This window comes from Agrobacterium tumefaciens (genome assembly GCF_013318015.2).
GTDB lineage: Bacteria > Pseudomonadota > Alphaproteobacteria > Rhizobiales > Rhizobiaceae > Agrobacterium > Agrobacterium tumefaciens.
Window position 1 is genome coordinate 1 of record NZ_CP115845.1, and the last position, 54,661, is coordinate 54,661.

General features: G+C 54.6%; 64 protein-coding genes. 42 read left to right on the forward strand and 22 right to left on the reverse strand.

Annotated elements, in window-relative coordinates; translation table 11 throughout:
• The 4 genes from repA to G6L97_RS26860 all read left to right on the forward strand — a co-directional run bounded on the left by repA (position 1) and on the right by G6L97_RS26860 (position 4,142).
• Complete coding sequence (gene repA, locus G6L97_RS26845; protein ID WP_174004184.1) at positions 1 to 1,194, forward strand: plasmid partitioning protein RepA; 1,194 nt, start codon at positions 1 to 3, stop codon at positions 1,192 to 1,194.
• Between the two features lie 3 nt (positions 1,195 to 1,197).
• A complete protein-coding gene (repB, locus tag G6L97_RS26850) occupies positions 1,198 to 2,244 on the forward strand; it encodes a plasmid partitioning protein RepB (protein ID WP_174004186.1) in 1,047 nt (348 codons plus the stop codon).
• A 160-nt stretch (positions 2,245 to 2,404) separates the two neighbouring features.
• Positions 2,405 to 3,619 (forward strand): plasmid replication protein RepC, encoded by a 1,215-nt coding sequence (gene repC / locus G6L97_RS26855; protein ID WP_174004188.1) that lies wholly within the window; start codon positions 2,405 to 2,407, stop codon positions 3,617 to 3,619.
• 100 nt (positions 3,620 to 3,719) lie between these two features.
• Positions 3,720 to 4,142 (forward strand): hypothetical protein, encoded by a 423-nt coding sequence (locus G6L97_RS26860; protein ID WP_174004190.1) that lies wholly within the window; start codon positions 3,720 to 3,722, stop codon positions 4,140 to 4,142.
• A gap of 51 nt (positions 4,143 to 4,193) precedes the next feature.
• Here G6L97_RS26860 and G6L97_RS26865 read toward each other — a convergent pair whose 3' ends face one another.
• From G6L97_RS26865 to G6L97_RS26875, 3 genes are all read right to left on the reverse strand, one after another.
• Complete coding sequence (locus tag G6L97_RS26865) at positions 4,194 to 4,736, reverse strand: helix-turn-helix domain-containing protein (protein ID WP_158006608.1); 543 nt, start codon at positions 4,734 to 4,736, stop codon at positions 4,194 to 4,196.
• Between the two features lie 189 nt (positions 4,737 to 4,925).
• A complete protein-coding gene (locus G6L97_RS26870) occupies positions 4,926 to 5,297 on the reverse strand; it encodes a ribbon-helix-helix domain-containing protein (RefSeq protein ID WP_174004192.1) in 372 nt (123 codons plus the stop codon).
• Positions 5,290 to 6,003 (reverse strand): ParA family protein, encoded by a 714-nt coding sequence (locus G6L97_RS26875; protein ID WP_174004194.1) that lies wholly within the window; start codon positions 6,001 to 6,003, stop codon positions 5,290 to 5,292. The genes G6L97_RS26870 and G6L97_RS26875 overlap by 8 nt, the downstream gene beginning before the upstream one ends.
• Before the next feature lie 675 nt (positions 6,004 to 6,678).
• Between G6L97_RS26875 and G6L97_RS26880 the strand changes: the two genes are divergently transcribed.
• Genes G6L97_RS26880 through G6L97_RS26890 form a run of 3 tightly spaced genes read left to right on the forward strand, consistent with a single transcriptional unit; the run spans position 6,679 to position 10,375 of the window.
• A complete protein-coding gene (locus G6L97_RS26880; protein ID WP_236776396.1) occupies positions 6,679 to 7,074 on the forward strand; it encodes a plasmid mobilization protein in 396 nt (131 codons plus the stop codon).
• A complete protein-coding gene (locus G6L97_RS26885) occupies positions 7,074 to 10,136 on the forward strand; it encodes an LPD7 domain-containing protein (RefSeq protein WP_174004195.1) in 3,063 nt (1,020 codons plus the stop codon). Before G6L97_RS26880 ends, G6L97_RS26885 begins: the two co-directional genes overlap by 1 nt.
• A gap of 5 nt (positions 10,137 to 10,141) precedes the next feature.
• Entirely contained in the window at positions 10,142 to 10,375 is a 234-nt protein-coding gene (locus tag G6L97_RS26890; protein ID WP_174004197.1) for a hypothetical protein, read from the forward strand.
• 42 nt (positions 10,376 to 10,417) lie between these two features.
• Here G6L97_RS26890 and G6L97_RS26895 read toward each other — a convergent pair whose 3' ends face one another.
• From G6L97_RS26895 to G6L97_RS26930, 8 genes are read right to left on the reverse strand one after another with little or no spacing between them, the layout of a single operon-like run.
• Entirely contained in the window at positions 10,418 to 12,490 is a 2,073-nt protein-coding gene (locus G6L97_RS26895; protein ID WP_174004199.1) for a type IV secretory system conjugative DNA transfer family protein, read from the reverse strand.
• Complete coding sequence (virB11, locus tag G6L97_RS26900) at positions 12,487 to 13,512, reverse strand: P-type DNA transfer ATPase VirB11 (protein WP_025591927.1); 1,026 nt, start codon at positions 13,510 to 13,512, stop codon at positions 12,487 to 12,489. Before virB11 ends, G6L97_RS26895 begins: the two co-directional genes overlap by 4 nt.
• On the reverse strand, positions 13,493 to 14,743 hold the full coding sequence (virB10, locus tag G6L97_RS26905) for a type IV secretion system protein VirB10 (protein WP_174004201.1): 1,251 nt from the start codon (positions 14,741 to 14,743) through the stop codon (positions 13,493 to 13,495). Before virB10 ends, virB11 begins: the two co-directional genes overlap by 20 nt.
• Positions 14,740 to 15,549: a TrbG/VirB9 family P-type conjugative transfer protein gene (locus G6L97_RS26910; protein WP_025591925.1), complete on the reverse strand. Its 810-nt coding sequence runs from the start codon at positions 15,547 to 15,549 to the stop codon at positions 14,740 to 14,742. Before G6L97_RS26910 ends, virB10 begins: the two co-directional genes overlap by 4 nt.
• Positions 15,549 to 16,253 carry a virB8 family protein gene (locus G6L97_RS26915; RefSeq protein WP_174004203.1) on the reverse strand — a complete coding sequence of 235 codons (705 nt, stop codon included), beginning with the start codon at positions 16,251 to 16,253 and terminating at the stop codon, positions 15,549 to 15,551. Before G6L97_RS26915 ends, G6L97_RS26910 begins: the two co-directional genes overlap by 1 nt.
• Before the next feature lie 25 nt (positions 16,254 to 16,278).
• Positions 16,279 to 17,295 carry a type IV secretion system protein gene (locus G6L97_RS26920; RefSeq protein ID WP_112155545.1) on the reverse strand — a complete coding sequence of 339 codons (1,017 nt, stop codon included), beginning with the start codon at positions 17,293 to 17,295 and terminating at the stop codon, positions 16,279 to 16,281.
• Between the two features lie 24 nt (positions 17,296 to 17,319).
• Complete coding sequence (locus G6L97_RS26925; RefSeq protein WP_236776391.1) at positions 17,320 to 17,529, reverse strand: hypothetical protein; 210 nt, start codon at positions 17,527 to 17,529, stop codon at positions 17,320 to 17,322.
• Positions 17,526 to 18,119, reverse strand: a complete 594-nt coding sequence (locus tag G6L97_RS26930) for a hypothetical protein (RefSeq protein ID WP_407655374.1) — start codon at positions 18,117 to 18,119, stop codon at positions 17,526 to 17,528. The genes G6L97_RS26925 and G6L97_RS26930 overlap by 4 nt, the downstream gene beginning before the upstream one ends.
• A 197-nt stretch (positions 18,120 to 18,316) precedes the next feature.
• On the opposite strand from G6L97_RS26930, the gene G6L97_RS26935 reads away from it, so the two are divergent.
• From G6L97_RS26935 to G6L97_RS26975, 9 genes are read left to right on the forward strand one after another with little or no spacing between them, the layout of a single operon-like run.
• Positions 18,317 to 19,210, forward strand: a complete 894-nt coding sequence (locus G6L97_RS26935) for a lytic transglycosylase domain-containing protein (protein WP_112155582.1) — start codon at positions 18,317 to 18,319, stop codon at positions 19,208 to 19,210.
• A 39-nt stretch (positions 19,211 to 19,249) separates the two neighbouring features.
• Positions 19,250 to 19,570 carry a TrbC/VirB2 family protein gene (locus tag G6L97_RS26940; RefSeq protein WP_407655375.1) on the forward strand — a complete coding sequence of 107 codons (321 nt, stop codon included), beginning with the start codon at positions 19,250 to 19,252 and terminating at the stop codon, positions 19,568 to 19,570.
• A gap of 4 nt (positions 19,571 to 19,574) precedes the next feature.
• Positions 19,575 to 19,874 carry a type IV secretion system protein VirB3 gene (locus tag G6L97_RS26945; RefSeq protein WP_112155542.1) on the forward strand — a complete coding sequence of 100 codons (300 nt, stop codon included), beginning with the start codon at positions 19,575 to 19,577 and terminating at the stop codon, positions 19,872 to 19,874.
• A gap of 5 nt (positions 19,875 to 19,879) precedes the next feature.
• Positions 19,880 to 22,309, forward strand: coding sequence for a VirB4 family type IV secretion/conjugal transfer ATPase (locus tag G6L97_RS26950; RefSeq protein ID WP_174004241.1), 2,430 nt, complete (start codon positions 19,880 to 19,882; stop codon positions 22,307 to 22,309).
• Positions 22,299 to 23,408, forward strand: a complete 1,110-nt coding sequence (locus G6L97_RS26955) for a lytic transglycosylase domain-containing protein (protein ID WP_236776392.1) — start codon at positions 22,299 to 22,301, stop codon at positions 23,406 to 23,408. The genes G6L97_RS26950 and G6L97_RS26955 overlap by 11 nt, the downstream gene beginning before the upstream one ends.
• Positions 23,409 to 23,438: 30 nt before the next feature.
• Positions 23,439 to 24,131, forward strand: a complete 693-nt coding sequence (locus tag G6L97_RS26960) for a type IV secretion system protein (RefSeq protein WP_174004243.1) — start codon at positions 23,439 to 23,441, stop codon at positions 24,129 to 24,131.
• Positions 24,132 to 24,138: 7 nt separating this feature from the next.
• Complete coding sequence (locus G6L97_RS26965; RefSeq protein WP_112155540.1) at positions 24,139 to 24,681, forward strand: thermonuclease family protein; 543 nt, start codon at positions 24,139 to 24,141, stop codon at positions 24,679 to 24,681.
• Positions 24,678 to 25,367 carry a thermonuclease family protein gene (locus G6L97_RS26970; protein WP_174004207.1) on the forward strand — a complete coding sequence of 230 codons (690 nt, stop codon included), beginning with the start codon at positions 24,678 to 24,680 and terminating at the stop codon, positions 25,365 to 25,367. The genes G6L97_RS26965 and G6L97_RS26970 overlap by 4 nt, the downstream gene beginning before the upstream one ends.
• 12 nt (positions 25,368 to 25,379) lie before the next feature.
• Positions 25,380 to 25,841 (forward strand): hypothetical protein, encoded by a 462-nt coding sequence (locus G6L97_RS26975; RefSeq protein WP_112155579.1) that lies wholly within the window; start codon positions 25,380 to 25,382, stop codon positions 25,839 to 25,841.
• Positions 25,842 to 25,855: 14 nt separating this feature from the next.
• On the opposite strand, the gene G6L97_RS26980 is transcribed toward G6L97_RS26975, so the two are convergent.
• Positions 25,856 to 26,281 (reverse strand): hypothetical protein, encoded by a 426-nt coding sequence (locus G6L97_RS26980; protein WP_112155538.1) that lies wholly within the window; start codon positions 26,279 to 26,281, stop codon positions 25,856 to 25,858.
• Between the two features lie 55 nt (positions 26,282 to 26,336).
• Positions 26,337 to 26,660, reverse strand: a complete 324-nt coding sequence (locus G6L97_RS26985; protein ID WP_174004209.1) for a hypothetical protein — start codon at positions 26,658 to 26,660, stop codon at positions 26,337 to 26,339.
• 152 nt (positions 26,661 to 26,812) lie between these two features.
• On the opposite strand from G6L97_RS26985, the gene G6L97_RS26990 reads away from it, so the two are divergent.
• Entirely contained in the window at positions 26,813 to 27,139 is a 327-nt protein-coding gene (locus G6L97_RS26990; RefSeq protein ID WP_174004211.1) for a hypothetical protein, read from the forward strand.
• Between the two features lie 312 nt (positions 27,140 to 27,451).
• Here G6L97_RS26990 and G6L97_RS26995 read toward each other — a convergent pair whose 3' ends face one another.
• Positions 27,452 to 27,907, reverse strand: coding sequence for a helix-turn-helix domain-containing protein (locus tag G6L97_RS26995; protein WP_174004213.1), 456 nt, complete (start codon positions 27,905 to 27,907; stop codon positions 27,452 to 27,454).
• Positions 27,908 to 28,479: 572 nt separating this feature from the next.
• Between G6L97_RS26995 and G6L97_RS27000 the strand changes: the two genes are divergently transcribed.
• The 3 genes from G6L97_RS27000 to G6L97_RS27010 are packed head-to-tail and all read left to right on the forward strand — an operon-like array spanning position 28,480 to position 30,673.
• Positions 28,480 to 28,956, forward strand: coding sequence for a hypothetical protein (locus G6L97_RS27000; RefSeq protein WP_152530029.1), 477 nt, complete (start codon positions 28,480 to 28,482; stop codon positions 28,954 to 28,956).
• Between the two features lie 2 nt (positions 28,957 to 28,958).
• Positions 28,959 to 29,471 carry a hypothetical protein gene (locus G6L97_RS27005; RefSeq protein WP_112155534.1) on the forward strand — a complete coding sequence of 171 codons (513 nt, stop codon included), beginning with the start codon at positions 28,959 to 28,961 and terminating at the stop codon, positions 29,469 to 29,471.
• Between the two features lie 11 nt (positions 29,472 to 29,482).
• Positions 29,483 to 30,673: a DUF1173 family protein gene (locus G6L97_RS27010; RefSeq protein ID WP_174004215.1), complete on the forward strand. Its 1,191-nt coding sequence runs from the start codon at positions 29,483 to 29,485 to the stop codon at positions 30,671 to 30,673.
• Positions 30,674 to 30,717: 44 nt separating this feature from the next.
• Here G6L97_RS27010 and G6L97_RS27015 read toward each other — a convergent pair whose 3' ends face one another.
• The 4 genes from G6L97_RS27015 to G6L97_RS27030 are packed head-to-tail and all read right to left on the reverse strand — an operon-like array spanning position 30,718 to position 32,413.
• Positions 30,718 to 31,137: a DUF6884 domain-containing protein gene (locus tag G6L97_RS27015; RefSeq protein WP_174004217.1), complete on the reverse strand. Its 420-nt coding sequence runs from the start codon at positions 31,135 to 31,137 to the stop codon at positions 30,718 to 30,720.
• 56 nt (positions 31,138 to 31,193) lie between these two features.
• A complete protein-coding gene (locus G6L97_RS27020) occupies positions 31,194 to 31,424 on the reverse strand; it encodes a hypothetical protein (RefSeq protein WP_174004219.1) in 231 nt (76 codons plus the stop codon).
• A gap of 59 nt (positions 31,425 to 31,483) precedes the next feature.
• Positions 31,484 to 31,777: a hypothetical protein gene (locus G6L97_RS27025; RefSeq protein ID WP_025591869.1), complete on the reverse strand. Its 294-nt coding sequence runs from the start codon at positions 31,775 to 31,777 to the stop codon at positions 31,484 to 31,486.
• A 15-nt stretch (positions 31,778 to 31,792) separates the two neighbouring features.
• On the reverse strand, positions 31,793 to 32,413 hold the full coding sequence (locus G6L97_RS27030; RefSeq protein ID WP_174004221.1) for a recombinase family protein: 621 nt from the start codon (positions 32,411 to 32,413) through the stop codon (positions 31,793 to 31,795).
• Positions 32,414 to 32,545: 132 nt separating this feature from the next.
• Here G6L97_RS27030 and G6L97_RS27035 point away from each other — a divergent pair, with 132 nt between their 5' ends.
• From G6L97_RS27035 to G6L97_RS27060, 6 genes are all read left to right on the forward strand, one after another.
• Positions 32,546 to 32,812, forward strand: coding sequence for a hypothetical protein (locus tag G6L97_RS27035; protein WP_174004223.1), 267 nt, complete (start codon positions 32,546 to 32,548; stop codon positions 32,810 to 32,812).
• Positions 32,813 to 33,196: 384 nt separating this feature from the next.
• Complete coding sequence (locus G6L97_RS27040; protein ID WP_174004225.1) at positions 33,197 to 33,487, forward strand: hypothetical protein; 291 nt, start codon at positions 33,197 to 33,199, stop codon at positions 33,485 to 33,487.
• 67 nt (positions 33,488 to 33,554) lie between these two features.
• Complete coding sequence (locus tag G6L97_RS27045) at positions 33,555 to 33,887, forward strand: hypothetical protein (RefSeq protein WP_174004227.1); 333 nt, start codon at positions 33,555 to 33,557, stop codon at positions 33,885 to 33,887.
• A gap of 31 nt (positions 33,888 to 33,918) precedes the next feature.
• The gene (locus tag G6L97_RS27050; protein ID WP_174004229.1) at positions 33,919 to 34,176 is read left to right on the forward strand and encodes a hypothetical protein; all 258 of its coding nucleotides are present in this window, start codon (positions 33,919 to 33,921) and stop codon (positions 34,174 to 34,176) included.
• Positions 34,177 to 34,210: 34 nt separating this feature from the next.
• The gene (locus G6L97_RS27055) at positions 34,211 to 34,444 is read left to right on the forward strand and encodes a hypothetical protein (protein WP_174004231.1); all 234 of its coding nucleotides are present in this window, start codon (positions 34,211 to 34,213) and stop codon (positions 34,442 to 34,444) included.
• A gap of 70 nt (positions 34,445 to 34,514) precedes the next feature.
• The gene (locus tag G6L97_RS27060) at positions 34,515 to 35,042 is read left to right on the forward strand and encodes a thermonuclease family protein (protein ID WP_174004233.1); all 528 of its coding nucleotides are present in this window, start codon (positions 34,515 to 34,517) and stop codon (positions 35,040 to 35,042) included.
• Between the two features lie 41 nt (positions 35,043 to 35,083).
• Here G6L97_RS27060 and G6L97_RS27065 read toward each other — a convergent pair whose 3' ends face one another.
• Positions 35,084 to 35,896, reverse strand: coding sequence for an invasion associated locus B family protein (locus G6L97_RS27065; RefSeq protein WP_174004235.1), 813 nt, complete (start codon positions 35,894 to 35,896; stop codon positions 35,084 to 35,086).
• Positions 35,897 to 35,939: 43 nt separating this feature from the next.
• Positions 35,940 to 37,436, reverse strand: a complete 1,497-nt coding sequence (locus tag G6L97_RS27070; RefSeq protein WP_236776393.1) for a YadA-like family protein — start codon at positions 37,434 to 37,436, stop codon at positions 35,940 to 35,942.
• A 706-nt stretch (positions 37,437 to 38,142) separates the two neighbouring features.
• Between G6L97_RS27070 and G6L97_RS27075 the strand changes: the two genes are divergently transcribed.
• The 11 genes from G6L97_RS27075 (at position 38,143) to G6L97_RS27125 (ending at position 48,534) form a co-directional block, all read left to right on the forward strand.
• Positions 38,143 to 40,125 carry a ParB/RepB/Spo0J family partition protein gene (locus G6L97_RS27075; protein WP_174004237.1) on the forward strand — a complete coding sequence of 661 codons (1,983 nt, stop codon included), beginning with the start codon at positions 38,143 to 38,145 and terminating at the stop codon, positions 40,123 to 40,125.
• A 123-nt stretch (positions 40,126 to 40,248) separates the two neighbouring features.
• Positions 40,249 to 40,638 carry a helix-turn-helix domain-containing protein gene (locus tag G6L97_RS27080; protein WP_025591855.1) on the forward strand — a complete coding sequence of 130 codons (390 nt, stop codon included), beginning with the start codon at positions 40,249 to 40,251 and terminating at the stop codon, positions 40,636 to 40,638.
• Between the two features lie 79 nt (positions 40,639 to 40,717).
• Entirely contained in the window at positions 40,718 to 41,764 is a 1,047-nt protein-coding gene (ligD, locus tag G6L97_RS27085) for a non-homologous end-joining DNA ligase (protein WP_174004795.1), read from the forward strand.
• Between the two features lie 95 nt (positions 41,765 to 41,859).
• Entirely contained in the window at positions 41,860 to 42,708 is an 849-nt protein-coding gene (locus tag G6L97_RS27090; RefSeq protein WP_174004794.1) for a hypothetical protein, read from the forward strand.
• Between the two features lie 485 nt (positions 42,709 to 43,193).
• A complete protein-coding gene (locus G6L97_RS27095; RefSeq protein WP_174004792.1) occupies positions 43,194 to 44,048 on the forward strand; it encodes a DUF932 domain-containing protein in 855 nt (284 codons plus the stop codon).
• Positions 44,048 to 44,356 (forward strand): hypothetical protein, encoded by a 309-nt coding sequence (locus tag G6L97_RS27100; protein ID WP_174004790.1) that lies wholly within the window; start codon positions 44,048 to 44,050, stop codon positions 44,354 to 44,356. The genes G6L97_RS27095 and G6L97_RS27100 overlap by 1 nt, the downstream gene beginning before the upstream one ends.
• A 424-nt stretch (positions 44,357 to 44,780) precedes the next feature.
• Positions 44,781 to 45,839, forward strand: a complete 1,059-nt coding sequence (locus tag G6L97_RS27105; protein WP_272438534.1) for a class I SAM-dependent methyltransferase — start codon at positions 44,781 to 44,783, stop codon at positions 45,837 to 45,839.
• A 72-nt stretch (positions 45,840 to 45,911) separates the two neighbouring features.
• Positions 45,912 to 46,157: a type II toxin-antitoxin system VapB family antitoxin gene (locus tag G6L97_RS27110; RefSeq protein WP_174004166.1), complete on the forward strand. Its 246-nt coding sequence runs from the start codon at positions 45,912 to 45,914 to the stop codon at positions 46,155 to 46,157.
• On the forward strand, positions 46,158 to 46,595 hold the full coding sequence (locus G6L97_RS27115) for a type II toxin-antitoxin system VapC family toxin (RefSeq protein WP_174004168.1): 438 nt from the start codon (positions 46,158 to 46,160) through the stop codon (positions 46,593 to 46,595).
• A gap of 833 nt (positions 46,596 to 47,428) precedes the next feature.
• Complete coding sequence (locus tag G6L97_RS27120; RefSeq protein WP_174004170.1) at positions 47,429 to 47,869, forward strand: hypothetical protein; 441 nt, start codon at positions 47,429 to 47,431, stop codon at positions 47,867 to 47,869.
• A 5-nt stretch (positions 47,870 to 47,874) separates the two neighbouring features.
• Complete coding sequence (locus tag G6L97_RS27125; RefSeq protein ID WP_272438535.1) at positions 47,875 to 48,534, forward strand: hypothetical protein; 660 nt, start codon at positions 47,875 to 47,877, stop codon at positions 48,532 to 48,534.
• Positions 48,535 to 48,866: 332 nt separating this feature from the next.
• On the opposite strand, the gene G6L97_RS27130 is transcribed toward G6L97_RS27125, so the two are convergent.
• Positions 48,867 to 49,958 (reverse strand): porin, encoded by a 1,092-nt coding sequence (locus G6L97_RS27130; protein ID WP_174004175.1) that lies wholly within the window; start codon positions 49,956 to 49,958, stop codon positions 48,867 to 48,869.
• A 398-nt stretch (positions 49,959 to 50,356) separates the two neighbouring features.
• Here G6L97_RS27130 and G6L97_RS27135 point away from each other — a divergent pair, with 398 nt between their 5' ends.
• The 3 genes from G6L97_RS27135 to G6L97_RS27145 are packed head-to-tail and all read left to right on the forward strand — an operon-like array spanning position 50,357 to position 51,633.
• Positions 50,357 to 51,019 (forward strand): SOS response-associated peptidase, encoded by a 663-nt coding sequence (locus G6L97_RS27135; protein ID WP_025591985.1) that lies wholly within the window; start codon positions 50,357 to 50,359, stop codon positions 51,017 to 51,019.
• Positions 51,020 to 51,028: 9 nt separating this feature from the next.
• On the forward strand, positions 51,029 to 51,442 hold the full coding sequence (locus G6L97_RS27140; RefSeq protein ID WP_025591984.1) for a hypothetical protein: 414 nt from the start codon (positions 51,029 to 51,031) through the stop codon (positions 51,440 to 51,442).
• Positions 51,439 to 51,633 (forward strand): hypothetical protein, encoded by a 195-nt coding sequence (locus tag G6L97_RS27145; protein ID WP_272438536.1) that lies wholly within the window; start codon positions 51,439 to 51,441, stop codon positions 51,631 to 51,633. Before G6L97_RS27140 ends, G6L97_RS27145 begins: the two co-directional genes overlap by 4 nt.
• A gap of 31 nt (positions 51,634 to 51,664) precedes the next feature.
• On the opposite strand, the gene G6L97_RS27150 is transcribed toward G6L97_RS27145, so the two are convergent.
• Complete coding sequence (locus G6L97_RS27150) at positions 51,665 to 51,931, reverse strand: DUF982 domain-containing protein (RefSeq protein WP_025591982.1); 267 nt, start codon at positions 51,929 to 51,931, stop codon at positions 51,665 to 51,667.
• 766 nt (positions 51,932 to 52,697) lie between these two features.
• Here G6L97_RS27150 and repC (G6L97_RS27155) point away from each other — a divergent pair.
• Positions 52,698 to 53,903 (forward strand): plasmid replication protein RepC, encoded by a 1,206-nt coding sequence (gene repC, locus G6L97_RS27155; RefSeq protein WP_236776390.1) that lies wholly within the window; start codon positions 52,698 to 52,700, stop codon positions 53,901 to 53,903.
• Between the two features lie 372 nt (positions 53,904 to 54,275).
• Complete coding sequence (locus G6L97_RS27160; protein ID WP_174004178.1) at positions 54,276 to 54,617, forward strand: DUF736 family protein; 342 nt, start codon at positions 54,276 to 54,278, stop codon at positions 54,615 to 54,617.
• Positions 54,618 to 54,661 lie beyond the last annotated feature (44 nt).

Sequence of the window (54,661 nt, forward strand, 5' to 3'; positions counted from 1 at the left end):
ATGTTGCAAGCCGTATACTCACACTCCGATGCAGAGCATCTACCATCTATGCTCTCAGCCGACGCCGCTGAGCTCCAACGACAATTGCAGCTACATCAGGCTCGCGTATTCCCTCCAACTTCCCAAAAAACAATCCGTCAATTCACTCCTAGCGAAGCAGCTGGCCTCATTGGAATCGGAGAGACATATCTTCGGCAGATCGCAGCTGAAATCAACGTGCCCGAGCCGTTGGCAAACGGCCGTAGAATGTACAGCCCTGTTGACATGGATCAGATCAGGGCCGCGCTCGACGTTAAAAATGGCGCGCCAAAATATGTTCCAAAGAGGCGTGGCCACGAGAAGCTTCAAGTTATCGCGGCAATGAACTTCAAAGGGGGGTCGGCTAAGACGACAACCTCCGCGCATCTTGCTCAATATCTCGCCCTACGCGGATACCGAACTCTCGCGATCGATCTTGATCCTCAAGCCTCGCTCAGCGCAATGTTCGGCCATCAACCGGAGCTGGATGTAGGGGAGGGGGAGACACTTCATGGCGCAATTCGCTATGACGATCCTCAGCCAATCTCCTCTATCGTTAGGTCGACGTACACCCCGAACCTCCACATTATTCCTGGGAATCTTGAGCTTATGGAGTTTGAGCACGAGACGCCCCGTTACATGGCGGGCGGCAATGTGGCGACCATGTTCTTTGCGAGAATTGGCGAGACACTCTCCGAGATCGAGAGCTTGTATGATGTGGTCATTGTCGACTGCCCGCCGCAACTTGGCTTTTTGACGATGTCCGCGCTCTGCGCGGCGACTTCTGTGCTCATAACTGTCCATCCTCAGATGCTGGATGTCATGTCGATGTCGCAGTTTCTGTCGATGACAAGCGAACTGATGAGTGTCGTTGAGAATGCTGGTGGCCGCACGAGTTACGACTGGATGCGCTACCTTCTTACTCGTTACGAGCCTAACGACGGCCCACAGGCTCAGATGTCGGGATTTATGAGAGCTATTTTTGGGAACAGGATGCTTCAGAACCCGATGTTGAAATCCACGGCGATTTCAGATGCCGGCGTAACAAAGCAAACCCTGTACGAAGTCGATAGGAGCCAGTTTACTCGTGGTACCTATGATCGAGCGATGGAATCCTTGAGTGCCGTGAACGGTGAAATCGAAGACTTGATACGAGCCGTCTGGGGAAGGAAATAATCGATGGCACGAAAAAATCTAATCGGTGTTTCCGACGAAACCGGATCTACTGCTTCAATGCCGTCGCCGAATGCATCTGGCCGTCCTCTTGCGGGCTTTGTCCCACCACCGCGTCCTACTGGACCGGTAGGCGGGATTACGAAATCGCTCAGCAATATCACATCGACTATGGAGCGTGCGCAAGGCATTGAGAAACAGCTCGCTGAAGGTCAAACAATCATCGACCTCGATCCTAACCTGGTCGACTCTTCTTTTGTAAGTGATCGCCTGGCGCTTGACGAAGCCAAACTCGCTACGCTTGCCGAACAAATTCGTGAAAATGGGCAGCAGGTTCCCATCCTCGTTCGTCCTCATCCGGACACTATCGGGCGCTTCCAGGTAGCATATGGCCACCGTCGCCTGGCGGCAGTGCGGCGACTTCAGGTTAAGGTTAGGGCAGTTGTTCGCGATCTCACAGATGATCAGCTAGTTGTGAGTCAGGGCCAAGAGAACAACGCTAGGACCAACCTTTCCTATATTGAGCGCGCGCTCTTTGCTGCGAAGCTTGAGGACAGGTCCTTCACTCGCGAGATCATAATGTCTGCTTTGGGTGTCGATAAAGCAGCCTTATCGAAAATGTTAAGTGTGGTGAAACAGGTGCCGACAACTCTTATAGAGGCTATTGGTGCTGCACCCGAGGTTGGTCGACGTCGTTGGATGGAATTTGCTGAGAAGCTCGACGCCTCGAAAATATCCACCATTCTGGAGTTCTTGAAATCTGAGGAAGCGCTGGCGGCTACGAGCGATGAGCGTTTTCAACTAGCGTTCTCCCAAGCCATCAACAAGCGAGGCAAAGCAGCCGAAAGCTCTTCGACGCAGGCCGTGGGTTTTACTTGGTCGCCAGTCGACAACTCGGAGACAGTGAGAGTCCAGTTCAGCCAGACTGCAAAGAAAGGCGTTCTATCGGTGGAAGCCAAGGACGGGCCTCAATTTGCAGAATACATCTCATCTCAGTTGGAGAGCCTTTATGTGGCCTTCAGGAGATCAGAAAAAGAAAGAGCAGGAGACTAACACAGCAAAAGAAAAAGGCCCCCAAACGACCCAAGTCGCGGAAGCCCTTCTCGTATTCCCTAAGCAAGAATGAGAATCGCACTTCCACGAATCCTAGTCAAGTGTCTTTGGCATCGTTTTGGTGAGTGGATTTCTTTTGCCTTTTGAAAGGTGAAAGACGATGCAAATTGGAAGTGTAACGACGCCGTTCGGGCGGCGCCCGGCGAAGCTTGCTCTCGTGAAACGGCAGCTCGAAACCAAAGAACTCAAACAAGCTAGGTCTGTCGAGAAGTGGAAAGTATTTCGCGACACCTGCGAAGCACGAGAGCTGCTGGGCGTCCAGGACCGCGCGCTCGCCGTACTGAACGCGCTCTTGACGTTCTACCCGGAAACGGACCTCCATAACGATGGAGCCCTTGTGGTGTTCCCGTCGAACGCGCAGCTCACCGTGCGTTCGCATGGCATCTCCGGAAGAACGTTGCGCCGCAATATCGCTGCCCTGATCGATGCCGGGCTTATCGAACGCCATGACAGCCCAAACGGCAAGCGCTACGCGCACCGTGATCGTACAGGCGACATCGAGGAGGCGTTTGGCTTCAGCTTGGCACCGTTACTCGCCCGGGCCGGAGAGATCGCTCATATGGCGCAGAAGGTTGCCGAGGAAACCCGGCTGCTGAAGCGGACAAAGGAAGCACTCACCATCTGCCGGCGCGATGTCCGCAAGCTCATCAGTGCGGCCCTCGAGGAGGGTGCTGAGGGTGACTGGGCAGCGAACGAGGCCATTTATCTTTCCCTCGTTGGACGCCTCACACGTAACCCAGAGCACTCCTTGATCAAATCCATTCTTGATGAAATGCGCCTCTTGCGCGAGGAGATTATCAACCTGCTGGAAATCCAGTTAAAAGCTGAAAATATGACCACCAATGACGGTCATAATGACCGCCACATACAGAATTCAAATACCGAATCCATCAATGAACTTGAACCTAGCTTCGAAATGAAGCAGGGCGCCACGGCAGTGCAGGAACCGAAGCCAAGGAGTGAGCCGGTAAAGACGTTCCCGTTAGGAGTGGTGCTGAAGGCTTGCCCGCAGATTATGGACTACGGGCCGGGAGGGGCGATCGGAAGCTGGCGCGACCTTATGTCGGCCGCGGTCGTGGTCAGATCCATGCTGGGTGTGAGCCCATCAGCCTACCAGGATGCCTGCGAAATCATGGGCCCGGAAAACGCGGCGGCCACGATTGCCTGCATTCTCGAGAAGGCAGGGCAGATCAATTCGGCCGGTGGATATCTCAGGGATCTGACGTCGAAAGCGGGCCGAGGAGAATTCTCACTCGGGCCACCCATCATGGCGTTGTTGCGAGCGAATGGGGGAGGGGCGCTCAAACGTGCGTAACGCATAGGCCTCCGGCGACCTTCACTGCTTTTTGTTCCACCGGCGATTGCTTGACTCCTCTCGAGGATGAGAACATTTATAGAACAAAAAGGAAGGATCAATGCCAGCGCCACTCCTGAAATCAACCGATATTCATACCACGATCAGGAAGCCGCTTAGCTGGCCCATGCTGATATGCCATCAAAATGAATGGCAGGTTTGTTACAAGGCGAAGGGAAAGCTTGACTGGCGCACCGTCATTGCATGGGTGTACGGCCGGGAAAGCATCTTCTTTTGTGAAGTCGGGCAGGAGCAACATGTGGTGGACTTGCCAGACCCTAAGAAGGTGCCGTTCTACGACGCCAACTTTCCTTTCACCGTGGATGAAGTCAACGAGGACGGCTTTCGCTTCAAGGAGCTTGCCGGCGCTGAGAACATCGTGGCCGCGAATGCGGCTTATCAGGTCTATAGACACAATTGCAGCGGCATCGTGCGGTTGCGGCACGGCGGCCGGTTGGTGCGAAGATCCGATTGCGACGAATGAGAAATCTTGTTGGACAACGGGGGAGGGCACCCCTTAGCAGGGGTGCGTACTTCAATGGCGGCGTTTACGGTTCGCCTGACGATTGATTTTCTCCACCTGAGTTATCATCGCCAGCAGGTCATGGATCAGCTCGTCTGGCAGGTTTGCCAGTTTTACGTAAAGCTCTGACCGTTCTGCAGCAGCTTCCTGGCTACCCCCAAAGAGGTGAGGCGCTACCGAAAACAACATTTCGGTTGGATGGAACCCTAGCACTTCGCTTAGCACAATGACTCGGTTCAAGTTCAGTTTCAGCAAGTTCCGCTCATACCGACCATAGACTTGCTGAGAAAGACCAAGGAGACTACTCATATCTCCCTGCTTTAGCCCCTTTTTCTCCCGAGCCGCTTTAAGAAACTGCGATGCGCGCGCATCGAGCTCTTCAATCGGGGTTACGCCATCGAATCCAGGTTTCCGATATACTTCCTTATCGGAATCGGGATCGGTAGTGGCCACCAGATGCTCTTGTCGGGCATACACGACATGCGCGGGAGCAGAACGCGGATCGAACTCATCGTCATCGAAATTGTCGTCTTCCCAATTGTTGTCACCGCTCACGCCGCTCAACCCCCTGTTTGAAGCCCAGCCTTATAAAATCAGTGGGCCTCTTTGTTACCATCTACCGTTTTTGGCATATCTGAGGCGCATCATAAAGGGTAGCCCAAACCACAACCTTTTCGCCGCCCAATGATACTGCATGGTTTATCGCGCATAAACCACCCGTCAGAATAGATGGAAAGGGATTGCCTAGTAGCCTGCTTCCTCAAGATATTTCCGAATGGCGTCGCGGACAATCGCTGCCATTTTGACTTCGTTCTCGGTGGCTGCCCGGTTCAGGCGACGTTTCAGATCAGGTTCAAGCGGGACATTGATGAAACGCTGAGCCTCTCTCGCCTGCTGGCGCCTCAAGCTCCGCAGTCGATGAATACCGTCTTGCGAGGCAACATGGCGTTCATCACTGCGTGCTCTCTGGACTTCAGGGTCGGCGCTTATCAGAACTTCTTTCTCCTGAGACTTATCACGTCGCGGCGTCTCAACGTGGATTGTCGCCTCGCCTTCAGCTGGACGCACCCGAGGTGCCACCTGGAATTCTTCAGCGCTCGTCTTTTCTTTAGCCATTCTGGTTTCTTTCAAAGATCACGCTGGGAACGTTAAGAAGCTCTTGAACGAACGCTTTTGTTTCCGCGCGGCCTTTCTTCACTGGTTCCGTAAGGTCGAGCATTTGGAGCGTACCTAGTCCACTCCGTATCTCGCGATAGCAGTTTCGTTCGGTAAGCTCCGTCTCCAAAAGCACGCTGTCATAGCCCGATTGTTCAAGCTTCTCGGAAAACTGCCTGATGATACGATATTCGGCCAGATTACGGTTAGGGACTGTTATCCTCGTCCTGAATATGGCCTGGGGGATAGCTCGGCCAAGGGTGTCGCCTACCGACGCAGCCAATTCGGCGGCTTCCCCAACGGCCTTGATCTCATCTTGATTTGGCTGGACCGGCGTCATTATCAATTCCGAGCGTTCCAGTACGGCGCTGATAAGCGATGAATCCACGCCTGGTGCATCTATTACAATGAAGTCAGACTGCCCTGCTGCGTGATCAATCGCTTCATTCAAGCTCTCGCGACGAGCGGCAACAACCATCGAAACATTCGCCGGTCGGTTATCTTTTTGGATCGAACGCTCCCACCACTCCGTAAGGTTACGGCGCGCGTCTGCGTCGATCATCAAAACCGATTTTCCCTCAAGCGCCAATTCACCTGCGACCAAGATAGCGGCGGTGGTTTTACCGGCTCCGCCTTTACCACTAACCGCTGAGATAATACGAACCATCCCACTCTCCACACATACTTATGGTTGACCAAATTGAGCCGGCCCCCCGCCTTCGCGTTCTAGTGCGCAGCACTACAGCTACTCGTGAGCGCCATCCGTCTCAACAATCCGAAAATACCATTTGGGTGTATCATGCAGACCATCGGTCGCGCAATACATAACCGTAATGGGAACATACAGAGTTGCGCTAGTGGAGTTGCGAGCCGTCGTTATGTGGTGTTGGTTCACACGATATTGCACCTCCATACAACACATTTGTTGTGACTTATGGCGCAGGAATACCCTTCCCCAAAGGCTTTCCGCAATTTCAAGCTCTTCCGTCTTGGTTGTGAACCCCGGAGCCGCGCAGGTTCTGACTGCTGCGAACGCACGCAGTCGGCAAGGGCGAAAGAGCGGAGCGTCCCTTGCAAGACGAGTACGATTGGCAGCAAAAAAGAAACCAGCGGACCGAGGTGAACCCTGGTGAGCGCCCGCAAGGATCAAAACGGAGGCCGGCTGGCCGACCATCATAAAGTGCGAGCGCAGTGAGCGCTATAAAGGTCAATTGAAATGGGCTGACTATTACTCTTTTGGTTTGGCAGGATACGCAATTTCGTGGTACGAAAATTGCTGACCTCGATAGATCGAGGGGTAATTGGCATTGGATTGACTGGTGAGGACTGTTTGACCCGAGCTCTGAAAGGGAAGGTGGGACGCCCAAAGGCCGCGTCTACGCTTGCGAAAACCGTAAAAATCCGCCTCAGCGACGCGGAGTTAGCGTCGGTTAAAGCGGCGGCCGGCGAGGCAGGGATGACGGTCTCAGCCTTCGTTCGCTCTCTATCATTGCAGGGTGCCGGCGTCCGTCCGATCTTCAATGACAGCGACCGCGCGGCGCTCTCGATCCTCTACGAGAATATGCGGAAAATCGGCGTGAATCTAAATCAGGTGACCCGAGCCATCAATTCCGGACGAGCGGTGCATCCAGAAGAGGTCATGATAACCCTTCGAAATGTGGAGTTGGTCGCTACTGGTGTGGCCGTAGAATTGAGAAACACAGCCAGGCGCGCGGGCAATGCGCGGCGTGAATCGTAATGTCTGATATTTTTCCCGGGTTTTTTGAGGCGGAATGGGAGCGCCAGAAGGCTATTCTTCTTGATGACAAGGAGCGGATCAAGTCGGCGTCGCGTCCTTTAGACGAAGAAATGCGAAAAAGGGGAGGTGGCGGAGGATCATCTTTTCGCTCTGGCATGAGCAAAGGGTTGACCTCGCGCTTGCGTGTAGCAAGTGGAACCCAGACCGTGTTTGGCGCAAACCCTGCATTCTCAAGTCAATCCCCGCCACGCCCGGTTGTGGATCGATTGGCGGCCGTCGCCAACGGAAGTCAACCGGCTGTTGTCAAAATGGCCTCGTATGGGGGCGGCGCGCGTTTGGGGGCGATGTCGTCTTATGTCTCGCGTGATGGAGAAATCTCACTTGAAAATGAGCGTGGTGAACGTCTTCAGGGCAAAGAGGATCTCGCGAGGCTTCGGGAGGAGTGGGAGCCATTTTTCCAAGGGCGCAACGACAGTCGGGATATTGCTGGGTTTGAGATCGCGATCGGCACACCCGGTTTTCGGAATGAGGGCGATATTCATGCCTTTGTTCAGGGTGTGATGAAGGAGGGGTTTGGAGGGCGGCATTTCGCTTATGGGATCAGCCAGCCGGCGCAGGGTTTAATCAATATCAGCGGCGTGTTGGTGCTGCGCGATAAGGATGGTGCGCGCCTCACAGGCGACCACGAGGCTGCAGAAATCGTTCGTGAGCGACTGGCGGAGATAGGAAACAGGTCGGCTAAAGTCTCTTTCACTGGCTTTGGGAACGGTGTCGAGTATGGAACTGCGCGTTTAAGAAGCCTCATAGATGCGCATGGAGGAGCTGTGCGCGATGACCGGGGCCAGTCTATCGAGAATCCTAAGTCTGCCGGCGACCTGGTGCAGCGTCAGTGGCGACGTGACTTGCATAGTCGTCGAGGGCGCGATGTCATGCATGTTATTCTCTCGGCGCGCGCCGACACAGACGCTGACGCTTTCGAGGCCGCTGCTCGTGATTTCTTGGGCCAGCAGTTCGCCGGGTTCAAGTACGCCTTCGCTATGCACGATCCCAAGAATGACCCTAAAGATGAAAACGACGGCGGGAAGCGTCCTCATATTCACGTTCATGCCCTTGTTGTGATGCGCAACGAGTATGGAGAGCGCATCACTACAAGCCCCGCAGAATTTCGGCAGTGGCGCGAATTGCTAGCCGAAAAGGCGCGCGAAAACGGAATCTCAATGGAAATGACCGACCGGCGAGATTTGGCGTCGGCTCCCGCTTTCACAAAGAACCAGGTGCGCGCCACCAACACAGTAGGACGCACCAAACATATTGGAACGTCGGCTGCGGCCCAGGCGCGGTACGACGCCAAGCGAGCGGAAGAGCCAAGTATCCTCCGGACCGATCGCAGCATTCGTTATACCGAAAATGTCCTATCAGCTTGGAAAGAGATATCCGAGAATGGTAGCTCAGTGACTATTTCGGAAAGAGCGAAATATGCGCAATCTTCCGTCGTTTCAGCGCTTCTAAAAGCCATTTCAGACCCCGAACCAATCAAATATGTTACCAATGACGTATTTTCTAGAGCGTCTAATATGGTAACATTGTTTGACGCAGTAAAAGAGGGTGTGCGCATGAACGATTTAACTGTTGAAGATTTCCCTGCTTATGCAGAAGGCGTGCAGAAGGCGCTAGATAATATAAAATCTGTCGTGGCGCTTCCAGAAGATCTGGCAACGTTCGAAGCGCTTGAAAAGCAAGCTATAGACCGACTGGCTGCAAAGCAGCGTTCACTATTGGCGGCCGAGAAACTCGAAACTGCGGCTGATAAGAGCCGACCCAACTCGATTTCTCGTGAGAGCGGCTCTCCAGTGGCCGCATTGAGCCCAATGCAGTTGGCGGCCACGGTACTCGATGGCCTGACTGCAAATGTGTCAGAGGCCATGAAGGATGTACTAAAGGATGAACGCGCCGAGGACGAGCAATCGACAAAGCTGAAACCCGATGAACCGAGGATCGAAACCGAAGCTGCGCCGGCTACGGCGGCAAAGGGCGCGGCTGCCGAGGTGGATAGCGAAGAAACCGAGAAGGGCAATCGAGGTTTCCCGGCTGAAATATCGCGTCAGTATTACCTACAGCACACCCAGATTGGCACGACGCGGGTATTTGCAGATTCCAAGGGTATGCGTGAAGTATTCCAGGATGCCGGGGAGAAGATGCGCACCAAGACCTTCGATCCGACCGCGGTTCGCCTGATGGTCGATACAGCGGCGCATCGTGGATGGACGAGTATCGAGATAAAGGGATCGCCGGAATTTCGCCGGGAGGCTTGGTTGGAAGGTCAGTCCCGAGGTATTGCCGTGAAGGGCTATTCCCCAACTGAACTCGACTGGCAGGAGGTTACTCGTCGCGAACAGGCGCATCTGAAGAATGAGATCCGCCATGTTGAGGAGAAGGCACTTGAGCCGAGGTCATCCGCACCAGGCGTTGAGTCTGGGCAACGGGCTTCCGACGGGTCGACGGTACATCCAAGAGAAGTAGGAGCGCCAGCTGTTGCCGAGGCGAAAGGACAATCATTCCGCGACGGTGTCAACGGTGTTTTGGTTGAGCAAGGTCAGAAGCACTATCAGGACAATCCAAAGAACGAACAGTCCAGCTATGTCGTGCTTCGAACCGCGGAAGGGGATCGCACGGTTTGGGGCGTTGGAATTCCGGATGCACTCTATCGGGCCGATGCAAAAGAAGGGGATACGATCACTCTGCGCGAAGCTGGAATGGAGAAGGTTAAAAAGACCATTATTAATGAGGTTGATGGCAAGAAAGTTAAGCAGGAGGTCATGGTCGATAGGAGGAGCTGGGAGGCGCAGGTTACTGAACGTGGCATTGGTGTAACCGAGCCAAAGAAAGACCATATTGCAGAAGTTGATACTTCATCAAAATCTAAAATTATGGTAGAAGAAAAGAAGGCTTCCCGTGAAGGAGATGCTTCTACAACTGAACCAGCAAAACAGCAGACCAACCGCCTGCAGCAGCTGCGTCAGGAACATGAAGCTGATAAGGGACGGGACGAACAGGAACGGTGATTGTTATGGATCGCAGCAAGGCACAGTTGATTTGGGATATCCAAGCGTCCGAGCAGTCCGCTCGTGACGCCAAAAAATATTCTAGCGGCCAAATCAAGTTCTTTGGATTTGTGTTTCTGTCATTTCTGGCAGTGTGGTTGATCGACCGTGTGCTGATCCAGCTGCAGATTTGGTATCATCAGTCCGTCGCGTGGATAGCTGAAACTGTTCCGATGCTTGCGGTTCATTGGCCGTTCTAGTGAATAACGAAGAGATAGAAAGCCGGGTTCACCCGGCTTTTTTTATGTTCCCGTTGCTTCCTCTTCGACCTCGTCACGCGCTGCGATAAACATCTGAAGGGTAGGAGTTCGTGTGCGCTTTTGCGCCTTCAGCAAAGGTGCTGCTTTCTCGCGCATATCGAGGACAGCCTTTCGCTCGATCGCTAACGCCTCCTGGTACTCCTGTTCCGCCGCGGTCTCTGATTGCTCACCACGAGCGATTTCATTATTTGCGGCCTCGATGATTTCACCATCTTCCGTGATGACTTCATTCAGAGCTTGCCCCTGCATCTCACTCACTACGGCGCTTTTTGGATTAGCGCGTTCGGGTTCTGCCAGGGCGGGCGCTGAAGGTTTCCGCTTATCGTCACGTCGTTTCCATGGCGCCTCGATGTGCTCGCCGGCGTTCTCATATTCTTCAGTAAGAGCAGGGACCGGTGGCGATGGAAGGATCTCCGTTTCCGGCACATACGGTGGATTGGCGAGAGAGCGTTCGACGGCCGACTTGAACGGCTGAGTTTTGAAAAACTCGAGCTTGTCTGCAAATATCGGGCTCTGGCCCTCGACGAGTAATACGAGGTTCTCTCTCGCCATTTTGCGAACCTCCTGTGGCATCATCAGCTCGCGCTCGCGTATCTGTTCCACCTTAGTTCGCTTGTGAAATCCGAAGGGTTCGATAGATCTTGAAACCGACTGATAGCGGATTGTGTGTCGCCCCAACGCCTTCGATACGTAGTCTGCGGTGGCCTGATCGTTGGCGCCGAGGATGAGCTGATAGCCGCAATTTCCCGTAAGTGATTGCCGGGAGTTCTCTCCATAAATCTCGTCGAGGTTCTTGAGGTCCTGAATAATGAAAGCGAACTTGATATTATAGCCGGCGACGTAGGGCAATTTGGTCATGACCTCGTCCATTTTCTTCAACTGGCGAAATTCGTCTAGCAAGCAGTAGACCGGCAGGGCCCTCGGGTTGTGTTCCAACATCAGCTGGTTGAGCACCTGCTGCACAAAGAGCGTCAACAAGGGCTGCAGCAGCGTGATATCAGTGATGTTAGGTGCGAGATAAATCGACATCGGTTTGCGATTCATCATCGAGATGTCGATATCTGTAGATGATGTGGCGGCGACAATGCGTTCGTTCTGAAAGGGCTCGAGCGCATTTTGGAGTTCAGTAAGGGCCGAGCCGGCAGTCTTTTCCGGAAGTCCGATATACGCGCCGAAGCTTTCGCGCGTAAATCGGGACAGGTACGGTTCCTTTTCCATGATAAAGCGAAGCAGTACCTGGACCGGGACGCCCGAATTCAGAAGAGCATTGATTTCAGACAGGTTGCGTCGTCCCTCATAAAAATCACTTTCATGAATATAGCTGATAAATCCGGCCGCTATCCGTTGCGCCATTTGCTGCCAGAAAGCACCGTCCCCTGATGAAGTCTTCGGAACGAGGATCTTCGCCATGTTTTGAATGTCTGTCGTGCGATCGCCGCTATCCGACCGAATGAAATCCATTGGATTCCATCTGTGGGAGTTTCTCTGACCTGGTGCAAAGAGGAAGACCTTGTTGCCGGCCCTTTGACGGTGCGCGGCCGTCGAGTTGAATATCTCGCCCTTTAGATCCGTCACCAGCATCGAGCCTTCGTGGGCAAGCGCATTTGGGATAACATACCCAGCGCCTTTCCCGGAACGGGTAGGGCCTATGACAAGGTGGTGTCTGTCATCCTTCACCCGTAAAATTTGGCGGCGGATCTTACCAAAGATATGACCGTCCTTGCGGAACCATTTTGCCCTGCGAAGCTCGGCAATTGTCTGGAAGGCGGCCTCACCAAGAGGCTGTTCCTGCTTCCGAAGCCCGGCATAAGCGATGATCGCTGTTGCTGCGACAGCTGGAAGCATCGCGCCGGCGGCGACCTTCTGCAGGACAGGATTGGAACCGTAGTACCACAGTTGCACGAACGGCGCGAAAGGCTGGCTGGTGATAGTGAGATGGAGGATACGGCTATCTTTAAAAAAAACGGCAAGCCCCACTCCATAGGCCAGCGCCCAGCCCATGCACCCGATGACGGCGCAAAATGCGACAAAGATGATTTTCATCTGCTTGTTCATGCGCTGACCTTTGTGAAGGCAATTTCGGAGATACCGCGTTTCCCGTCCTTTTTGTGGAGCTGGACGACGATCGGGATAACTGAGCGAATGTAGTCCATGAGCTCAGCCTTGCTGAACCCTCCTGACAGGCCAGCTTGCGCCACCATCATTGCCAACTGCTGATAGGCGCCGTCGGGCGTGTTGGCGTGGATCGTGGACATTGATCCTGGGTGGCCGGTATTAATGCCGCGGAGGAAAGTAAAAGCTTCCGCGCCGCGGATTTCCCCAACGAACAGGCGGTCGGGTCGCATGCGGAGCGAAGATTCTAGCAATTTCTGCATGTCTACATCAGCGGTGCCTTGCGATCCCTTCGAAGCGACCAGGTGAACAACATTCTTTTGTGGCGGCTTCAGTTCCCGCGCGTCTTCGAGAGTGATAATGCGCTCTTCCTTGTGGACCGCTTGGAGACATGCATTCAGGAACGTCGTTTTACCTGAAGCCGTGCCACCGCTGATCAATATCGAAACCCGATTGCGGATTGCTTCGTTTAGGAAGTCGTAAAATCGACGTGACTGCAGGTGATTTGAAAGGGCGAGGTCTAGTTCAGTCGTCTCGCCACTCGAAAGCTGAATATGATCGAGGCTGCCTTTGTCGCGATAATCCTCGAGTGTAAAATTGCTGACGACTTGTTTGCGAATGGAAATTGAGCCGCCATCTGTGGCGACAGGGGGAAGCACAAACTGAATGCGCTCCCCTGTGGGAAGGGAAGCGCTCAGAATTGGATTTTTGTCGTTGATGAACTGATTGGTGAACCCTGCCACCTGCTGCGCCAGAAGTTGTATTTCATCCTTCGTCAGCTCCGGAACACTGTGGAACTCCATATGATGTGCGCCCAACCGTTCGATAAAAACTTCTCCCGGTCTGTTGACCGAAATCTCCACGATATTGGGATCATCCAGAAACTGACGAACGGGGCCGAGCGCTTTGTTGATAAAGAGATTTGTTGGGCGACTTTCTTTTCTATTATCGAAGACGACGTTCACGCTGGATTTCCTTCATAGCCTCTGTCACCGGATCATCGTAGTATTCGGAAAAGTCGAGGTCCTGCCGGACGAAGATAAAAATCCTCTCGCCCTGATTTACGCTAATGGTCGGCGGAATTCGGAGGTTTTCGCTTAGAGCTTGGTTCGCCATGTCAGAGAATGTTTGCGCAATTGTTTCTCGCGCGAGATCCGCACCGCTCTGCGAATTCGAACTACCGCCGAGATTTTCGTTTCCGTACCCTGTGGCATAGCTCGCACCAGCGCCCACAATAGAGAGAAGGATGGCAGAACCGAACCTTTCACGCCATTTGTTGTCCACGCGTCCAGTGAGGCCTGATCGACCCAAGCTGTCGGTTCCGATTGACGCGAGCTGGATAGCGACGCCGTCATCGCGGACAAGCCGTGTCCAAACAACGAAAATCCGCTTTTGGCCACGCGCGATCGAGGATTGGTATTCTCCTATTAGGCGACTGCCAGCAGGTATCAGAACGCGACGGCCATCGAATGAGTATACGTCCTGAGCCGTGATCGCCCTGATTTGCCCAGGTAGATCGCTGACGATCGCAGTTTCCAAAATGCCCGGAATAAGAGTGCCTTCGACAACAGTAGCATCGATGCGAGGAATCTTTGTCGCCTTCGCGGACCTTGAACCCATGGAGGCGGCGGTAGCGAGATATTTGCTGTTCTGATCTTCTCCGGCAACCGATGCACCAGCACCTTGCGCACCCGACCCGCCCAATCCACCAGCTGCTGAAGCACTACCATTCCCCGACAGGACGACAATCTTGGACTTGAATCGCTCTGGAAACGTCTCTACGGCCGGCGCGGGTACGAGGTCCGGAGCGGGAACGGAGGGAGAAGGGGAGACGATAGCGACTGGCGGCGGCGGCGGCGGCGGCGGTACTTCAAATACTGTTGTATCTGGTTTGTCCTCAATCGGAGCAGGAGTCGGTATTTCAATGATTGCAGGCTCAGAAGGCTTCTCCACTGGCGCTTCTTTATCAGAAACGAATGACGGCGGACGAAAGCTCATTGAGCTAAATTCCTCCTCGACCTGCTTATGATTCTTGGGCTTCCCATCGTTGCCAGACCAGACGACATTGTAAGCTACGACCGTCATGATAGCAGCAAACGCGACACCGCCGAGGAGTTGCTTCTTCTTGAGCTTAGTGTCAGCGATTGGCGTCTCTTCACCCACGCTGATTGCTTTAAGGTGATCGTTTTCTTTCATTTGTTGCCGCTCCTGCTGCGAATAGATGCCTGAGTTTCCACTTTCGGTCCCATCACGTCCGGATCGGGTGCGCCGAAATCAGGCTTGCGGAGGTTAAAAATGCAGGTCCATTGATCACCATCGCGCAAGGTGAATTGCGTCCCGACGCCATCGACGACGATATATTCGCCTTCTTTCCGGAAGTTCCTCAGGGTTTCAGAGAAGTTCGAGTTAACCGCGAAGATCGAGGGGACTGTGCCCTTAAATTTGAAGTATGTTTTCTTGCCATCATCGAAAATCATTGATGGCTTCAAAGCTGACGATCCGGAGAACGAATACTCCAGATTGACATTGGCTTTATCGATGCCGCTCATATTTGGATGAGCAGCTCGAACTTCTGCCTCAGACCTAAGGGATGCATTGAGGTCCTTGTCTGGGTAGATAAAGCGAACGCCATAGACTTTTTTGCCTGCATCCTGGGCAAAGTCATGCAGTTCCAGAAAATAGATACGCTTTGTCGTAACCACATTGAGGTTCGTAACAACATCTTTGGCGATCGGCTTGATGAACAGAATGTTCTTCCGTTCGTTCGGCACCACATACCAGCTATCGGTATCTCCCAACCCAATGTCCACAAAGCTTTCATCTTCATCGAACACGATCATCGTTGAAATGCCGTAGGTCGCATCAATGCGGGTCACGTCGTCGGGGCGATAGGTGATTGAGGTTAGGCGGGTATCGCGCTTTCCGGGCTTAGGAGCCTCAAGAGCATCCGCGACCGTGCAAATCATAAGGAACGCTACTGTCGATAAGAGGAGCCGCTTCATTAGCCATTCACTCCGGGCGCTACGGTTTCCTGGTCACGGCGATAGCTGTAAATCTGGAAACCCAGTGGATTTTCGAACATCCAAGCGTTTGTTGAGGGAGCAGACGTATAACGATACCGCAACACGCTCACATAGTGGCGCGTGACCTGTTCAGTGTCGGAACGTTCGGTAACTGAAAATCGCGCCTGTGCAGTACTGTCGTTAAGGAACGTGACTGATTTAACGTCAACCGAAACACGCTTGTTCTTTCCATAGATTTTGGTCGGATTCTTAGTATTCGTGGCGCTGTAGAGTTCCTGCAGTTCACGAGCTGCGTCGCCAGTAGAAAGGAGAGCCGCTGTCCCAAAGTTTTCCGATATCATTAGCGGGTCATAACCCTCACGCATGCGTAAGAACCTTACGACATTCGCTTGGGTAACAGCCTGACGCTCAGTTAAACTGAGGGCGTTATAATCGGTGTTGCGAGCTGTTTTTATCTCGATATAGCCGGTGTTTTTGTCAACCAATACGAGGTACGGCTCAAAGGTCTTCAAAGGGGTCAGACCAGCGAGCGCCAACAGCGCAACGATGAGGGCCGCGCTTGAGATCAAGGCTATAAACCAAGCAACGTTTTTGGACCGCCTTTCCTTCTTAACCAGGTCGAGCTCCCATACGGAACCTTGCTGGAAGTAAGAGACGACACGAGGATCTGTGTTCTGCGTCATAGACAATGACCTTTCGGGAGAAAAATTATCTTGGGCGGCTCATATCGCTGATGCGTTGTTGCATCGCGGCTTCGGATGAACTCCGGTTAGCCATAGAGCCACCCCCAGGATGAGAGTTGTGAGAGCCAAGCATACCTCTGGCGGCGCCAGTGGCTTTGGCGAGCGCCCATCGCGCGGGGCCTAGCGTGGCGCCCAGCCCGTATCCCATGCCGGCCGCCCCAACACCCGCTGCCACTGATCCCGAAATTGCCTGAGCGAGCGATTGAATATTCATAAGAACAAAGCATCCACCCACCGTCAGAAGGAGAAATGACGCAATGTGGGTGAGCGAAAGCTCACTCGCCGCGACGGCTGTATCAATTTTCGAAAGCTCAGGATTGATTGCTGCAATCAAAAAGGCGGCAACGACGAATACAAACAGCGGGATAAGCGCATAAAGTAGAACCTGGGAAAACCAGCCAGTGCCATAGGAGCGAGTTTGCTCGAACAAAAGGCAACCAATGAAAATCGGTGCCGTTCCTAGCAAAACCCACATCATGACTTTCGACAATATGAGAATTGCGAGAGCGATCGCCACAAACACGATAGCAAAAACCGCAATCACAACCCCTAGGAAGCTCGGCATGATAGTGAAATAGCCGGACTGCTGCGCCAGCGCCGCCGCCGCCTGAAATGCGGTTACGACGATCAGTGATAGGCCATTGGTCGGTTCAGTAATACCAGTACCTGCGGCAGAGAGGATTGCCCGGCCGACGTCTTCCGGAGTGTCGCTTAACCAGCGGTAGAAGAGGCTGTTGAAGAACTCCCAGTTCTGCGTGAGGGCCAATATAATCATCAAGCGGGCCGTTCTGCCAACCAACTCACTGACTGAGATCCGCGCCGTCCCCGTGATGAGCTGGATACCGTAGGTCATCACGTAGACAACAAAAGCAATTTTGAGCACGGGAAGAATTTGGTCGCCGACGATGCCGTAAGCGCGTGCGGCAAAACCCTGTCCGATCTGATCGATCCGCATCAGCAGATCCGTCACGAAGTTATTCATTTGTCCCCCAGCACAAAAAAGAGATCAGTCAGCTACAAGAAGAATTGCGTCGATTGCCCCTAAGGCATCTGCCTGATCACCGTTGACCGATTGCATCGGTCCGCAATCCCGGCGTGGATCGTCAACAAACGCAGTGAGATTGGCTGGCCGTTTGCAAGGCGCGCTGACTTCCTTCACCGTTCCGCAGCCTGAAACGACGACGAGGATAAAAATGGCGATGACAGATCTCATCATTCGCCTTTCACTCGCGGGTCGGCCCACATCCCATATGAACCTTTCTTCCCAATCTCTTCCGCCTTGGAGAGGTCAGGACGCTCTGGACTTCCGTCGGATTTGCGTGAGAGACGGACGCCGCCGATCGAGACAAGCTGTTCTTCCAGCATCATCACCGCGTCCATTGCGCCCGGGTAATTGTAGTAGCCGTAACACGTGCCGTTCTGAACCGTAGCGTTCAGTTCAGTTATAAATGCCCGGCAAAAGAGTACCTTTGGCGACTGGAGGGCAATTCCCAACTGCTCTTTAGCGTAGTCGGCGCAGCTACCGGAGAAATCCTCCGAACGGTTCACCATGTCGCCCTTGCAAGCTTCGAGACCGTACAGCCGCATTGTCGTGTTGGCATCAACCCTGAAGTCTGTACCCGAAAGCGCTTTGTATCCGGAGGCCGACGCGTAACCCTTTCGGGCAGCAACTTCGCCTTTGCCATCATAATACTCGATCACCAACGCCGTTTTGCCAGGGGCAGCCAGCGATTTCACATAGTCCTCATTCACAGCCGGCGCTGCCGTCGCTGCGTTCGAGACCGCTGCCATCGCAGCGCTGAGCAAGGCCATTTTCCACGTCATATCAGAACCTACGTTAATGGTTGTTCATCAATCATCACTTTTAGGCTTTTAACATCCCAAAAAAGAATGTATCGAATAACCTAAAGAGTAACATTTAAAAGCCACCCTAGCCGTTTTGCGGCGCGATAACAACACTGAAGCGGGCCAAAATGCGGCGAAAAATGCAGAAATTGCCCAGAATGCAGAATGCCTTTTTGGTAACTTTGTCATTCACCCTTGTGAGTGCTTCGGCGTGTTCAGAAGAGTTGTCTTTTGCGCCGCAGCTCGCTGAAATGCCTTCGAATGTTGTGCTTTCCGAGCGTTTCGACGGGCAATCAGGCATTGTTTCATTCGCAGAGCGCTGGGAAGCGGGGGCATCTCATTTTCCGGTTTCCCTTCAGGAGCTCGCTCCACTCGCCCCGTCACAATCGGTCCCTCCCTCAAAGGCCACGCCTGACGATGTAAAAAAAGTAACCTCTAGGAGCGGTGCGCTTTCCTACTTGCGCACGCCCACGCCGTCGGCCGGATCGGAAAAGCCTAAGGGCAGTTCAGTCCCTGAATGCGGTCCCTCCCCGTTCGAGCCAGCCGAGATTGAACGGCTCGTAAGAGCGTCGGCTCGTCGCCATGGCGTTGATGAGGATTTCGCGGCTGCGATCGCTTGGGCTGAAAGCAAATTCGACTTGGCCCGGAATTCAGGAGCCGGCGCACGTGGGCCCATGCAGCTGATGCCTGACACAGCCTCACGTTTTGACGTTCAAGACATATGCGACCCGGTTTCGAACATCGAGGGTGGCATCAAATATCTTCGCCTCTTGCTTCAGGAATTCAAGAACCCGCTGTTGGCAGCCGCTGCCTACAACAGCGGTGAAGGCCGCATCTACGAACATGGCGGTGTGCCACCTTTCCAGGAAACCGTGGCCTACGTGGCGAAGGTGGTGAACAGGCAACTCGGGCTTGCGATGCCTGCGCCCACGCAAAAAAAGCAATCCATCTCATCCCCCCAATCCCCCGTCGCAAACACGTCGGGCGAACCCACCGGCATCATTCCGCACGAGCGGCGTGGAAAATTTGTCGGCGGGGTAATGCACTTTTGATCAACGGAGAGACCAATCATGCAATTCAGTTTCAAACGAATGATCCGCAGCAAGAAGCTTGCCAATATTTCCTTGGCAATCGCTCTCGTCGCAACGGCACAGATCGTGACAGCGGACCCGGTTTTCGCGCAGGGCGCAACCGCCTTCGCCCCGCTATCAAGCGCTCTGCAGATGATCGTCGACTTTATTCAAGGGCCATTTGGTCGCTTGCTAGCGATCATTGCAGTGACATCTCTCGGGATTTTGGCGTTCATCGGCAGACTTTCAGTGATGCTTGCCGGCGGTGTGATCCTTGGCATCGGTATCGTGTTTGGCGCCCCGGATATCGTCGATCAGCTCATTTCTGGCGTTGGCAAGTAACGCCATGGCAGAAATCACCGATGCAGAAGTACGCATGACGCCGCTGGTGATTGGTTTGACGCGCTCCCCAACCATTTGGGGGGTGCCGTACATGGCAGTGGTCCTCGTCATTGGTGTAACCATCACCTCCTGGCTGGCCACCAACTCATTCTGGGCGTTCCTCATCGCACCGATCGCGTATGCGGTCCTTTTTTCGCTTTGCACCTGGGACGCTAAGATCCTCGAGGTCTTCCAAATCGCGTCCCGCAAAACTCCCCGCACGCGCAACAAAACCTTTTGGGGCGTCAACTCATACGGGCCATGAACATGCTGCACAAAGCTATCAGAGAAGAACTAGGATTCGGCAAGGTCGCTCATAACGAGCGGCCTATGTCGTCTCATATCCCATACACTCGTCATGTATCCGAAAAAGTCATCCGCCTTCAGAATGGCGCGCTTGCGAGTGTGATCAAGCTCGACGGTCTCTTTTTTCAGACAGAAGACCAGACCCGTCTGAACGCCCGTTCTGAGGCGCGAAACACCATGATACGCGGCCTTGGTTCGAGCCGCTATTCGCTCTGGTCCACCGTCATCAGACGTCAAATAGAACCCAAGATCGGCGGCAGCTTCGATAACGCGTTTTGCGAAAAGCTCAACGCACGTTACATGGAGCGCCTGGCGCGAGAGCGAATGTTTCACAACGTCCAATACCTTACGGTAATTCGAGCCGATCTGAGGGGCGCACTTGGCATTTCCGACAAAGTCCGAAAGCTGATTTCCAAAGCGGGAGGCTCTGAAGTCAGCGCCCGAGAGCAGCGAGAAGAGATCGCTGAATTCGAAGAAATGGTCGCAAACCTTACGGCGGATCTAAAACCTTATGGCGCTAGGTCTCTTGGCATCACCTATCGTGACAACCAACCATTCTCCGAGCCCTGCGAATTTTTCCAGACGATCCTATCATGCGGCGTGCCGAAGCCGATGCAACTGCCACGAATGGCAATTCGCGAATACGTCGGCGTATCTCGACTTAACTTCGGCAAGCGAACCATGCATGTGCAGGCCGCGACAGACGAAGATAGCCGTTTCGGCGCTATGATTTCGCTAAAAGAATATCCTCCCTTCACGGCTCCCGGAATGCTCGACGAGCTCCTTCAGATGCCGCACGAGTTTATTCTCTCGCAGTCCTTCACCGTCTCAGACAAGCCGATCGCACAAGAGCGCATTTCGAGGCTTAAGCGTCAGATTTCTGCATCAGATGAACGTGGCAGCACCGTCGAGCAGGATATCGATTTCGCACTGAACAGCCTCATGAGCCAAGAGGCTGTCTTCGGGGTCCACCACCTGTCACTGCTGTGTATATCTCGCGACTTGGAAAAGCTTGGTCGTGTCATCTCGGATCTAGGCACGTGCCTCACAAATATGAACATGACATGGCTGCGAGAGGATCTGAACCTTGAGGCGGCGTTTTGGGCCCAGCTTCCGGGCAACCACAGCTATATTGCCCGCACCGCAATGCTATCGAGCGCAAATTATGCGGGCCTCTCTTCAATGCATAATTTTGCTGCCGGCAGCGCAGATGATTTGCACTGGAAGGTGCCAATTACCCTTTTAGAGACGACATCCAAGACACCGTACATTTTCAATTTCCATGGAAATGGTGCTGCTCGCGATCTCGGCCACTTCCTCGTTACCGGTCCGAGTGGGTCGGGGAAGACCGTTTCCCTGGCCTTCCTGCTTGCCCAAGCCCTTCGGGTCAATCCGGCTCCAAAAGCTGTGTTTTTCGACAAGGACCGTGGCGCGGAAATCTTTGTCCGTGCGATGGGCGGAACTTACGAAATATTGGAAGCCGGAAAACCGACGGGCTTTAATCCTTTGCAACTGGAGGATACCGGCCAAAACCGAGAATTCCTCTCCCGTTTGCTCAAGGTCATGCTCACGAAGGAAAATGCGCCCTTCACCCAGGAGGACGAGGACCGGCTTGAACGCGCTTTAGGACGCCTCATGAAGGAACCTCCTGAAGAAAGGAACCTCTTCCATCTATCGCGTCTATTGATGGGGCAAGCGCGCGCAGACGCCAATGATTTGGCGGCCCGCTTACGCCCTTGGTACGATGGCGACAAGGACTGGTTGTTCAATGCGGAACGAGACGGCCTCTCTTTCGGGGATACGCGTGTGTTCGGATTTGACATGACCAGTATTCTCGTCAATGACGAACTCCGTATCCCGACGCTAATGTACATCTACCATCGCCTGGACGAATTGCTAACCGGCGATCCGGTCATGTATTTCATGGATGAAGGTTGGCATCTTCTTCAGGACGAGACCTTCAGCGCCTTCATCGTCAACAAGCTGAAAACTATCCGCAAGCTCAACGGCATCGTCGGTTTCGGTACCCAATCGGCCGCCGATATCGTCAAGGCATCCGCGGCTCACGCGCTAATCGAACAAACCGCCACACATATTCACTTTCCGAACCCCCACGCCGACGAAGACAGCTACATCAAGCGCTTGAACCTGACGGTTAAAGAGTTCGATTTCATCAAGAATACACCGGCAGAAAAACGCGCCTTCCTGATTAAACACGGCAATGACTCCGTGATTGCGCGCCTCGATCTCGGCGGAATGCCCGACATGATTAAGGTCCTGTCCGGCACCAAAACAAACGTCGATGAATGCACCCGATTGCGCCAAGAGCTGGGCGACGATCCGGCCGTTTGGCTGCCAGTATTTTGCGGATGGGAGGTCGATAATGCGCGCTAGTCTCGCAAACAGATCGGCTCGTAGGCTCCCCGCCCTTGCCCGCCTTGGGTCGGTAGGAATCTTGTTTGCCGCATCGACCGCGCTTGCTCAGGTGCCTACCACCGACGCAGCGATCGAGCGGGAGCGCTCCAAGAGGAACGAGACGACGGACAAGATCGAGGAAACGGACAAGAGCCGTTTTGCGATGAACAAAAGCGTCACTTGTTCCATGTACCGCCCTGCCAAAGGCGGCGATCCGAACGCAGCGGCAAATGCAAACCCTGAAATTGCAGGCCTCGTAAAGCGCGTTGCCAAGCAGGAGGGCGTTGATGAAAACCTCTTCATGGCGCTGGTCTATCAGGAGAGCCGTTTCAACCCATGTGCCCGTTCTCAGGTCGGCGCCATGGGGCTGTCCCAACTCATGCCAGGGACTGCCAAAGATCTTGGCGTAAACCCACACGACATTGAAGATAACCTCCGCGGCGGCGCTCGCTATCTGCGAAAGCAGCTGCAGACCTACAATGGTGACGTCAATAAAGCCCTTGCGGCTTATAATGCAGGCCCTGGCAATGTGAACAAGTACGGCGGCATTCCGCCGTTCAAGGAGACGCAGGGCTATGTTCATAACATAACCCAAAAATGGTTGCCCTCGCTCGGCGGCAACAAAATTCCGCTCAACTACGGCGGAAGCGGTGAGAGCTTCACCGGCATGCGCTCCGCCACGATCAATTCTATGGCAGTGTCAAAGGGCGTGTCGGATAGCTCGGCAAATGTTTCTTCCTGGTTCCAACAGCTGGGGCAAATGGAAACTGGCACCATTCAGGACAGCTGGGACCTGAATTCAGGTGCGCGCAATGCGAACCTCGAAATGATCAATAAGGCGATCGAACTCGGCAACAGCCTGTCTGAGCTTTTAAACAGCCGCAACGCCGTTTCGCTCGGGGCGGCCTCCGGATCATCGCAATCTTCCGCCGCCAAGACGAAGGAAGACGACAAGCCGGCAGAACAAACCGGAGTGTGCGATCCCCGCGAAAATTTGCAGTGGAGCGACGAGGAAAAGGCCTGCGTCGCCAAGCGAGAAGACCCCAATCAGATCAACCTCAATCTCAACCCCGAATAAAGGAATTGGACGATGCAGTTTCGTCAAACAATGCCCATTGCCCTGATGGCCAGCCTTTCCGCCGGCGTCGCATTCGCCCAAGGGGTTCCCGTTATAGATCAAAAAAACTATCAGATTGCCCAGGAAACGTCGCAGACCACCGACAAGATTCTCGACACCAACAAGGAAATCCTGAAGACCGCCGATGAAACTCTCAAGGCTGTGACTGGCAACCGCGGAAGCGAAGCTGGGCAAATGCAGAGCCTTGCGATCGGCAATGGCTTCAGCGTTTCGTCCGTGCCGTCGATCGACAGCATCATGTCAGGTGGTGTTCCGAGTTTCGGCGGGCTGAGTGGCGACATATCAAAAATCGCGTCCACGCTCATCAACGGCCTGAAGCTTGTGAAAAGCCTCAGTGGCAAAACCAACAGCGAATTCTCTGGCGACAAATCCTACGAGCAAATGGTCAATACGGTAATGGCTGTTTCTGCGCTGGTGAATGGTTCGCAGCAGGCGGTCACCCAGAGGCGCTCCGCCTTTGAGCAAGCGGGCCAGCAGATCGGCCAAGCCCAAGACATCAAGGGATCAATCGACCAGAACACTCAGCTTCAGGTGCAGTCGGGCCTGACGATGAATGAGCTCGTGGGTGTCATGAACGGCGCCGTCCAGTCGCTTCAGGTGCAGACACAGAAGCAGGTCACGGACATGTCGAACACAAACAAAATACTCCAGATCCAGAAGTGAGCCCTGTATGAAACTCCCTTTCGCAATCGCGGCACTTTCAATTATCATGGCGGCCGAAGCGCATTCCGCCCCACCCGGTTACTTCGACCTCAAACCTGGCGTCACTCTCGAAACCGGCGAAACCTGGAGCGACGGGTCGACGAGGTATCGCCTCTACGGCGTTCAATCTTGCATTCGCGGAACCTCGTACACTGATCGGCAGGGGCAGAAGCGCGATTGCGGCGAGGCCTCGCTTAGCATGTTTGCTGCCTATATAAAGGACACGCAGCCGGTATGCGCTCCGACCGCAAAAACGTCCGACCTCACCTACGTAGTTTGTTATGCCACGGTGGCGGGCGATAGGCTGGATCTCGGAACAATAATGGTCAGCCAAGGGTTCGCCTTCGCTGCTCTCGATGCGAGTGGCCTTCCGGTCTTTCCCGCTTATTCCGTAGCCGAACAGGACGCGCGAGCGCGCAATGCCGGCCTCTGGCAGTTCAGCGATGTCACCCACCCTTCCATCTGGCTGTCCTCCCGTGTCAACGCTCAAGCAAAGGAGGCGACCCGATGAAACGGTTCTCCATAGCCAGCCTTATTACCTTCATAACAATCACCAGCTCCGCCGCGATCGCAGCCGACCTGGTCAAAAACACGCCGTTGCCCGCAGCAGACCGGAACAGCGCTATCTCGCGCATCAGTGGGCATGTCTCAGTAATGGACGGCCGCACTCTGTGGTACCCACAATACGCACAGAAAGTGCGCCTTGCGGATGTTGATGCATGCGAACTTCCACAATGGGCGCTCAATCCGGACTGGCAGAACCGCGACAAAATCAAAGCTCCGCCACCTGTACCATGTGGGCCATTGGCAAAGGCTTGGCTCAAGCGTTCGATCGGCGGCAAGAGCGTCACTTGCGAAATCGTGACTATGGGTTCTGACGGCACACCGGAAGCATATTGCGTCTCCGGACGAGGCGGCGATCTAGCCCTCGAAATGCTTCGCGTCGGCTGGGCAAGGGTCTCAGATCCTTTTCCGCGCAACAGCCAGTATCTTCAGTATCAGACCAGCGCTATGGCGGCGCGCTATGGCATGTGGGCCACATACGTCCTCGACATGAATGAGTGGCGCCGGCGGGCCGTGGATAGAACGCTCGAGCGTCAACCGATCGCTGACTTCAATCTCTTGGCAACGCGGCAAAGCGAAATCTCCCCGCCATTCGCAGATGCGCACAACAAGCCACATCGCACCGACCGTTGAAAGGGAAATATGATGAAACTCTCTCTCGGATATGTCTTGGCAATTTCGTCTCTAGCGCTGTCATCGCCGCCGGTCGCGGCGCAAGACGCACCTTGGGGCTGCGAGATCCTGCTGTGCGCAGCGTCTTCCAACCCTTCATGGAAGGGCGTTCCTTATTGTATTCCGCCGATGACGAAACTCATCGCCGCAATGAAGTTACCCGGTTTCACATGGCCAATCTGCCCACAAGCCGGAACCGGAAAGCCCGGCTATGAGCCCTACGAGGATTGCCCAGTCGGGTATCTGCCGTACAAGGATTTGGATCGCAACGGTGAGCTCTGCAAAAAACCCGACAAGTGCCAAGGATACGGGGATAATCGCCTTTGCGACACCGGCGAGATTATCGCCCGGCCGGTGAAGAAAGACCCTTATTTCTTTGACATACCAAATTCCGAAAATCAGTCGCAACGTCACTGGTTCAATCTGACCTACTGACATTCGAAAGGGCGCTAGGTTTTAGCGCCCTTCTTTTTTTCGAGCAGCTCATGCGCTGTCTCGTAAACCTGAGCGATTCTCCCCAATGTCATGCAGGCGAGCCAGAAGCCAAATGCGCCAATCAGAAAGGCGAGGAACTGGTAGATTTGAGCAATCGCCGGCGAGCTCCAAAACAGAGCAATCTTCGACAACGTAAGCAACAGGAATACAATGCAGAGTGTCATCGTACCGAGTATGGACGCCGCCACAACGAACTGTTGGCGAAACTCGCTGATCGACCTTCCGTTGAGCAGCTTTCTAGCTTGCGCGCGTCGTGCCGGCAAATCATCCGAGCCAGCCTTGCCACGCGGAAGTGCATCCAGCGTTTTCTTTCCATAGTACACCAATGGCGCTGACAGCGCAGATCCTACGATACCCAGAATAAAGTCCGATACTGTCATTATTTCTCCTACATCATGACAAAAACGGAGCCCGCGTAACTGCGGGCTCCTTACTTTAGTGGCGCGTGCCATCGAGCATTTCGATACACGACTTTTCTAGCGCTCTGCGCTGTCCAACGATCAACGCGGACAGGTAAAGCAGCTTTGCGATGCTCTCTTCGTCACTCGCCGGCTGATAACGCAAGACGGCCTCCTGCGCTTCCGTTTCCCTGTGAAGCAGATGCTTCAGGCGATGCTCGCTGGCATCTCCGCCGACGTGGTCGCTTGCTATCACTCGCCACGACATCGCGGCCTCGGCCGCTTGGCGCTGCATATCCATATGAATCCGGATTACGTCTGCCAGTTTAGGCTCTTCAATCACTCTTATGCTTTCACTCATGCAACCTCTCCTAAATCGGCACCTTCCCCGATCCTCACCAGTCGGAAGCAGAGGGCAGGTCCACCTGCCCTCCTGCCCGTCCGGCGAGGACCGGGAGAGTGGGGGGCAATAGCCAAAAACGGAGGGGGATCACCCGCCCGAGGACGTTCCGAGTGGTCATCGCTGCGCGCAGCGCGGCGATGATCCTGCACGAACTCCGTTTTGGCTTCGCCAGAGCGGCAGTGAGGAAGGACGGGGAAACCGATTTTTGGACTATTGCGGGGGAGAGAGGGCAGAGCTCTTTCTTCCCTCTAACAGCAACAATGGGAATGACGATCGTCATTCTCATGATCAGATCCGTCTATTTCGGATCTGGTTTTTATGCCCGTAGTCCTGCCTTCTGTCGCTCGGTAGCTCCGGTCATGCTGGCGATCGAACACGCGTCGCCGGCTCCGCAAGAGACGGCAAATGCGCAGGGAGCTCGAAACATCCTGACATGACCATTGTCGGGAACATGGCTCGCAAAGCCTAACTCGCGCTTGGGTACGCGAGAACTGTCAGGAGACAGTAGACATGATGTCTATGTTTTGGTGCTGAAGAAGCCGGTTTCCCGGCGACATCCGCAAAACACAACTGAGCCCCTCAAAATCTCGGGGTAGTTGTGTCTTCCTATGTTCATAGAACGCGGGCGTTTCAGACAGGTTTATTCGAAAATCGCAATATTACTAAATTTGGTGGTTTCTAATTCAGGCTTTGGCTTGTCGCCTTTGTCAAATTCGAGGCCAAGTGCGGTCAAATCAGGCCGCTTTCTCCTATTCAGGGTTAAAATGACGGACGACTGGCAAGATTGTGACCAAAGATTTTTCCTCCATATCAACAAGATGTGACATTACGGAATTTAGTAGCTGAGCGGTTGCAGGATCTTGCCCAAAGAGCTGTGGCGCGGCCTCGAAAATAACCTCCATGGGGTTCGCTTCCAATATCGAACAAACCGCTATCAACCGGCTCACTGTCAGCCGGGCCTTTCCTGTTTCAATTCGACCATAGACATTCTCGTGCAGGCCAAGCCGATCGCTGATTTCGCGTCGATAGAGATTGCGCTTTTCTCGCAACGACCGCAGTGCCAGCCCGATTTTCTTCTCTAAGTCGACCTGATCGTTAGGCCAGGTTATCTCACCTGCGACGCCTGAAGTTTCCGGCTCAGCCGAATTGTCGTGCCGCCGCTCGCTCATATCGTGTTCGTTCGTCGGATCGGTCAGAATGTCCATGCAGTTGTCTCATTAAGGGTGTTGCGTCTGGAGATGTGATACCAAGAGAGTATTCTAATTTTGTATCGTCAACAACCTTTTTGGAAACTTATTTTGGCGCGTCACTGCGTGACCAATGCTCTATGCTGCGCACGAAACCCGCTATATAGCGCGGTTTTCGCCCATGCGGGTAACGATCATTTCGCGAAACATCGGAAAATAGACACTTCCTAATGTGCATAAATAGTTTCTTTTTGTCTTGTCAAAATGGAAAGACAAAATAGAGTTTATTGCAATCAGCATAGCGGTCCTCGCGTTCGCTGCTCGGAGCCGTTTCCGACAAAGCGGCAGATTTCTACTGGAACCGAAAGTCTTGGAATGCGGATGTCTTTTTTCAGAAGGGGGAGGGCTAGCGCCGCTTCCCCTCCCCCAGCAAGGATCGTCCGCCCAGCTTCCTGCGGTCCCTCCGCTGGCGCTGCGTTCCCTTCGTGCAGCCGGTTCCCCGCGCCGATCCTTGCCCCCCACCCCAACGCTGGATCGCCAGTCCGAAGGTGCAGGAGCCATGCTCCTGCCCTCTCGGGCACGAGGCCGCCTTGCGGGTATTGAAGAAAGGGATTTTTATGCGTTCATATGCGTACCTACTCGATCCAGAAACAAGCCTGTTCCGCACTGTACCTTTGCCTGAAGGCGATGGACTGGAGCGGTTTTCGCCGTTACTCGGAGCAAATAAACTTGACGCCACACGATTCGACGAACGCCACAGCATCGTTTTCGACGTTCAAGGCCTCGTCCGTGGAATGACATCATTCTCCGCTCATGGTGAGCGATTGCCCCCTTTTGGGGGAAAGCTATTGGTAATGCGCAACGACGTTGCGCGCTTCGACAACGCCCCAGCGCTAACCATCTATGAGGTCGCGCAGCGCTTCACTTGCTTCAAGGTTGTTGTCGATCCCGTCTATGCCGATAGCGATGAAGTTACCCCCCTGCATGCGATTATACAGGGGGCGTTTAAAGGGTTTCAGCTTCGCTTCGTCCGCTCTGTTCCAAGCGTTGTTGAGGGGGAGGCCTGAGCATGAAGTTCGTCAAAGCTCAACGCCACGGACCATTTCAGGACACTTCACGCAAGCGCGCAGCGCTCGCCAGAAAGCAGCGAAAAGAACGAGAGAAACTGCCCCTTTTTACAGTGATCATTGCAGAGGGGCAGTCTGACGCTGACACCATAATGGAGAAGCGTGCCATCAAATGGGACCAGTGGCAGCAACAATATCGCGACGATCGTGCTGCAAAGTGGCGTGAGGCCCGCAAGCGGCTCTTTTCCTATGGCGATAACCTTCGTCCGAGGCTTCTCCATTTGTGGAACACAAGCCCCTATCCAAAAACGCCGGGCTATCTCCTCGACATGCTGCATTCTTTCAATGTCGGCCGTCTGGATCTCGATAACCCACCATGGGTCTATAATGGACCGGGCTTAAAAGCATTCGATATGACCGCGATCATCGAACGCGCCAAGGCCCGACAGCTCGCAGGGCAAACTCGCCTGCAAGCCACATCGACCAACCCTCCCCCATTTGAACTCACGCCTTAACAGGACCCCTAATGCCTTCCTACAAGTTCCCGTCCCGCGTCCTTGCTGATGATGACACCGCTTTTGATAACGAGCTTTCCGCTGCGCACGAAAGCCGCTTTCGGCCGGCTTGTCTCTGCCTGGCCCCGGCGCCTGAAATGTATATCGCGCGCTTGGGTGACAAGTATTTCATTAAGCGCATGCCGGGAACCGGCCTCACACACCATCATGGCTGTGAGCACTTCGACCCTCCACCAAGCCTTTCCGGTCTTGGCGACGTGATGGGCCGAGCGATCCAGCAAAAGGATGACGGCCATACGGTGCTGAAGCTCGACTTCAGCTTGACCAAAGTCGGGCGCAGCGCGCCGGCGCAGGCGTCGGAATCGAAGTCGGATACCGTCAAGGCGGAAACCAACAAGCTCACCCTGCTCGGCCTGCTCCATTACCTTTGGCATGAGGCTGACCTGAACAAATGGAGCCCGCGTTTTGCCGGTCGGCGGAACTGGCCGATGGTGCAGGCCAGATTGATCGAAGCAGCCAGCGCCAAGGAAACGAAAAAAGCCGCGCTCGTAGAGCGGCTTTATGTCCCTGAGCCATACTATCGGGAACGCGCGCAGGAGATCGATGGCAGGCGCATGAAGCAGTTGCAACCCTACATGCCAACCAGTGCGAACAAGACCGAAATGCTGATCTATGTCGGTGAGTTGAAGAACATCGAGCCGTCGCGCTTTGGATCAAAGCTCGTAATCAAACACGCGCCGAGTTTTCCCATCTTCATGGATGAAAAGATGGAAAAATCTGTCCGTAAACGCTTTGCGCTCGAACTCGATTTCGCGGAAGCGCATGAGCAACTGAAGCTTGTCATGATCGCAACGGCTGGGCTGAACAGAGCCGCTTCCGCCCAACTTGCCGAGGTCAGCATCATGCTCGTCAACGAAAACTGGATTCCGGTCGAAAGTTTCTCGGAACTGCAGCTTATTGACCATCTGACGGCCGACAAACGAAGCTTCACGAAAACGCTTCGGTTCAATGTTAAAGAGCGGCCGATCGCAAGCGCTCTTTTGACCGATACGACTCCGGTTTGCGCTATGTATATTCAGCCGGAGGACGCGGGTGAGGCTTACGGTCAAGTCCTGGGCGAGATGGAGAAAGAAACTGGTATGGCAACCTGGCTATGGGACGCAGAAGATGGGCACTGGCCGCAAATTCCCGAAAAGGCATAACCTTGGGAATTCGGGTATAAAAGGGCCGGTAACATCCGGCCCTTTTATACGTGCGCAGCGGCCCTTGTGAGCCATGCGAGTTGTTGGCCGATCGCGAGGCCTTGCATCGGCACAATCGCGCGATCGCCAATCCATCCAGATATAGGATCCCGATAACGAGCACCGGCCAAAATAACGATTGGCGCGCCGTCGTCATAACCGCGCTCGATGAGCTGCTCGACAACGCGAGTGCCCCAAGCTCGTCGCTCGTATGCTCGCATGGTTATCAGCGTTTGGTCGTAGGGTGCTATGATATCGTCCGGATCGATAATTCCATGCAATGCCGAAAGCACCAGCCATGGTGCTTGGCGCCGCTCAACAAAGGCCCGCGCTTTCCTGAACCAGACAGATCGATACAGATCGGCGGCTGGCATCGGTTGTGAAGCCTTTTCTTTAACGCAGGCCACTAGGTGCAATGAAACCATTTCGCGGCTCCTCCATTTAGATCGGGTCGCGCGCCTAAATCTTCCAGCGAGGGTGCCTAGTTGGAATCGGCTTCTACGCTCGCAGCGCATTCAAGAAGAGCTTCAGCCAATCTCCTGCACGCATCCGCTGAAGCGCGCATTTCTTCAATGGGTGCATCCCCGGCCACGTAAACGGCATCAAGGGGGATCAGAACCTCACTCATTCCATAGCGGGCCTTCGCATGTAGTCTGGCCACGGGGGTTTCGTCACTTTCTTCATATTCGCAACCATATACTTCGATCGCCATCTGCCAGTCTGCCTTCTGCGTTTAAGTGCGCCTTTTCTGGAACTGCATCTCCCGGCTAGTTATTCGGCCGTTTGGCGTTGAATACTGCGGGCTGCAAAGAGAATATCCGTCCGCGATCCTGCGGGAAGGTCGCTCATTGTGCGGCTCTCATCAATCTTTATCGCTACGAGCTGCGCCACGTGGTGTTCCCAAGGAAAGCCATTGCCGATCATGCTGCCGTTTAGCCCAATCTGATCGAGAAAAGCACTCATCCGATCAGCGCGCTGCCGCGCATCGCGCAGGTCGGCCTCGACTGCCATCTTTTCGCGGATCAATTTTTCAACCACTGCCTCGTGCGTTGCTACATCCATCATCGCTCCTTTCGCGCCTTATTTGGAACTCAGCTCATTTGCTTCGGTCGCTGCCATCTCAGCCCGCAGATCATCCGCGTGGTTATAGAGAGTTGACTTACTCACGCCGACCAAAGGAGCTATTTGCTCGAAAGACAAGCCGCTGAGCATGTGCCTCACAATTTCTGAACGCTTCTCGGTCGTCAAAGGTGAACGACGGCCAGGAAGATTGCCGCGCTCACGAGCAGCTGCGACACCAGCCTTGGTGCGCTCCACGATCATGTCGCGCTCAAGCTGAGCAAATAAGCCTATCATGTGGTACATCGCCTTGCCGAAAGCGTTCGACGTATCGATGCTCTCAGTCAGAGACACCAGTTCGGCGCCTTTCTGACGCACTAAATCGGCGGTCTGGATTAATTCAGACAGATTTCGACCTAACCGGTCGATCTTCCAGACGATCAGCATTGAACCCGGGTGCAGCGCTTTAAGCGCCGACTTGAGACCGGGTCTGCCCGCCACTCGCGCGCCGCCAGCTTCGTCAGTAAAAATACGCTCGCGTGCGACGCCAGCACGCAATAGCGCGTCCATCTGAAGATCTAGCTTTTGATCGTCGGTCAAGACGCGGGCGTAGCCATATTTAATAGGTGCGGCTTCTGACATTTCATTTCAATAGCACGAAAATTGGCATAGAAAAGAATAATTTTGGAATTATTTGTTGGAATGTTGTTTGACGGGACCGCATAATTGGAATAGGTTTTTGGAATGTAAAAAGGCGATGCCAGGGATGTGATCATGAGAAAGCAGAAAACTGTTTTGAAGCCCGAAGCGGCGCGCGAATGCACCACGATTGGTGAGGTGGAGCGTCTCGCCGGGATCGGGCAAACCCACGCAGAGCGGTTTGCCTTTTGGCGGCAGTTCTCCCACCTGGGCGACGGCGCATTTGCCGCCGCCCGTGCCGAGCTTTATCGCCGCATTGAAGGCCGCCCTGACATTCCAACACTCCCGGAGAACCATCATGTCCAAGACCACTTCGGAAACCGTCTCTCAAACAACGCTTGATGGCGATCTGTACGAGGCTACACGGCCGGACACGGCCAGCCCGTGGGAGATTAATTTCCCGATGGGGTGCGCGCGCGCTTTTATGGAAGCCGCTCGGAAGTCGGAGCCGAAATGAACCGGATCATCAAGTCTCATGCAACGCCTATCGGCGTGCGCTGACATTCCAGAAAACACCCATTTATTGACGGGAACAAATGTCCAACATTCTTCAACACTTCGCATTCATCGGTGCTGTATCGATAGCGGCCATGGCTATCTACACGTTCCTGTTCCCGGATTCCCCATACTGGCATCGACTTATTGGGGTATTTTATACCGCTGTTTGTATGCAAATTTTTGATCGTGGTCCGGACTCGCGGAATCTGTAAAAGCCCAGGAGGCGAAATGCTATTTCTACTTACTGGCTTTGGCGTGGTCATGGGTGTCTTCCCAACTGCTTTGTACCACTTCATTCAGAACTACCGGCCCGACGCGCCGCTCATAGGCCTGTTGTTTGGAACTGCTGTGGCTTGGACGGTTTTGTCTTTCTTGCTAGCGATCAATCGGTTGGTCCTTTTTCTGAAGGGGGAAACGCTGGGTGACGCAGTTCATCAAGCCAACTCCGTCGCGCTCATAAACGGCATGGTTATCGGAGGGGGTCTATCAGCCGTTTATCTTTTTAGCCTTGCATTCTAATTCCAAAAACTGCCGGGTGGGGTGTCATCCAGCGACAACTCCAAGTGGGAAAAAATAGGAGACATAAATGCTGCTTTCCCAAATGCCAAAACATGTTGAGACTTTTGGTCCATACAGGCGAACCGACGGCCAAGTGTTTGAGGTCGTCGGAACCCTATGGGAGAGCCCAGCCGAGTACGATTATTGGTTAGGTTCCTACGAAGCAAACCACAAATCGTGGGGTGCACTCCGCATGACGCTGATCATCCCAAAAAGAATTGCCCCCTCTATTCAATCCGCCCTTGCTCTGGTCGCAGCAGGGCCTTTAGATCAGGTGAAGTCCGAACTTTCTAATGCTACGGCGACTGGGAAGGATTTCGTTCTTTGCCCGTCTACTGATGGCTGGAGTCTTATTGGTTAGGGCAAGTCCAACAAACGCCCGGAGACCAGTCATGATCAACGCCGAAGTTATCAAGGAATTCCTAAGAGATGCGTACAACGAAGGCGCGCTCGATCTGGGCGTGGACAGGAAATTTCTCGAGGGCTTCATCAGAATATTCGCTGGCGAGCAGGAAGCCATTCAGGCTATCGCTTTTGCGTCATACCTCGATGACGATGAGCAGGCGGCGTTGTTTCCGTTGGCAAAAATAACGCCAGAAAGCGCCAGCCACTATCACGCATGGCTTCGCCGCATCGAAAAATCCAACTAACGGCCAGTGCGGCACGCAAAACGAAAGCAAAACAATGTTTGAGGTTGGGGAGCGAATTCGAGATTGGACGAACTACCATATTTACCTGCGAGTGTATTTGATCGGCTATGACGGCAAGGTGATGCCACGCTTGCTTCGCAAGCTTCTCGCTCGTTCTGAAATCCACAATGCATGGCTCCTTGGCTATATGGGCTTCTTTGAACAGGATGAAATCCGTTTCGGTCCTGCCAATCCCTATCCTGGCGATCTGGCCCTCGCCGCCGATTGATAAAATTACCGCAGGGCCGTTCCGAACAACGCAACCATTGTGCTCTATCTTCGCCCAAAAAGGAGAAGGCATGTCTTTCGGAAAAATCGTCGCGCTATCGATGCTTGCTGCTTTTTCGGTCGGAGCTGGCTACAGCTACTACGCTGAGACAGTCGACCTTCCTCAGCCGTTTGGCGCTAAAAAAGCTCCTTCCCCTTCATCTGATGTACAACGAATGAATATGACATCGGGAAGCGCAAAGCTGTCCGGATTCCGGCCCTATACGCTTTGCTCCGGATCAGTGAGAACGCACTGTGTCGTCGACGGCGATACGCTTTGGCACGAGGGTGTAAAAATTCGGATCGCAGATATCGATACTCCCGAGGTTTCCACTCCCAAGTGCCAGTCAGAAGCAACATTGGGTGCGAAAGCGACTTCGCGCCTTCTACAGCTCGTCAATGCGGGCCCATTTGAAATTATAGCATGGCAAGGTCGTGACGAAGACAAATATGGCCGCAAGCTACGTGTCCTGGTCCGAAATGGGCGTAGCATTGGTGATGTACTGGTGTCCGAAGGGTTAGCGAGAACCTGGGCCGGTCGTCGGCAACCTTGGTGTTAGGCCATGCCTGAAAAAAAGCCCGCTAGAAGCGGGCTCTTTTCTTAATAGAGTTCTGATTTCGGCCGAGGCCTGTCCGGCTGTTGCCGACGCTTCTGTTGCGTCGGCTGGATGTTTTTCGCCTGCTGTTCCGCTGCGACGGATTTATTATGAGAAGCGACAGCAGGGACTTTCGCAGGTGATGCATCGGCTACCTTCTCCTGCGCCGCCTTCTTTTCCGGCTCCACCGGAGCAAAAGGATTTGTCGCGGCGATCTGAAGTGCTTTCTCAAAGCCTCCCATATGTCCGCGCAAATCAACATCGATGGCCTCGCCATTCGGTCCTTTCACTTTGTATGCAAAGCCGATCTCCTGAGAGGACTGCACCGCTGACTGCAATATGCCTTCAAACGGCAGGCCGACGATGCATCCTTGGTCTGAGCAAAACCATTCCTGCTGCGGAATGGTCTTTTCAACTCCGGCGAACGACATGCGCATTCCACCTTCCGAAAAGAAGTTGCTCGTGACATGCACAAACAAGAGCGACTTGTTTGCGACGCTGGAGCCAACGCCCCACCTTACCGAAGACCTGGTGGCGATCGGTTGCGCATTGTCCATGACAACCTGCTCGATAGAGCAAGAGCGTCGGCCGGACGAAATCCTGACGCTGCACCCGAGGCTCCACACGTCGAAACCCCGCGTGACCGTGAGAATATCGCCCATGTCGATCGTTTCACCTGGATCAACAATGGGTGCCCTAACCATATATCGGTTCACGGCCGGCTGTTCGGGAGATGCTGTCTCCGGGGCGGCTCCTTCTTCCGCCGTCGCCAGTCGGGCGATAGAGAGCATCGCAACCGTCAACAATGTTCGCTTCATTCTTTGCTCCAAAAAGTTATGGGGGCGAAAAGCCCCCGGGAGATCAATTGAGGGTGAAGGATGCGCCGGCATTCCAACTCAGGTCTTCTTCGCCGAAGTTGTAACCCATGGACGCGTTAATCCTCACGGCGCCGTCTTCGGTAGTGTACCCAACACCGGCAACCATCGACGTGGAACCTTTGAAGCTGCCGAGGCCGGAGGCGAAGGAAAGCTTGCCGGGGTTGTTGTCAAACCGTAGTGCAGCCATGCCCATAGCGGATGCGATGCCGGCGCGCGTTTCCTGAAGGTTCCGCTCAATCTGGTTGCTGAGCGCGGAAAACTGGCCGGTGTTTTGCGACTGCAATTCGGAGAAGCGCTGATCGGTGTAGTTTTTCGATTCCTGCGCTACCTGCTTAACCTGACGGACGTTCGCCGCGTCGGTATCTGCTTTGCCGTCTGCTACGTTGTGGAGCCGTACCGGGCCTGTGCCGTCGCCAGTCAAAACGACGTCATTTGTCCGCTTGCCATTGCCGTCCGTCACATACTGGACGGCGGCTTCATTGGTCGCCTTGAGTGCGTCACCGACATTATTGTAAGCGAGGCCCGCAACCTCATAGACCGGCGCCTGTACGGTGCCATCGGCATTGATCTTTGCGCCCCCGCCGAGAGCAGCTACGGTTGAATCGAGTTGAGCCACGTTCACCGCGTCTGTCGCTGCTTTACCGGCCGCGACATTCCCGATCTGTACCGGATTTCCTGTGCCGTCGTTCAACGTCAGGCCGCCGCTCTTGTTGCCGTTCGCGTCGGTGTTATAAAAGACGCCTGTGTCCTTGATCCCGGCAATGTCGCGATCGTGGCCGTCCAAACGACCGTCCTGCTCGGCGTTTTTCTGCTCGACGCCATCAAGCCGACCGTCCTGCTCGGCGTTCTTCTGCTCGACGCCATCAAGCCGACCGTCCTGCTCGGTGTTCTTCTGCTCGACGCCATCCAACCGGCCATCCTGCTCGATGTTCTTTTGCTCCACGCCGTCGATCCGCGTGGAATGATCGTTCAACTGGTTTTGCTGATTTACAATCGTATTATTGATGTTGGTGATGTTGTTGTTGATGTTCGTAATGGCCTGGTCGTGACCGTTTAGACGCCCATCCTGCTCAGCGTCCTTCGCCCCATTGTTGTTGTTCGAAATCTGCTGATTTACGTAATTTTGATATTCGTTCTGAATTTGATTGAACGCGTTGTTGATTTCGCCGGCTGTGACGAAATTGTTCATATCGTAGTACCCACTCTGCACCCCTGCAGCGTTGCACTTCGTGAGGCTGCTACTCGTGCTGTTCCCGTCGAACGTGCCCACAGGCACGCTCACATTGGGTTTGATTATGCAACCCGTAGAACCACCAACCTGCGGTGCCGCATGAGCCGTCGATAAGCTGACGGGAAAAATCGCCGTAGAGGCGATTAAGGAAATCAAAGCAGTTTTTCTGCCAGATAACACAAGCTTGGTTTTTCTAAACCTCGCGATGTTTAGGGGAAGTGCGGCTTGTGGCCGCGACGTGTAAGACATGGAACGTTCCTCTTTCCAGGATGCACACCTTAAAGACGGGACGTGGACCGGGGCGTTAGAGCGCCCCGGTTCGCCCTTCGCAGCATCAGCAATTTTGCAGATATTACGAAAAAAGTACAATCAACGAATTACTAAATATGCGTATGAAAGTACACCTTGAATTTTCTTCGACGGCACATTTAATATGCGGAATCATGCTTTGTGCGCCCTTTTTCGCTTATAATTTGCAAATTATGCGATTTCGAGCAAATGACTGTCACAAAAATATACCCTTTAGGGTAATTTATAAATTGCAATTTGAGTATCTTTTTTGTTCGATATAAGAGACGATAACCGTCACATAATCGACCAAGAAGTGAATTTTCATGCTTTTTGATGATGTTTTTTTGCCGATGTGCGGCACGTTCAAGCGGGCCGCTTCGCGGACATTTTTACGTTCGCCCCATGACAGCGGCGGCGCAGCCCGTCAAGCGGCCCGTGAAGTCCTGCAATCTTCCGCACCAGTCCGGCCGTGCCGGACCCGAGAAGCTTCCACGCCTTCCGCGCCAAGCCACTTGACTGCCTGCACCCCCGCCGTGGGGCGGGCTTTCGCCCTCCCCCCTCTGTCCGGGGGAATGTCAGGAGACATTCCCCGATCAGATCGGGGAGGCTTCGCCCGAGGGGGCTTGCCCTTTGGGAGTGCAACAGAAAGCTCAGGAGATAAACCATGACCGATACCAAAGCCGCTTCCGAAACGATTTTTGTTCCGTTGAACAAGCTCAGCATCGACCCGAAAAATGTCCACGCTGGCAAGGTTTACAGCAAGCAGGGTATCGAAACACTCGCTGACAGCATCCGGAAGGACGGTTACAGGCTCTTGCAGGACCCTATCGTGCGCAAAGCTGAAAAGAAGGGCCATTACTACGTCATCGCGGGTGGCCGACGCTTGACCGCACTCAATCTGTTGGCCGAACTCGGTGAAATCGAAAAGAGCTATGCCATTCAGTGCAAGGAGCGAAGCGGCGAAGACGCGCTGGAAGTTAGCCTTGTTGAGAATATCGAACGCGAGGCGATGCAGCCGGTCGATCAGCTGCACGCTTTCCGGCGCATGGTTGAGGATGGCAAGCAAACTGCCGACATAGCAGCCCGTTTCGGCGTCAGCGAAATGACAGTCCGTCGCAGATTGGCCTTGGTCAAGGTAGCCCCGGCCCTGCTGGACCTCTACAGCAAAGGCGAGATGAAGCTGTCGCAGCTCGAAGCCTTTACGCTGACCGATGACCACGAGCGGCAGGTCGATATCTGGGAAAATCTCTCTTATTGGCAAAAGGACGCCACAGCCATCCGTGATGCCATCAGGTCCTCTGGTGTAAGGCCGACCGACAAGCGGATGAAATTTATTGGAGGTTTGGCAGCGTATGAGGCTGCCGGGGGGGCGGTCAGGCGCGATCTATTTGACGACGAGAACAACGGTTTTGCCACTGACGTGGCACTGGTCGAGAAGCTTGTGGCGGACAAACTCGAGGCGGAAGCCGAGACCGTTCGTCTTGCAGGTTGGGCGTGGGTGGAATGCAGTAATGGTTATCCCTCTGACACCTCCGGCATGCGTCGCGTCTACGCAGAAGATGTTCCGCTCTCGGATGAGGCGCAAGCCGAACTGGACCGGTTGAACGCCGAACACGAAGAACTTTCCGATCTTTTTGAGGCCGGATCAGCGACGGAGGAGGACGAGGCGCGCGTTGAAGAAATCCGCAAGCGAATTGATGAACTGACGGACATTCCGCCCGTATATCGGGCAGACGACATGGCAATTGCGGGCTGCTATGTGTTCCTCGACCACTATGGTAATCTGAAAGTCGAAGCTGGTTTCATTCATCCCGAAAACGATCCAACTGTGATCGAGGATGGAACCGAGGACGAGACACACGGTCGCTCTGCCACCACTACGGCGACGGCAGATCAGAAGCCAACCGGGTTCAATCCTTCGGCTGCGCTGGTCATGGAGCTTTCGGCGCAGAAAACCGCTGCGATCCGTGCTGCCATGGCGAACAATTCGCACGTTGCTCTTGTTGCGGTGGTGCATTCCCTGCTGCTGAATGGGTCCAGCCTTTACAGAACAGAAGAAAGCTGCCTCGACATTCGCCTGACGAGTGAACGGCTTGGCGGCATCATCAAGGACGCCGCCGACTGCAAGGGGATCGTAGAGTTCGACACTCTTTCCGAAATGTACGGCGACCACATTCCCGGGTCGGCTAGCGACCTCTGGTTTTGGCTGCTGGAAAAGCCGCAAGACGAACTCCTTTCGCTTTTGGCCTATGCCGCTGCAAAGTCCGTCAATGCGCTTCATCTTGGGCATTATGCGCGTAGCAAGGAGCGCGCGCACGCTGACCGGCTGGCAACAGCCCTGAACATGGACCTGCGGGAATGGTTCGTGCCGACGGCTGCGAACTATTTCAGCCGTGTCAGCAAGACCGGCATCGAGGAAGCTTTGGCCGAAGCGAAAGGCGCAGATTTCGCCGCTGGCGTCTCTGGCATGAAGAAGGCTGATGCAGCGGCTTACGCGGAGCGCAACATCGCCGGAACCGGCTGGTTGCCACCGCAATTGCGGATCGTAACCGACGCCACGCACAAGCGCGAGACTGATCACCAGTTTGACAACTTTGAAGAATACGGCGAGCCTCTTGGCAGTGCGCTTGCCGAGGCGGCTGAATAAGCCGCCAATCTCTGGCCGCGCCTCGTCCCCGGCGCGGCCAGTTTCAATCTCGTGCCTGACCAGGTCGAGGGGCTCCCCTGTCGCCCTCCCCCTCGAACTCCCCGCCCACCCGAAGGACCTGAAATGTTGAACTCCCCCAAAACTCCAAACCAGATCGACGTGAACGTAGGCGCTCGTATCCGCCTCCGTCGCCAGCTTCTCGGCTTCAGCCAGAGCAAGCTTGCCGAGGCGCTCGGCGTCACATTTCAGCAGGTGCAGAAATATGAGAAGGGCACCAACCGCGTCGGCGCCAGTCGATTGCAGGCAATTGCTGCTGTGCTTGCCGTTCCGGTTTCTTCCTTTTTCGAGAGCAATGGCGAACCGGTGGAACACCAGCCGCCCCTAGAAAATGACTTCGCTGTATTTCTCGCCTCGCCGGACGCCGTTGCGTTGAACTCAGCATTTGCGAAAATCGAAGACAGTGAAGTGCGACGCAAAGTCGTTGCCTTGGTCAAAACCATTGCGGGCGCTTGAAATCAAAAGGCCAACGCAAGGCGGCCTTCTCCTTCAAATGTGGTGACGATTTATAAGCACTTCGTGATACGGTCTTCCCATGAAGAAGCCCAATACGACAAAGCCTCTTCTGAGGCATGACGAACCGCTCCGATCCCGCCCGCTACGCCGGCGAGATCCCGCGCAGCCGAACCTGCCGCTTGATGCAATGCCAGACCGGGTTGAACCTTGTCTTGCGCTTCTAAAAGCCAAGCCGCCCAAAGGCGACGATTGGCTTTTAGAGGTCAAATGGGACGGCTATCGCATTGCAGTTCACATTGAGCTCGGCCGGGTTCGCATACTCACCCGCGGAGGCCACGACTGGACACACCGTTTCCCGACGATCGCTGACGCTGCGAAAAAACTTGCTGTCGCCACAGCCATAATCGACGGCGAGGTCGTGGTGATGGACGAGCAGGGGCGGTCGGATTTCGGCCTCCTGCAGAAGTCCTTGGGCGGACGCTCAGGAAAATCCAGCGCAGCTGACGCCATCCTCATGGCCTTCGATCTTCTTTATTTTGATGGCCACGATCTCCGCGCCGTCGAACTCTCCTCCCGCAGAAAAATGCTCGAGGATCTTCTGTCCTCCAAGCCACCAGGTATTATGTTTTCTGAAACGATCGAAGCGGACGGTGACGCGCTCCTGTCGTCCGCCTGCGGTCTCGGCCTTGAGGGCATCATCGCCAAACATCGCGATAGTCCCTATCGCTCCGGTCGCTTGGGCGACTGGCTGAAGATCAAATGCATCCAGAGTGACAGCTTTTTCATCGTCGGATACGAGCCATCCACTGCCGCGCTCGGCGGAATTGGCTCGCTCTTGCTCGCCGCCTATCGAGGCGATGACATCGTGTATGTCGGCTCCGTTGGAACCGGATTCAAGGAGGCTCAGGCCAACAAACTGCGCAGTGTCCTGGACCGCCTTAAACGCAAGCGGCCTCCGGTCGAATACGCCGGCGTACGCAAGAATGTCGTATGGGCGCAGCCAACGATCATCGCTGAAATCGAGTATCGCGCCTGGACGCATGAAGGGAAGCTGCGGCACGCCTCATTCAAGGGCATCCGCGACGTCCAGGACAATGCCGAGGTCTATCGCCTCGATGAACACTGACAGGTACTATCCCGTCAGCAAAGGACTGATTCTCGACTATTGACACGCCGTAGGCTTGGCCACACGCTTAGAGAGTGTTTAATAGAGCAAGATGAATGCAAATATTTCAGTCCCATGTGTCGTTTGAATGCCCAGCTTGTCATAAGCGATCTTCCGGGCATGTTGAGATTCCGGAGCCTGACTGGCAAGCCGCCGAAAGTTCTAGCGACTTGAATTCTGAGGGAAATATCTACGTCCAGTGTACGGAGTGTGACGAGGAGTTTGCCGCGTATGTCGAGAACAACGCGGGTAACGTCCAGATCAAGCTGGACGATTTTCCAGACACCTACGTCGATGCAGATAATGCGTTTTACAGTCGAGAAGACTGGCCAGAACCAGAGGTTCCAGACGATCCACGGTCTATCTTTGCCGACTTGCATGGTGAGGTGAGTGCGTGGTTGGGAGAACACGGTTCAGACTATGGCGGTGCTTTAATCAATCGTATGTTGTTCGCGTCGCTTATCGGTGGCCTGGAAGCTTTCCTGAGCGACACGCTTCTCAACGCTGTAGCTGAGAGAAAAGAAGCACAGCTGCGTCTTGTGAAGCAGGACAAAGAAGTTCTGGCGATGAAATTCTCTGCGGCAGAAGTGCTTGAAAACCCGAATATTGTGATTGAGACGCTGACCAGCCACCTGCGCGATATTAGTTTCCATAACCTCCCGAGGATCAATGCTCTCTATCGTGCCGGATTGGAGATCGATTTCTTCGCACTGGTCGGAAAAGACGCCGTCGCAGCTCTCAATAAAGCCGTCGCTCTCCGACATCATGTCGTGCATCGTAACGGACGCGATAAACAAGCTAATCTGCTGGATGATTTTACGCCAGGTTATGTGAAGTCCGTGTTGGATTTGGTCGACGACCTGGTGAGAAAAATCGATGAAGCGGTGAATCCGCATCCGTTCTGATGGAAGATCTGAGATTTTTGGGAATGAGAGTGAGGGGCATCGCACAATGTGCGACCGTGCTCTATGGCTTCGCCACGGAGCCGCCCTGTCGGCCGTCTCCGCCGTTCCGGTAACGATCACTTGTCCTGAAAAAACAGAGTGACCGCTTTAGCGGCCTCATTCGCAATGAGCATACGCTCCGCTTAATGCCCTTTCCCACTGTTTGATTCCCGCTCTACGATGGTCCGCAGGTCTCGCCAATGGGCAAGCAGGCTGTCGCCTGTCCGTCTGTCAGAAAAACGGCTTTCACCGCCAGGGCGGCAAACCTTCCGTTTTTCAGCCAGCCAGACCCATGACTAGCCCCGCGCACCAACGGGGAGCGGGCTTCGCCCTTCCCCCCTTCGTTCCGGTGGATGTGAGGGCACATCCACCGGAACGGTGGGTGAAAGGCTTCGCCCACTGCGGGGCTTGCCTCTCGGATTTCGGGAACCGTTGGAGACTTAATCATGACCGTTTACACAAGCACCGCACGTTTCGACACCGGCCGCGCTCTGACTGAGGACGAACTGCGCAAGCTCGCCCCGTCGATCTTTGCCAAGACGGCGCACGAAAGCCGGTCAGAGCGTTTTCAGCCGATCCCCACAATTGAAGTCCTCCGTGGCCTCAAAAAGGAGGGCTTCGTTGCTGTCGGTGCAAAGCAGTCATCATCACGGAGCGAAGGTAAGGCAGACTATACCAAGCATCTTATTCGACTTCGCCGCATCGACGATGGCAAGGTCTACAGCGTGGGCGATACCGTTTGCGAAATCCTCCTGAAGAACGCCAACGACGGTACAAGCGCATATGAGTTGATGGCCGGATTGTTCCGCGTGCGTTGCCTCAATTCGCTTGTGACGCAGACCGGCACGATTGAGGAAATCAAGGTTCGCCATTCGGGCGACGTACAGGCGAAAGTCATCGACGGTACATATACGGTCCTCAAAGCCGCCGAAACCGCGCTTGCAGCCCCGCAGGACTGGTCAGTTGTGCGCCTCAACAGGGAGGAAAAGGAAATCCTTGCTGCAGGAGCCCACCTGCTACGCTTTGGCGACGCCGAGGGCGAGGCAAAAACTCCCATCAAGCCGGATCAGCTTTTGAAGCAGCGCCGCGCCGACGATATTTCTGATGACCTTTGGACGACGTGGAATGTCGTGCAGGAGAACGCAATCAGGGGCGGCATTCGTGCGGTTGGTCGTGATGACCTCGGCCGTCCCCGTCGGGTACGTTCCCGCGCCGTGACTGGTATCGATCAGGACATCAAGCTCAACAAGGCGCTTTGGCTCCTTGGAGCCGAAATGGCCAAGTTGAAGGGCGCACACTGATGCGCCCCGACACCTCATTTTCACCCGCTGAGCTTTTCAACTGCTGTACGGCGTCGCAGGAGCCAGACTGGAGCAAATTCACGACCCTTGAACTTGGCGGCTGCATCGATGCCGCCGAGGAAGGCGCAGACGGTACCTGCATCGAGGGCGGGCGGTCCCGCGCCGATGCGGAGTTTTTCACTGTCTACGGACGTCTTATCGAGGGCGTTTACGACCCGATCACCGATTGCGATGATTTTGACGAGGCGCAGCGGATTGCTGCGCATTTGTGCGGCCTAAGCGGCTTGTCGCTTCAGATCGCGTGCTAAACGCTTGAATAAAGGTGTCCGCTCGGGAGATGCGGCGGAACCTCTGGCGGGGTTTTGCGAGGAACCCGGCCGCCCTTCGAAGGGCTCCCCTAAAGCCCCGCCCCTCGAACTCCCCGCCCACCCGAATTGCTTGCGGCCTATGATAACCACCGCGACCGCAAACCTGCCGGCCTGGTGCACTCGTGCAGTGACAGAGCGTTCGAATATCGTTGATCATCTTTCATTTTCGATGATCTTGGTTTGAGCCGAAGCCAGAACGCGCTCCCCATAGCGCCGAAGTGACGGCGAAGGCTCCGGCCGCGATCGCGGCCGATAATGACGCTGCGCGTCAATCCGCGTGGCGGGAAAGGGGAACCAGCTCCCCCTCCCCCTCAAGCACAAAATCAGGTTTCCCCATCCTTCCTTCTTCCGCTGCGCGTCAGTCGTGCAGGACACGGTTGTCATCGCCGCCGCCTTCGTCGCCGGCGATGACAACCGGCCCGCTGGGTGGGTGATCCCCCTCCTGATTTTCTGCTTGCCCCCCGCCCCCACGTCCGGATCGCCGGAAGCTCGGGAGCAGGAGCGAGTGCTCCTGCCCGAGAGGGCAAGAGCTAACCGCTACGCGGAAATAGGAGATTGGACGATGGCGAAACTCACAAAGGCAGAGCGCAAGGCGCACGCAGAGGCCGAGGCAATTCTAACAAACGATCGGCTGAGCGAGGACGAACGCGAGTTTGTCTTCCGTAACTGGCACGAGGGTGCGGAATTCATCAACGGCGCGGCTGGCGCTTTTTTCACGCCGTTCGATCTGGCCGGTGACTTCGCGCTGGATGGCGCTGGCGGGCGTGTGATCGATCTTTGCGCGGGTATCGGCGTTCTCTCCTATTTCGTCGGCCAGCGCGCCAGGTATGGCAGCCGCGCCACGGAACTGACGTGTGTCGAGATCAACCCGAAATACTGCGAAGTTGGACGCAAGCTTGTGCCGGAGGCCCGTTGGATCAATGCCGATGTTTTCGATTGGCGAGAGCTGGGCCTTGGCCGCTATGATATTGCGATCGGCAACCCACCCTTTGGCCGCGTCCGCCGCAGTGCCAACGGCCCTCGTTACCGTGGGAGTGAGTTTGAGTTTCATGTGATCGACATTGCCGCCGAGCTGGCCGACTATGGCGCGTTCATCATTCCGCAGCAGTCCGCATCTTTCCAATATTCAGGCCGTCATTTTTTTGAGCGTCAGACAAAGGGCAAAGGCGTGGAGTTCGAAAAAGCGACGGGCCTCACAATGGATGCGGGCGTCGGTGTCGACACATCGATTTTCAAGAACGACTGGAAAGATACCACCATCATAACTGAAATTGCTTGTTTCGATTTCACGGAGATACGCAGTCGTATCTCAGTGAAAGAGGATCTGGAGGCAGCGGACGGTGCAAGTAAACCGCTGGCGCGTGATATGTCTTTCCTCGTGCCTTTTTCCGCCGATAAACGCGGCCAGTTGAGCTTCTTTTGAGCTTGCAAAAGTGTATATTCCGAATAGAATATTCGAATATCTATCAACGCATATACGCGCAAGGATTCAGACATGTCTCTTTATATCCGCGATAATGCCGTCGATGAGCTTGCAAGAAAAGTTCAGATGGCAACCAAGGCCCCGAATAAAACCGAGGCTGTACGGCGCGCTCTCGAAAATGAGCTTGCCCGGGCCGAAAACGCGATCCCGCTAAGCGATCGTGTCAAGAAGCTGCAAGACGAAATCGGTTCCGTGCTCGGCCCGAACCCCAAGCCTTTCGATATGAAGAAGTTCACCGACGAACTGTGGGAAGAATAAATGTATATCGACGCATCCGCGATCATCGCGATCCTCACCAATGAGAGCGACGCTGGCTCCCTTCTTGCCAAACTTGAGGACGCAAAAAAGCCGATCTTCTATTCGTCGATGACCGTTTTCGAAGCGGTGTTGAGCCTATCTCGCCAAATGGCGAATGCGAAGGTCGGTCACCAGGCCCCAATCCCTCCGGAATTAATCGATACCGCCCAACAAAAAATCGATAGTTTTTTAACGTTGATCGCCGCTCGTGAAATGCCAATTGGTGGCAAAACCCACCGCGCAGCCATCGATGCCGCGCGAAACTTCGGAAAATTTGTGGCCCATCCCGCTCGCCTGAATATGGGAGACTGCTTCGTTTATGCATGTGCAAAGGAGTACCGTCTGCCCCTCTTATTCAAGGGTGACGATTTCATAAAGACCGATATTGAGGCAGTCTAAGCTGGCGAGTGGAATTTCGGTAGGCGTATTTCATATTCTTGGGATTGTTCCGCCGTCCCTCGCTCTTGAAGAGATCGATTGGAGAAAGAAACATCCAGACGAATATGGAGAGGAGGATTTGGAGGCGGTGCCCTTTTTCCACGACATTTTGGTTCGTATCCGGGCAGTGGAAAGTCGCACCTGATTAGCGTCCCGTCGCCTCGCCCTTCCGCATCGAGCGGCAGGACAAGGCCCGAGGGGTTCCCCTTTGGCCCCACCCCTCGAACACCCCGCCCACCCGATCAATGACGGCCGCCTGAGAGCGGCCTTTCTTGTGCGGAACGCACGGGCGGGGTCAGTCGGTCCCGCCTCCCCTGAAGGGCCGCTGCGCTGAGGCTCCTGCGGCTGCCCTTGTTCCGCTCTTAGCGTGTCGAGAATTCCCGAAATCCCGTCCTACGGCCGGCGCTATGCTGATTTCTCCGATGCTCTTCCTTCCATCCTTATCGACAGCGGTTTCGCAAGCGCCACCTTGCCGATCGCGCGAGCTTCGCCCGCTCGAAACGGTGGCCTGTCTAACCGACCTTTCGGCCGCAAGTTCGATAGTCGGGGGAAAGAGGGCTCTGCCCGTCTCTCCCCCAGCAAGAACCGCCTCGTCCCTCCGGTGCAGCAATTCCGTCGCACCCTGAAGGGTGCAACCGCGTTGCGCACCATCAGGCCGCGCGCTTCGCACGCTCTCCTCCGGATCTTGCCCCCCCTCTCTCCGGCTGTTCCGCACGAGCTCGGGGACAGGAGCGGAGTGCTCCTGCCCGCCGGGCAGAAGAAAGGCCGCTTCGCGTTTTGAAAGGAGAGCGGAAATGACGCAGGCCCACCAGATATTCGACGTGATTGAGTACGATGACGGAACCGAACCCGGTCTAAATCAGACTGAGCGGGTCCTTTACCATGCCGGCAGAGGATATCGCTTTGCCACGACTGAAGAGGCGACGAAGCAAGCGCTGATCAAGGCGTATTTCCCGTCGCCTGGGGATGCCGTACAGGCTGCGCGCCTTGCCACGGCACGCCAAGATTTGTTTTCCGTTAGACCAGTCCGGACAAGGCGTGATTTCGCGAAAAGCTATCTGGAGTGGAAGATCCTGCAAGGTCACGGCGGCGCTGGCGACGAAGCCGTAGCTGCTGCCGTTCGTCAATGGTTTCCGAAGAAGTGCGCGGAGGACAAAGACCTATTGGCGCAGATGACGGCTTACGCCTTGGCCTGCCATCGAGCCCGCCAGGGTTCAGCGGCTTATGCTGTGTGAGGTGGATGATGACCTCTCACAGCAAACTTCAGGGAGCCGCGCCTCTCGATGGCAAGATCTGGACGCTCGCCCATATTGAAGGCGAGTGTATGACTGTTCGCATAGGTCAACTGATAGAGACCATACCCTTTCAAGCTGTGCATCAGATCATCGACGATGATCCCGCAAAAGTCAGCGGTGAAATGGACAAGCTCGCCAGCAGGCTCAATGCATATGCTCAATCCGCTCAAACTACTTATCGTGATAGGGGCCACCTGGTTAACGTCGATTTCGGCGCGGAGATGGAGGATTTTGTGCGCAGGCACCTTTTTCTGACAAGGCGATATTGGCGATGCCATGCGCTTTGCAGACGAGCAGCGACGGGAAACAGGGATTCTCGAAATAGGCGTAGGCTGGATGCCCTCTGGCGCGTGCTCTATTCGAGGCGTGCTCAGCTTCAGGCTGATACATTCAGGGCGAGATCCGCGCTCCATCTCAAGGCCTTTCCTTTGGAGGCTGTTGAACATGGCCCTTTCGGATTTCGAAGAAGAATGGAGGAGGGTGAGCCGATCAAAACCAATGCCGAAGACAAGTCATCATGGATTGATTTGGCTGTGGTGCAATTGCGAAGCACTTACGCGATGCTTGCAAGAACGGCGACGCGCGATCGCCCTGCCAAAGGTTGATTAACCCCTGAAAACAAAACTCCCCAGCCTGGAGAGCTGGGGAGCAACCTGATTTTCATCAGGAACTTTTGACTGGAGCTATCCACTCGGCCCCGGTGGATCAGGGTTGATCCGAGCGTTCTAACTCACGAACATGCTAAACAAATTTTCGGACATTGTCCAAAAAATAATGCTTCGGCTTGCTTATTTTCTTGCAAATTCCTCATAAGCATTAATGAGAAATTTTACATTGATTACAGCGCGTTAAGTAATTGAGATTTGGCATTGAAAAGCACAAAAAAGCCCCGGCATTTCTGCCGAGGCTTTCCATCACTGACAGATGTCAGATCAGATTAGAACGTGCGCTGAAGGCGAACGAAACCAAGCCAGCTGTCGCCGCCGCCGTTTACACCTTCGGTGCCGTCTACGTCCTGGTAGTTAACCGAAACGAGCGTGGAGAGGCCCTGGGTGATCTTGTAGCCAACAGCTACGCCAGCGCGCCATGCATCGCGATCGCCAACGAAGTCGCCGTTGGTGTTGATGTCCAGAGTGCTGAAGTACTGAGCGCCGGGGGTGATGGTCAGCTTGTCAGTTGCCTTGATGGCGTATTCAGCAGCAACAGTCCACTCAGACTCTTCGTAGTAAGCGTTTGCGCCAGAAGCCCATGCGCCAGAAAGGCCGAGGGTGCCGGGGCCGATGTCAGCCGTAACGATTGCACGGATAGCACCGTTTTCAGCGTCGGTGTCGTAACCGCCAAGCAGGTTAGCGTTTACGCCGCCGAACTTGGCGCCGATGATTGCCGAGATACCAACGTTGTTGTCGCGCTCGCCCTTAGCAAGGGTGTAGTTCAGCTGCGAAACGCCGAGGTTGTTGGTCAGGTTGCCAACGCCGTTACCGGCAACAACGGTTTCCAGTTCTTCAACTGCAACACCAGCGTAGAAGGAGCCGGCATCGTAGGTGTAACGGATAGCGTTCAGACGGGTGTTGTTCGAAGACAGGTTATCAACTTCGCCAGAGAGACCATCATCCCACCAGTTGTAGTAGTAACCGACCTTCAGGCCGCCGAGTTCGATGAAAGCCTGGTCGACAACAACGCCACGTGCGGAGTCGTTGTTTGCCTGGCCACGGAAACCGATGTAACCGCGCAGAGCGCCGAGTTCGGTGTCGGTGCGGGTGTCGATGTTGAACTGAGCGCGCGTGAACGAGTTCCAGTCAGACGTACCGGACAGGTTGCGACCGAAGTCCGTCTGGAAACGGATGTAACCGTCGAACTTCAGGCAGGTTTCGGTGCCGGGGATGTAGAAGAAGCCAGTGCCGAAAGCGTCGCAAACGCGAACGTATTCCAGGGGCTCAGGCTCAGCAGCGACGATAGCGTCGGCAGCGTGAGCGCCGGATACTGCTGCGAGAGCCGCAGCGGAGCCGATGAGAAGGCTCTTGATGTTCATGGTTGACCTCCAGTCAAATTTTATTTTCCACCAACGCACGTCCTGAGAGCTGGTTGTCCCCGCCTCTTTGGCTGTGCGCTGATTCACAAATGGCAGATGAAATGCGGAGTCGGCAATGTAGAACGGCATAATACAATCATATTCGTGCCGCCTTAATTTCGGATTGTAGCAAAAGGGCAACAATGTGATTAATGGACCGCCATCGGCGGTGTGAAACAATACCCTTTGTTAAACACCAGATTTAATCATTTGGTAATTTCCGTTCAGTTTCAGGATCTTATTCGTGTGTTGCGCGTTGAGATGTGCGGCCATTCGTTCGTTTGACTCGATCACTATACTGGAACATAATAAGAACAAATGATGGTGCGAATACTGACAAGCCAAATTTTGAGGTCAGCATGTGTAACTTGTACCGTGTGAAAACCAATCAGGAATCAATGCGCGACATCGTGGGCATCATGCAGGAGCGGCTTAACCTCGAGCCTGACATCGAGATCTACCCGGACCGATCAGCGCCAGTAGTGCGGAACGGAGAAAATGGCCGGGAACTCGCTGGCCTGACATGGGGAATGCCGTCGCCGCAGTTCGTCACACAGGGGAAGCCGGACACGGGCGTCACAAACATTCGTAATGTGACGTCGCCGCACTGGCGGCGCTGGCTTAGGCCTGAGAACAGATGCGTGGTGCCATGGACAATGTTCTGCGAATGGGAGGACACCACGCCACGCAAGACCAAACGCTGGTTTGCGATCAACGAGGAAACGCCCCTCGCCTTCTTCGCCGGCATATGGACCGGGTGGAACGGTGTTCGCGGATCAATGAAGAACCCACGTGAAGGCGATCACCAGCTCTATGGATTTCTGACGACCGACCCGAACAGCGTCGTCAAGCCGATCCACCCGAAGGCAATGCCGGTCATTCTGACGAACAAAGATGAAGTTGAGACATGGCTTACCGCGCCGTGGGACGAAGCGAAATCGCTTCAACGGCCATTGCCTGACGACGGCCTCGTGCTGCTGCCAGTTGAGGAAGAAAGGCCGCAACAGGATCTATTTGGATAGGAGGCAAACATGCGCATTCGTCCATACCTGCTCGAAAAGCACGGCGTATACGCAAAATCCCCACTGGATGACGGTGACTTCGTCGGCGCAAAGAAAGCCAGCCATGACGACCTTGATCCGCGAATAATCGCTGAAGTCGACCGGGATTCTGACCTCACAGTCTTCACCGGTTACGTTGCCACAGAACTACTCGCCGACGATGACGACATACCGACCGGCGCTAGAACGGAGATTTTGTTCAGCCAGCGCAAGGGAATCGCTGCCGTTTACTACGACCACCCCAACATTTCCGACGCGTTCATCGAATGGGTCTTCTGTTCGTCCGCCGAGGATGCGTTGGACAAATGGAAAAAGAAAGTTCGCTGGCCTCTGATTGAAGCATCGAGGGGACCGGTCGACATATTCGGAGACGCCCATCTTTGAGCGACCAGACCATTAAGGCCGGCGACGGCATTCTCGACGAGCACTATTGCGAACATTCGGGCTGCAAGAAGTGGGGCGGCTTCGGATATTCCCGCTCAGAGACGGAGATGTCATCCTGGCATTGCTGGGAGCACTATCCTCAAAGAGATCTGTTCCAATTCGACCGATCAGCACGTCGCAAAGACGGTTGATTTATACACGGGCGATTGACAGTTTATTGTCTCACCATTCGAGTGCGTCGTCATCCGGTGAAACCGACAGAAGCGCTTCGTGGACCGCATCGACGAAGGCCGCCCGCGCATCTTCCGGCCGATCATCCAAGCCGTTTTCAAGAACGGCAGAGCAGACCATGAGGGCAGTGACGTAAGCCTGTCCATCGGCGCCAGCCGGCCATTTGTTTAAAAGGCACCTGGCCAAGTCCGCGACTGTCTCAAGGGTTTCGAAATCGCCCCATAGGATCGTAAGTGGCTCTATTCTGAATTCGCTCATCGGGAGAGATTATTATATGCCGAAAGGTTTAATCAAGCCCGTAGACGGCCGGGGTATCCTTCCGCTCCAAGACCTTTGCAAGCCGCATCGCGCAGCTTGCGATCCGGTGATCATCTGCTGCTCCGGAAATATGGCCCGGTTTCGATGACGGCTTAAGTGCTTTCGTCGTACGGGCCGAACTCCTCCGTCATTAGGGCCGTACAAGTGCATCGGGCCGCTTTGAAATCGCTCCTCGTAGCGATGAAAGAAGAGGACGCGAGAGCGTCGATTTGTCTTTCGGTAGCATTTTAAATAAGCAAATATTACCTTTTTGACACGCAAAATAGAGCACCAAAATTAAACCAATAAAGAAAATATCATTATATTTCATAGGTTTATAAAAATTAGGCTTTTGGAAAGAAGTTTGTTAACGCACCAATTTTAGAACTATTTGCGACTACCTAAATAGTCGTCTATGCTCACGCGCAAATCAGACCGGGAATCAGTTCGGCTGACTGAATTTTAAATGTCACGGAGAGAACAACAGACCAGAAAAGAAAAAACCGCTCCCGAACAAATCCGGAAGCGGCTGGGTAGTAATAATATATAAGCCAAAACCGTTATCGCACCCTCCCCGCCCCAATGTCAACAAGAAAACGTCTGTTCGGCGAACGCTAAGTCTTTGCCTGGTCTCTGCTTTTGAAAGTAGGGGACAATGGAGACACTTTGCCATTCAACACGGCCGCAGGGACGAAAGATCACGCCCCAAAGGATGAGGTTTATCGCAATGGCGAAGACCGCGTCGCTCGGAACTGTTCAACGATCGGAGCTCGCCTTTCTTTCGCAAGCGCTACCTTGCACCGGCTTGATCAATGCCACCGAAGCGCACCTGCTTATGCTGTTGGTCAACACCGCGTCCAAAGAGGCTTTTGAAAAGAACGGTAGTCCGATTGTTTTCAAATCAAACAAGCATCTGGCCTTCGAACTGAACCGCTCTGAGAGCCGTGTAAGCTATCTGCTGTCCCGGTTGTTCGACGCCGGCTTGATCACCATGCAAGATAGTGGGAACTACAAGCGGTTCCCCGGCCGCGGGACTGACGGTGACGCTTCGGAGGCTTGCGGGATTGATCTCCGCATACTCGTTGCTCGCCATGGCGAACTCACGGAGCTGGTTCGGACCGCCCGAGTTGAGCAGTCAGCGCGCAACACAGCTCTACGCAGGTATCGTGGAACGCTCAGAATGCTTAATGCGCTGATCGAGGAGGCAACGTTGGACGGCGTTGTTTCCTTGTCAGCCTCCGTCCAGCGTCTGCGCCGGGTCATCCAAGCCGTCGGCAAGCCCTCCGCCGCCAGCAGCAATGTTCTGCGAAAGGCCACAGGCCTCATAGATTGGTTGGCACGAAAGATAACAGGCCTCAATGCCGCTCTGGAAGTGCGTGGAAGTATGCCAAAAACAATAGGCCTGCATCTCGAAAACAATAAGCACATACAGAATACAAACCCCTATCAGCCCGTAGGAAGTAATAATGAACGGCGATCGGCTAAGGCCGATCAACAAAATTTTGAGGCGGCTGGCTCCGCCAGCAAGAGGGCTTTTGAGGAAAGCCTGTGGCAGCGTGTGGAGACACGCAAGCCGAAACCGAGCGAGCGGAACGGTCTGCCTGCCCTGCAGGACCTGTTAAGGGGAACCCCCGCACTGAGCATGTGGGGAATAACCGCGAAAAGCTGGACTGACCTGATAAAGTCGATCCCACTAATGGCGGCCTGCGCTGGCATTTCACCGGACGCCCGCGACCGCGCGGTTCAGCAGATGGGAGAACAGGCCGCGGCCGTCGCAATTGCGATCACTATCCAGAAACAGGAGATGCGGGAAGTGACATCGCCGGGTGGTTATCTCCGTGCAATGACCGATCGCGCAGCGACGGGGGAACTTTACCTCACACGCTCTGTCTACGCTCTGGCGGCACGCCAAATGTCCGGAGCGCTGAATTGATTGGGCCAGAGATGGACTATGGCGCTCACGATTTTTTCCCGTCATGCGGTGCAGCTCGGAGAGCTCGTCGGCATCAGCGCGTGGAGACGGACAATCCCAACGAATGTCGAGGTCATATCGACGCTGGAACGGTGGCTTCTGGCGGGTCAGGCCGTCTTTCCTTTGCCTGGTTTGCTCTTGATGCTCGTTCGCATGTCGCCGCAGATACCGCAAAGCCGCTCCCCTGAAAATTTCCCCGCCTGCGGCTTCCTCGCGAAACAAATTTTCCGGCGAGCAGCCTCCGTCGCGGTGCTTCGGCCCTACGGGTGCAGTCCATGCTCATTCGACATGCCTGATGAACGGTCATCGCAACCCCGATAAAGGAAAGACACCATGACCAACAATAAACTCACCAACTTCATCCAGTTCGAAGATGACAACATCGCAGGCGCCGTGGGCACCGGCCGGATATCCACCCTCACCCACGACATCGAGATCCGCGCCGTACCTTTCACCTCCGCAAACGAGAGAGCGCCGACACATCGCATCTTCGGCAAATCGCCCGCGGGCTACGAACTGGAAGTCGGTGCCATCTGGCAGGGCCAGAACAACAATGGCGGGACCAAGTTCACCCTCTTCATCAAGCAGCTCCGCCTCAATGCCAACCTCGGCCGATACGCCGGCCAGGATGACGCCAGCCTGCAGGCGATCATTCCCTGGGAGGACAGGGACTGAAAAGTCCCCAACTTCTCTTAGCCCCGGCTGGACCCGGGGCTTTT

Excerpts from the sequence above, each read along its gene's own strand:
- repA (WP_174004184.1), top strand. The coding sequence starts at position 1 with ATGTTGCAAGCCGTATACTCACACTCCGATGCAGAGCATCTACCATCT.
- repB (WP_174004186.1), top strand. The coding sequence starts at position 1,198 with ATGGCACGAAAAAATCTAATCGGTGTTTCCGACGAAACCGGATCTACT.
- repC (WP_174004188.1), top strand. The coding sequence starts at position 2,405 with ATGCAAATTGGAAGTGTAACGACGCCGTTCGGGCGGCGCCCGGCGAAG.
- G6L97_RS26860 (WP_174004190.1), top strand. The coding sequence starts at position 3,720 with ATGCCAGCGCCACTCCTGAAATCAACCGATATTCATACCACGATCAGG.
- G6L97_RS26870 (WP_174004192.1), bottom strand. The coding sequence starts at position 5,297 with ATGGCTAAAGAAAAGACGAGCGCTGAAGAATTCCAGGTGGCACCTCGG.
- G6L97_RS26875 (WP_174004194.1), bottom strand. The coding sequence starts at position 6,003 with ATGGTTCGTATTATCTCAGCGGTTAGTGGTAAAGGCGGAGCCGGTAAA.
- G6L97_RS26885 (WP_174004195.1), top strand. The coding sequence starts at position 7,074 with ATGTCTGATATTTTTCCCGGGTTTTTTGAGGCGGAATGGGAGCGCCAG.
- G6L97_RS26890 (WP_174004197.1), top strand. The coding sequence starts at position 10,142 with ATGGATCGCAGCAAGGCACAGTTGATTTGGGATATCCAAGCGTCCGAG.
- G6L97_RS26895 (WP_174004199.1), bottom strand. The coding sequence starts at position 12,490 with ATGAACAAGCAGATGAAAATCATCTTTGTCGCATTTTGCGCCGTCATC.
- virB10 (WP_174004201.1), bottom strand. The coding sequence starts at position 14,743 with ATGAAAGAAAACGATCACCTTAAAGCAATCAGCGTGGGTGAAGAGACG.
- G6L97_RS26910 (WP_025591925.1), bottom strand. The coding sequence starts at position 15,549 with ATGAAGCGGCTCCTCTTATCGACAGTAGCGTTCCTTATGATTTGCACG.
- G6L97_RS26915 (WP_174004203.1), bottom strand. The coding sequence starts at position 16,253 with ATGACGCAGAACACAGATCCTCGTGTCGTCTCTTACTTCCAGCAAGGT.
- G6L97_RS26920 (WP_112155545.1), bottom strand. The coding sequence starts at position 17,295 with ATGAATAACTTCGTGACGGATCTGCTGATGCGGATCGATCAGATCGGA.
- G6L97_RS26925 (WP_236776391.1), bottom strand. The coding sequence starts at position 17,529 with ATGATGAGATCTGTCATCGCCATTTTTATCCTCGTCGTCGTTTCAGGC.
- G6L97_RS26935 (WP_112155582.1), top strand. The coding sequence starts at position 18,317 with ATGCAGAATGCCTTTTTGGTAACTTTGTCATTCACCCTTGTGAGTGCT.
- G6L97_RS26940 (WP_407655375.1), top strand. The coding sequence starts at position 19,250 with ATGATCCGCAGCAAGAAGCTTGCCAATATTTCCTTGGCAATCGCTCTC.
- G6L97_RS26945 (WP_112155542.1), top strand. The coding sequence starts at position 19,575 with ATGGCAGAAATCACCGATGCAGAAGTACGCATGACGCCGCTGGTGATT.
- G6L97_RS26955 (WP_236776392.1), top strand. The coding sequence starts at position 22,299 with ATGCGCGCTAGTCTCGCAAACAGATCGGCTCGTAGGCTCCCCGCCCTT.
- G6L97_RS26960 (WP_174004243.1), top strand. The coding sequence starts at position 23,439 with ATGCCCATTGCCCTGATGGCCAGCCTTTCCGCCGGCGTCGCATTCGCC.
- G6L97_RS26965 (WP_112155540.1), top strand. The coding sequence starts at position 24,139 with ATGAAACTCCCTTTCGCAATCGCGGCACTTTCAATTATCATGGCGGCC.
- G6L97_RS26970 (WP_174004207.1), top strand. The coding sequence starts at position 24,678 with ATGAAACGGTTCTCCATAGCCAGCCTTATTACCTTCATAACAATCACC.
- G6L97_RS26975 (WP_112155579.1), top strand. The coding sequence starts at position 25,380 with ATGAAACTCTCTCTCGGATATGTCTTGGCAATTTCGTCTCTAGCGCTG.
- G6L97_RS26980 (WP_112155538.1), bottom strand. The coding sequence starts at position 26,281 with ATGACAGTATCGGACTTTATTCTGGGTATCGTAGGATCTGCGCTGTCA.
- G6L97_RS26985 (WP_174004209.1), bottom strand. The coding sequence starts at position 26,660 with ATGAGTGAAAGCATAAGAGTGATTGAAGAGCCTAAACTGGCAGACGTA.
- G6L97_RS26995 (WP_174004213.1), bottom strand. The coding sequence starts at position 27,907 with ATGGACATTCTGACCGATCCGACGAACGAACACGATATGAGCGAGCGG.
- G6L97_RS27005 (WP_112155534.1), top strand. The coding sequence starts at position 28,959 with ATGAAGTTCGTCAAAGCTCAACGCCACGGACCATTTCAGGACACTTCA.
- G6L97_RS27010 (WP_174004215.1), top strand. The coding sequence starts at position 29,483 with ATGCCTTCCTACAAGTTCCCGTCCCGCGTCCTTGCTGATGATGACACC.
- G6L97_RS27015 (WP_174004217.1), bottom strand. The coding sequence starts at position 31,137 with ATGGTTTCATTGCACCTAGTGGCCTGCGTTAAAGAAAAGGCTTCACAA.
- G6L97_RS27020 (WP_174004219.1), bottom strand. The coding sequence starts at position 31,424 with ATGGCGATCGAAGTATATGGTTGCGAATATGAAGAAAGTGACGAAACC.
- G6L97_RS27025 (WP_025591869.1), bottom strand. The coding sequence starts at position 31,777 with ATGATGGATGTAGCAACGCACGAGGCAGTGGTTGAAAAATTGATCCGC.
- G6L97_RS27030 (WP_174004221.1), bottom strand. The coding sequence starts at position 32,413 with ATGTCAGAAGCCGCACCTATTAAATATGGCTACGCCCGCGTCTTGACC.
- G6L97_RS27035 (WP_174004223.1), top strand. The coding sequence starts at position 32,546 with ATGAGAAAGCAGAAAACTGTTTTGAAGCCCGAAGCGGCGCGCGAATGC.
- G6L97_RS27040 (WP_174004225.1), top strand. The coding sequence starts at position 33,197 with ATGCTATTTCTACTTACTGGCTTTGGCGTGGTCATGGGTGTCTTCCCA.
- G6L97_RS27045 (WP_174004227.1), top strand. The coding sequence starts at position 33,555 with ATGCTGCTTTCCCAAATGCCAAAACATGTTGAGACTTTTGGTCCATAC.
- G6L97_RS27050 (WP_174004229.1), top strand. The coding sequence starts at position 33,919 with ATGATCAACGCCGAAGTTATCAAGGAATTCCTAAGAGATGCGTACAAC.
- G6L97_RS27055 (WP_174004231.1), top strand. The coding sequence starts at position 34,211 with ATGTTTGAGGTTGGGGAGCGAATTCGAGATTGGACGAACTACCATATT.
- G6L97_RS27060 (WP_174004233.1), top strand. The coding sequence starts at position 34,515 with ATGTCTTTCGGAAAAATCGTCGCGCTATCGATGCTTGCTGCTTTTTCG.
- G6L97_RS27065 (WP_174004235.1), bottom strand. The coding sequence starts at position 35,896 with ATGAAGCGAACATTGTTGACGGTTGCGATGCTCTCTATCGCCCGACTG.
- G6L97_RS27070 (WP_236776393.1), bottom strand. The coding sequence starts at position 37,436 with ATGTCTTACACGTCGCGGCCACAAGCCGCACTTCCCCTAAACATCGCG.
- G6L97_RS27075 (WP_174004237.1), top strand. The coding sequence starts at position 38,143 with ATGACCGATACCAAAGCCGCTTCCGAAACGATTTTTGTTCCGTTGAAC.
- G6L97_RS27080 (WP_025591855.1), top strand. The coding sequence starts at position 40,249 with ATGTTGAACTCCCCCAAAACTCCAAACCAGATCGACGTGAACGTAGGC.
- ligD (WP_174004795.1), top strand. The coding sequence starts at position 40,718 with ATGAAGAAGCCCAATACGACAAAGCCTCTTCTGAGGCATGACGAACCG.
- G6L97_RS27090 (WP_174004794.1), top strand. The coding sequence starts at position 41,860 with ATGCAAATATTTCAGTCCCATGTGTCGTTTGAATGCCCAGCTTGTCAT.
- G6L97_RS27095 (WP_174004792.1), top strand. The coding sequence starts at position 43,194 with ATGACCGTTTACACAAGCACCGCACGTTTCGACACCGGCCGCGCTCTG.
- G6L97_RS27100 (WP_174004790.1), top strand. The coding sequence starts at position 44,048 with ATGCGCCCCGACACCTCATTTTCACCCGCTGAGCTTTTCAACTGCTGT.
- G6L97_RS27110 (WP_174004166.1), top strand. The coding sequence starts at position 45,912 with ATGTCTCTTTATATCCGCGATAATGCCGTCGATGAGCTTGCAAGAAAA.
- G6L97_RS27115 (WP_174004168.1), top strand. The coding sequence starts at position 46,158 with ATGTATATCGACGCATCCGCGATCATCGCGATCCTCACCAATGAGAGC.
- G6L97_RS27120 (WP_174004170.1), top strand. The coding sequence starts at position 47,429 with ATGACGCAGGCCCACCAGATATTCGACGTGATTGAGTACGATGACGGA.
- G6L97_RS27125 (WP_272438535.1), top strand. The coding sequence starts at position 47,875 with ATGATGACCTCTCACAGCAAACTTCAGGGAGCCGCGCCTCTCGATGGC.
- G6L97_RS27130 (WP_174004175.1), bottom strand. The coding sequence starts at position 49,958 with ATGAACATCAAGAGCCTTCTCATCGGCTCCGCTGCGGCTCTCGCAGCA.
- G6L97_RS27135 (WP_025591985.1), top strand. The coding sequence starts at position 50,357 with ATGTGTAACTTGTACCGTGTGAAAACCAATCAGGAATCAATGCGCGAC.
- G6L97_RS27140 (WP_025591984.1), top strand. The coding sequence starts at position 51,029 with ATGCGCATTCGTCCATACCTGCTCGAAAAGCACGGCGTATACGCAAAA.
- G6L97_RS27150 (WP_025591982.1), bottom strand. The coding sequence starts at position 51,931 with ATGAGCGAATTCAGAATAGAGCCACTTACGATCCTATGGGGCGATTTC.
- repC (WP_236776390.1), top strand. The coding sequence starts at position 52,698 with ATGGCGAAGACCGCGTCGCTCGGAACTGTTCAACGATCGGAGCTCGCC.
- G6L97_RS27160 (WP_174004178.1), top strand. The coding sequence starts at position 54,276 with ATGACCAACAATAAACTCACCAACTTCATCCAGTTCGAAGATGACAAC.